Annotated in this window: 50 protein-coding genes and 1 tRNA gene (2 of these 51 running past the window's edge); 21 read left to right on the top strand and 30 right to left on the bottom strand. The window is 66.7% G+C overall.

The window, feature by feature from the left end:
- Positions 1-474, bottom strand: the 5' portion of a protein-coding gene (locus AC5P78_RS13585) for a DUF3014 domain-containing protein (RefSeq protein ID WP_100443391.1). The gene continues 348 nt to the left of window position 1, outside the view; 474 of the gene's 822 nt are visible here — the first part of the coding sequence; it begins with the start codon at positions 472-474; the stop codon falls past the left edge of the window.
- A 170-nt stretch (positions 475-644) separates the two neighbouring features.
- Between AC5P78_RS13585 and AC5P78_RS13580 the strand changes: the two genes are divergently transcribed.
- A complete protein-coding gene (locus tag AC5P78_RS13580; protein WP_033833006.1) occupies positions 645-1,355 on the top strand; it encodes a glutathione S-transferase in 711 nt (236 codons plus the stop codon).
- A gap of 79 nt (positions 1,356-1,434) precedes the next feature.
- Here the strand turns inward: AC5P78_RS13580 and AC5P78_RS13575 are convergent, their stop codons facing one another.
- From AC5P78_RS13575 to AC5P78_RS13560, 4 genes are all read right to left on the bottom strand, one after another.
- On the bottom strand, positions 1,435-3,039 hold the full coding sequence (locus tag AC5P78_RS13575) for a SulP family inorganic anion transporter (RefSeq protein ID WP_414498634.1): 1,605 nt from the start codon (positions 3,037-3,039) through the stop codon (positions 1,435-1,437).
- A gap of 744 nt (positions 3,040-3,783) precedes the next feature.
- Positions 3,784-5,502, bottom strand: a complete 1,719-nt coding sequence (locus AC5P78_RS13570) for a thiamine pyrophosphate-dependent enzyme (RefSeq protein ID WP_111188915.1) — start codon at positions 5,500-5,502, stop codon at positions 3,784-3,786.
- 129 nt (positions 5,503-5,631) lie between these two features.
- The gene (locus tag AC5P78_RS13565; protein WP_049395386.1) at positions 5,632-6,489 is read right to left on the bottom strand and encodes an SH3 domain-containing protein; all 858 of its coding nucleotides are present in this window, start codon (positions 6,487-6,489) and stop codon (positions 5,632-5,634) included.
- A gap of 36 nt (positions 6,490-6,525) precedes the next feature.
- Positions 6,526-7,008, bottom strand: a complete 483-nt coding sequence (locus tag AC5P78_RS13560) for a DUF3574 domain-containing protein (protein ID WP_010481551.1) — start codon at positions 7,006-7,008, stop codon at positions 6,526-6,528.
- A gap of 215 nt (positions 7,009-7,223) precedes the next feature.
- On the opposite strand from AC5P78_RS13560, the gene AC5P78_RS13555 reads away from it, so the two are divergent.
- The 4 genes from AC5P78_RS13555 (at position 7,224) to otsA (ending at position 13,863) form a co-directional block, all read left to right on the top strand.
- On the top strand, positions 7,224-9,659 hold the full coding sequence (locus AC5P78_RS13555) for a TonB-dependent receptor plug domain-containing protein (protein WP_414489936.1): 2,436 nt from the start codon (positions 7,224-7,226) through the stop codon (positions 9,657-9,659).
- A 263-nt stretch (positions 9,660-9,922) separates the two neighbouring features.
- Positions 9,923-10,681, top strand: a complete 759-nt coding sequence (otsB, locus tag AC5P78_RS13550) for a trehalose-phosphatase (RefSeq protein WP_010481547.1) — start codon at positions 9,923-9,925, stop codon at positions 10,679-10,681.
- A 39-nt stretch (positions 10,682-10,720) separates the two neighbouring features.
- Complete coding sequence (locus tag AC5P78_RS13545) at positions 10,721-12,502, top strand: glycoside hydrolase family 15 protein (protein WP_029550881.1); 1,782 nt, start codon at positions 10,721-10,723, stop codon at positions 12,500-12,502.
- Positions 12,499-13,863, top strand: a complete 1,365-nt coding sequence (gene otsA / locus AC5P78_RS13540) for an alpha,alpha-trehalose-phosphate synthase (UDP-forming) (protein WP_049413347.1) — start codon at positions 12,499-12,501, stop codon at positions 13,861-13,863. The genes AC5P78_RS13545 and otsA overlap by 4 nt, the downstream gene beginning before the upstream one ends.
- Positions 13,864-13,935: 72 nt before the next feature.
- Here otsA and AC5P78_RS13535 read toward each other — a convergent pair whose 3' ends face one another.
- The 4 genes from AC5P78_RS13535 to rluD are packed head-to-tail and all read right to left on the bottom strand — an operon-like array spanning position 13,936 to position 16,634.
- Positions 13,936-14,373 (bottom strand): thiol-disulfide oxidoreductase DCC family protein, encoded by a 438-nt coding sequence (locus AC5P78_RS13535; RefSeq protein WP_005410786.1) that lies wholly within the window; start codon positions 14,371-14,373, stop codon positions 13,936-13,938.
- Entirely contained in the window at positions 14,348-14,872 is a 525-nt protein-coding gene (locus tag AC5P78_RS13530) for a DUF4166 domain-containing protein (protein WP_181501397.1), read from the bottom strand. Before AC5P78_RS13530 ends, AC5P78_RS13535 begins: the two co-directional genes overlap by 26 nt.
- Before the next feature lie 2 nt (positions 14,873-14,874).
- Entirely contained in the window at positions 14,875-15,645 is a 771-nt protein-coding gene (gene pgeF, locus AC5P78_RS13525; protein ID WP_111198059.1) for a peptidoglycan editing factor PgeF, read from the bottom strand.
- Positions 15,645-16,634, bottom strand: coding sequence for a 23S rRNA pseudouridine(1911/1915/1917) synthase RluD (gene rluD / locus AC5P78_RS13520; protein WP_005410789.1), 990 nt, complete (start codon positions 16,632-16,634; stop codon positions 15,645-15,647). Before rluD ends, pgeF begins: the two co-directional genes overlap by 1 nt.
- Positions 16,635-16,747: 113 nt before the next feature.
- Here rluD and AC5P78_RS13515 point away from each other — a divergent pair, with 113 nt between their 5' ends.
- A complete protein-coding gene (locus AC5P78_RS13515) occupies positions 16,748-17,635 on the top strand; it encodes an outer membrane protein assembly factor BamD (RefSeq protein ID WP_024956778.1) in 888 nt (295 codons plus the stop codon).
- A gap of 190 nt (positions 17,636-17,825) precedes the next feature.
- The gene (locus tag AC5P78_RS13510) at positions 17,826-19,028 is read left to right on the top strand and encodes a lipase family protein (RefSeq protein ID WP_060380470.1); all 1,203 of its coding nucleotides are present in this window, start codon (positions 17,826-17,828) and stop codon (positions 19,026-19,028) included.
- 280 nt (positions 19,029-19,308) lie between these two features.
- Here the strand turns inward: AC5P78_RS13510 and AC5P78_RS13505 are convergent, their stop codons facing one another.
- The 3 genes from AC5P78_RS13505 to sucC all read right to left on the bottom strand — a co-directional run bounded on the left by AC5P78_RS13505 (position 19,309) and on the right by sucC (position 23,251).
- Positions 19,309-20,943 carry an NAD+ synthase gene (locus AC5P78_RS13505; protein ID WP_414489890.1) on the bottom strand — a complete coding sequence of 545 codons (1,635 nt, stop codon included), beginning with the start codon at positions 20,941-20,943 and terminating at the stop codon, positions 19,309-19,311.
- 241 nt (positions 20,944-21,184) lie between these two features.
- Positions 21,185-22,060: a succinate--CoA ligase subunit alpha gene (sucD, locus tag AC5P78_RS13500; protein WP_005410793.1), complete on the bottom strand. Its 876-nt coding sequence runs from the start codon at positions 22,058-22,060 to the stop codon at positions 21,185-21,187.
- 21 nt (positions 22,061-22,081) lie between these two features.
- Positions 22,082-23,251, bottom strand: coding sequence for an ADP-forming succinate--CoA ligase subunit beta (sucC, locus tag AC5P78_RS13495; protein ID WP_004154430.1), 1,170 nt, complete (start codon positions 23,249-23,251; stop codon positions 22,082-22,084).
- A 357-nt stretch (positions 23,252-23,608) separates the two neighbouring features.
- Between sucC and AC5P78_RS13490 the strand changes: the two genes are divergently transcribed.
- Positions 23,609-25,222 (top strand): sensor histidine kinase, encoded by a 1,614-nt coding sequence (locus AC5P78_RS13490; RefSeq protein WP_065183900.1) that lies wholly within the window; start codon positions 23,609-23,611, stop codon positions 25,220-25,222.
- 60 nt (positions 25,223-25,282) lie between these two features.
- Positions 25,283-26,656 carry a sigma-54-dependent transcriptional regulator gene (locus AC5P78_RS13485; RefSeq protein ID WP_049452342.1) on the top strand — a complete coding sequence of 458 codons (1,374 nt, stop codon included), beginning with the start codon at positions 25,283-25,285 and terminating at the stop codon, positions 26,654-26,656.
- Between the two features lie 126 nt (positions 26,657-26,782).
- On the opposite strand, the gene pilB is transcribed toward AC5P78_RS13485, so the two are convergent.
- The 3 genes from pilB to AC5P78_RS13470 all read right to left on the bottom strand — a co-directional run bounded on the left by pilB (position 26,783) and on the right by AC5P78_RS13470 (position 29,736).
- The gene (gene pilB / locus AC5P78_RS13480) at positions 26,783-28,516 is read right to left on the bottom strand and encodes a type IV-A pilus assembly ATPase PilB (RefSeq protein ID WP_005414305.1); all 1,734 of its coding nucleotides are present in this window, start codon (positions 28,514-28,516) and stop codon (positions 26,783-26,785) included.
- 222 nt (positions 28,517-28,738) lie between these two features.
- Entirely contained in the window at positions 28,739-29,146 is a 408-nt protein-coding gene (locus tag AC5P78_RS13475) for a pilin (protein ID WP_043035128.1), read from the bottom strand.
- A gap of 152 nt (positions 29,147-29,298) precedes the next feature.
- Positions 29,299-29,736 (bottom strand): pilin, encoded by a 438-nt coding sequence (locus AC5P78_RS13470; RefSeq protein ID WP_043035129.1) that lies wholly within the window; start codon positions 29,734-29,736, stop codon positions 29,299-29,301.
- A 352-nt stretch (positions 29,737-30,088) separates the two neighbouring features.
- Between AC5P78_RS13470 and AC5P78_RS13465 the strand changes: the two genes are divergently transcribed.
- Genes AC5P78_RS13465 through coaE form a run of 3 tightly spaced genes read left to right on the top strand, consistent with a single transcriptional unit; the run spans position 30,089 to position 32,842 of the window.
- Positions 30,089-31,348, top strand: coding sequence for a type II secretion system F family protein (locus tag AC5P78_RS13465; RefSeq protein WP_099474767.1), 1,260 nt, complete (start codon positions 30,089-30,091; stop codon positions 31,346-31,348).
- 7 nt (positions 31,349-31,355) lie between these two features.
- Positions 31,356-32,219: a prepilin peptidase gene (locus AC5P78_RS13460; RefSeq protein WP_005410800.1), complete on the top strand. Its 864-nt coding sequence runs from the start codon at positions 31,356-31,358 to the stop codon at positions 32,217-32,219.
- 11 nt (positions 32,220-32,230) lie between these two features.
- On the top strand, positions 32,231-32,842 hold the full coding sequence (coaE, locus tag AC5P78_RS13455; RefSeq protein WP_049452340.1) for a dephospho-CoA kinase: 612 nt from the start codon (positions 32,231-32,233) through the stop codon (positions 32,840-32,842).
- Between the two features lie 259 nt (positions 32,843-33,101).
- Here the strand turns inward: coaE and AC5P78_RS13450 are convergent, their stop codons facing one another.
- The 6 genes from AC5P78_RS13450 to rimK all read right to left on the bottom strand — a co-directional run bounded on the left by AC5P78_RS13450 (position 33,102) and on the right by rimK (position 38,148).
- Positions 33,102-33,488 carry a hypothetical protein gene (locus AC5P78_RS13450; RefSeq protein ID WP_043034308.1) on the bottom strand — a complete coding sequence of 129 codons (387 nt, stop codon included), beginning with the start codon at positions 33,486-33,488 and terminating at the stop codon, positions 33,102-33,104.
- Between the two features lie 482 nt (positions 33,489-33,970).
- The gene (locus AC5P78_RS13445; RefSeq protein WP_043034309.1) at positions 33,971-35,338 is read right to left on the bottom strand and encodes a sensor histidine kinase; all 1,368 of its coding nucleotides are present in this window, start codon (positions 35,336-35,338) and stop codon (positions 33,971-33,973) included.
- On the bottom strand, positions 35,301-35,978 hold the full coding sequence (locus AC5P78_RS13440; protein WP_005410804.1) for a response regulator transcription factor: 678 nt from the start codon (positions 35,976-35,978) through the stop codon (positions 35,301-35,303). Before AC5P78_RS13440 ends, AC5P78_RS13445 begins: the two co-directional genes overlap by 38 nt.
- Before the next feature lie 8 nt (positions 35,979-35,986).
- Positions 35,987-36,457: a hypothetical protein gene (locus AC5P78_RS13435; protein WP_005410805.1), complete on the bottom strand. Its 471-nt coding sequence runs from the start codon at positions 36,455-36,457 to the stop codon at positions 35,987-35,989.
- Positions 36,458-36,546: 89 nt separating this feature from the next.
- A complete protein-coding gene (locus AC5P78_RS13430; protein ID WP_005410806.1) occupies positions 36,547-37,023 on the bottom strand; it encodes a hypothetical protein in 477 nt (158 codons plus the stop codon).
- Between the two features lie 246 nt (positions 37,024-37,269).
- Positions 37,270-38,148 carry a 30S ribosomal protein S6--L-glutamate ligase gene (gene rimK / locus AC5P78_RS13425; RefSeq protein ID WP_005410807.1) on the bottom strand — a complete coding sequence of 293 codons (879 nt, stop codon included), beginning with the start codon at positions 38,146-38,148 and terminating at the stop codon, positions 37,270-37,272.
- A 129-nt stretch (positions 38,149-38,277) separates the two neighbouring features.
- Here rimK and AC5P78_RS13420 point away from each other — a divergent pair, with 129 nt between their 5' ends.
- Positions 38,278-38,715 (top strand): acyl-CoA thioesterase, encoded by a 438-nt coding sequence (locus AC5P78_RS13420; RefSeq protein ID WP_005414313.1) that lies wholly within the window; start codon positions 38,278-38,280, stop codon positions 38,713-38,715.
- Here AC5P78_RS13420 and AC5P78_RS13415 read toward each other — a convergent pair whose 3' ends face one another.
- The 4 genes from AC5P78_RS13415 to AC5P78_RS13400 form a co-directional block, all read right to left on the bottom strand.
- Positions 38,716-39,870 carry a hypothetical protein gene (locus tag AC5P78_RS13415; protein ID WP_414489895.1) on the bottom strand — a complete coding sequence of 385 codons (1,155 nt, stop codon included), beginning with the start codon at positions 39,868-39,870 and terminating at the stop codon, positions 38,716-38,718. It abuts the gene before it with no gap.
- Positions 39,871-39,944: 74 nt separating this feature from the next.
- Positions 39,945-40,349: a DUF805 domain-containing protein gene (locus AC5P78_RS13410; RefSeq protein ID WP_005410810.1), complete on the bottom strand. Its 405-nt coding sequence runs from the start codon at positions 40,347-40,349 to the stop codon at positions 39,945-39,947.
- A gap of 310 nt (positions 40,350-40,659) precedes the next feature.
- A tRNA-Gly gene (locus tag AC5P78_RS13405) sits at positions 40,660-40,733 on the bottom strand.
- A 115-nt stretch (positions 40,734-40,848) separates the two neighbouring features.
- Complete coding sequence (locus AC5P78_RS13400; protein ID WP_049460991.1) at positions 40,849-42,684, bottom strand: autotransporter domain-containing esterase; 1,836 nt, start codon at positions 42,682-42,684, stop codon at positions 40,849-40,851.
- 206 nt (positions 42,685-42,890) lie between these two features.
- Here AC5P78_RS13400 and thiS point away from each other — a divergent pair, with 206 nt between their 5' ends.
- The 4 genes from thiS to AC5P78_RS13380 all read left to right on the top strand — a co-directional run bounded on the left by thiS (position 42,891) and on the right by AC5P78_RS13380 (position 46,646).
- Positions 42,891-43,091: a sulfur carrier protein ThiS gene (gene thiS / locus AC5P78_RS13395; protein ID WP_005410812.1), complete on the top strand. Its 201-nt coding sequence runs from the start codon at positions 42,891-42,893 to the stop codon at positions 43,089-43,091.
- A gap of 151 nt (positions 43,092-43,242) precedes the next feature.
- The gene (locus AC5P78_RS13390; protein WP_005410813.1) at positions 43,243-44,037 is read left to right on the top strand and encodes a thiazole synthase; all 795 of its coding nucleotides are present in this window, start codon (positions 43,243-43,245) and stop codon (positions 44,035-44,037) included.
- On the top strand, positions 44,037-44,771 hold the full coding sequence (trmB, locus tag AC5P78_RS13385; protein ID WP_005410814.1) for a tRNA (guanosine(46)-N7)-methyltransferase TrmB: 735 nt from the start codon (positions 44,037-44,039) through the stop codon (positions 44,769-44,771). The genes AC5P78_RS13390 and trmB overlap by 1 nt, the downstream gene beginning before the upstream one ends.
- A gap of 27 nt (positions 44,772-44,798) precedes the next feature.
- The gene (locus AC5P78_RS13380) at positions 44,799-46,646 is read left to right on the top strand and encodes an SLC13 family permease (protein WP_414489894.1); all 1,848 of its coding nucleotides are present in this window, start codon (positions 44,799-44,801) and stop codon (positions 46,644-46,646) included.
- Between the two features lie 362 nt (positions 46,647-47,008).
- On the opposite strand, the gene AC5P78_RS13375 is transcribed toward AC5P78_RS13380, so the two are convergent.
- Positions 47,009-47,344, bottom strand: coding sequence for a Rieske (2Fe-2S) protein (locus tag AC5P78_RS13375; RefSeq protein WP_024957685.1), 336 nt, complete (start codon positions 47,342-47,344; stop codon positions 47,009-47,011).
- A 178-nt stretch (positions 47,345-47,522) separates the two neighbouring features.
- Between AC5P78_RS13375 and AC5P78_RS13370 the strand changes: the two genes are divergently transcribed.
- From AC5P78_RS13370 to AC5P78_RS13355, 4 genes are all read left to right on the top strand, one after another.
- On the top strand, positions 47,523-47,804 hold the full coding sequence (locus tag AC5P78_RS13370) for a hypothetical protein (protein WP_005410817.1): 282 nt from the start codon (positions 47,523-47,525) through the stop codon (positions 47,802-47,804).
- Between the two features lie 75 nt (positions 47,805-47,879).
- On the top strand, positions 47,880-48,596 hold the full coding sequence (locus AC5P78_RS13365) for a fumarylacetoacetate hydrolase family protein (protein ID WP_087802752.1): 717 nt from the start codon (positions 47,880-47,882) through the stop codon (positions 48,594-48,596).
- A 54-nt stretch (positions 48,597-48,650) separates the two neighbouring features.
- Positions 48,651-49,055, top strand: coding sequence for a large-conductance mechanosensitive channel protein MscL (gene mscL, locus AC5P78_RS13360; RefSeq protein WP_014038282.1), 405 nt, complete (start codon positions 48,651-48,653; stop codon positions 49,053-49,055).
- Between the two features lie 225 nt (positions 49,056-49,280).
- The gene (locus tag AC5P78_RS13355; protein ID WP_005410820.1) at positions 49,281-50,702 is read left to right on the top strand and encodes a M28 family peptidase; all 1,422 of its coding nucleotides are present in this window, start codon (positions 49,281-49,283) and stop codon (positions 50,700-50,702) included.
- Between the two features lie 161 nt (positions 50,703-50,863).
- Here the strand turns inward: AC5P78_RS13355 and AC5P78_RS13350 are convergent, their stop codons facing one another.
- From AC5P78_RS13350 to AC5P78_RS13335, 4 genes are all read right to left on the bottom strand, one after another.
- Positions 50,864-51,697 carry a TrmH family RNA methyltransferase gene (locus tag AC5P78_RS13350; RefSeq protein WP_100443397.1) on the bottom strand — a complete coding sequence of 278 codons (834 nt, stop codon included), beginning with the start codon at positions 51,695-51,697 and terminating at the stop codon, positions 50,864-50,866.
- Entirely contained in the window at positions 51,690-53,207 is a 1,518-nt protein-coding gene (locus AC5P78_RS13345; RefSeq protein WP_414498527.1) for an alanine/glycine:cation symporter family protein, read from the bottom strand. The genes AC5P78_RS13350 and AC5P78_RS13345 overlap by 8 nt, the downstream gene beginning before the upstream one ends.
- Positions 53,208-53,418: 211 nt before the next feature.
- On the bottom strand, positions 53,419-54,003 hold the full coding sequence (locus tag AC5P78_RS13340) for a GNAT family N-acetyltransferase (protein ID WP_012481118.1): 585 nt from the start codon (positions 54,001-54,003) through the stop codon (positions 53,419-53,421).
- A protein-coding gene (locus AC5P78_RS13335) for an efflux RND transporter permease subunit (protein ID WP_049448776.1) crosses the window boundary here: on the bottom strand, positions 53,996-57,089 show its 3' portion. It continues 32 nt past the right edge of the window; only the last 3,094 of its 3,126 coding nucleotides appear in the window; its start codon lies off the right edge, out of view; its stop codon occupies positions 53,996-53,998. Before AC5P78_RS13335 ends, AC5P78_RS13340 begins: the two co-directional genes overlap by 8 nt.

Genomic DNA, 57,089 nt, shown 5'->3' with positions numbered 1-57,089 from the left:
CGCGTTGCTGGCGGCGATGCGTTCGCCACCCTCGCCCGGCTCGACCTGCAGGTTGCCCGGCAGCGGCCGCGCGGCCAGCGCAGTCGGCGGCACGCTGGGCTTGTCCAGGTTGTCGACCTGGGTGACCAGGCGCTGGATCAGATGATCGCGCAGCAGCAGGGTCAGTGGCCCCTCGCCCTGGAACAACTGGGTCAATGCACCCCAGGCGGCCGTATCGCTGTCAGCCAGCTTCGGCAGCGCCGGATCGGCCGCGGCCTCGGTATCCAGCGGATGCCTGATCGGCGGCGGTGCTGGCGCGGGTTCTGCGGCCGACTGCGGTTGTGGCGGCGCGCTGGTACTGGCGGGGGTTGATTGCACCGGCACCGAAACACCGTCTGCCAGGCGCTTCAGCTGATCGCGGAACAGCCAACCTCCCGCGCCACCGATTACCACCACGCCCAACACCCAGGGCCATACCGCCTTTCCACTCTGCATGATGCAGCACCTCGTTTCACACGCATGGTGAAGGTGTGACCCCACCGATTGCAGCCGGTTCCCCGCCTGTTCCGCTGCCGTTCGGGTTGAGGCCTGCAGCAAGGCCGTGCTCACACTTGCTTTGCATGCAGCGCGCGAGGCTGTGAGCCTTGTTCTGTGGAGGCACTGCCATGCAGTACGCGCTGTATTACTGGACCGGCATCCAGGGCCGTGGCGAGTTCGTGCGGCTTGCGCTGGAGGATGCCGGTGTCGATTACATCGACATGGCGCGGGTGCACGGCGATACGGTGATGCAGCCGTTTCTCGATGGCAGCAGTGAAGGTGCGCAGCCCTTCGCGCCGCCGTTCCTGAAGGCGGGCCGCCAGGTCATTGCACAGGTCGCCGCGATCCTGGATTTTCTCGGCCCGCCGCTGGACCTGGTGCCGCAGGCGGCCTCGCGGCGGGTGCAGGCGCTGCACTTGCAGCTGACCATCGCTGATCTGGTAGCCGAGGTGCACGACACCCACCATCCGATCGCCGCATCGAAGTACTACGAAGAGCAGAAGACCGAAGCCAAGGCACGGGCCGCCTCCCTGCGTGGCGAACGGCTGCCGAAGTTCCTCGGCTACTTCGAGCAGGTGCTGGCCGCCAATGGTGGCCGCCACGCACTGCGTGAGCATTCCTATGTTGATCTGTCGCTGTTCCAGCTGCTGAGCGGACTGGACTACATGTTCCCGCGCCGGATGCAGGCACTGGCGCCGACCCTGCCCCTGCTGCGCGCGCTGCAGGAGCGGGTGGCAAAGCGGCCGAACATCGCCGCCTATCTGGCCTCGGAGCGGCGGTTGCCGTTCAACACCAACGGTATCTTCCGCCACTACCCGGAACTGGACGCCGAACGGTAGTGCCGGCCGCTGGCCGGCAGCTGCACGATCCGACCGAAGCCCATGAGGATGCCGGCCAGCGGCCGGCACTACCGTTGGGTCAGTTGTTTTCACCCAGCGGCTGCACCGGCTGCTTCTGCAGCGAAAGCAACCCCAGCAGCAACGCCAGTGCCACGTAGGCACCAGCGAACTGCCAGCTGATGATGCGCGCCAGGCCGTCCAGCTCCCACGGGAGATAGATGCCACCACGCGGATCCACCGAGTGGATCAGGCCGAACAGGGTCAGCACCGCAGCCACCAGCAGGAAGCCGCAGGCACGGCGCAGGCGGCCATCGACCATCGCCGCCACCGCCGAAATCCACAGCATCGAGGTGATGATGAAGCCGTTGCCGAGGGTGAAGATCACCGCCAGCTCGGGCAGGCCATGGCCGTCGAGCTTGGTCAGCAGCTGCGGCAGCTGGTCCGGCGCGATCCAGCCGGGTGCCTTGATCGCCAGCAGGTAGGCCACCGACGGCAGGAAGCCGAACACCATCGCACCGGTGTGGTGACGCGGCGTGGCCTGGAAGGCCTGGGTGGTGATATCGATGGCCACGTACACGATGATCGGTGCCAGCACCGCCAGCGGCAGCCACTGCACCAGCCCGGAGATGATGCCGAGCATGCCGCCGATGCCGACGAACAGGCCGGTCAGCAGCGTGTAGCCGCTGCGCGCACCCATGTGCTTGTACGCCGGCTGGCCGATGTACGGCGTGGTCTGCGCCACGCCACCGCAGACGCCGGCCACCAGCGTGGCCACCGCTTCCACCAGCAGGATGTCGCGGGTGCGGTAGTCGTCGCCGGCTGCGCGCGCGCTTTCAGACACGTTGATGCCGCCGACCACCATCAGCAGGCCGAACGGCAGCAGCAGCGGCAGGTAGGTCATCGCGGTGGGCAGGCCGTCGAGGAAGCCCAGTGTCGGCAGCGGCAGCACCACCTGCGGCGGCACCCACTCCGGTACATGGAAGCCGGGTGCGCCCAGCCCGGCCAGGCCGAGGCCGTAATACAGCACGGTGCCGAACACGAAGGCCAGCAGCACGCCCGGGCCACGCACCGGCAGCTTGCCCTTGGCGATCAGCACGTACAGCAGCAAACCGAGCGTGGTGAAGCCGACCAGCGGCGAGCGCAGCGTTTCCAGCAGCGGCAGCAGGCCCATCAGCACCAGCGCGATGCCGGCGATGGAACCCAGCAGCGCGGCTCGCGGCAGCGCGCGGGTGACCGCTTCGCCGAAGAACGACAGCACGAACTTGAGCACGCCCATGATGACCAGCGCGGCCATGCCCAGCTGCCAAGTGGCGATGCCCGCAGCGTGCGGGTCCATGCCCTGCTGCTTGAACGCGATGAAGGCCGGGCCGAGCACCAGCAGCGCCATGCCGATGCTGGTCGGTGCATCCAGACCGAGCGGCATGGCCGTGACACCGTCGCGGCCGGTACGCGCGGCCAGCCGGCGCGCCATCAGGGTGTACAGCAGGTTGCCGACCAGCACGCCGAAGGCGGTGCCGGGGAACATGCGGCCGAACACCACGTCGGCAGGGAACTGGAAGATCCCGACCAGGGCCATGGCGATGAAGCCGAGGATGGAGAGGTTGTCGACGACCAGGCCGAAGAAGCCGTTGAAGTCGCCGGCGACGAGCCAGCGACGCGGTGCGGCGGAAGCGGGAGCGGACATGGAAGGGGCGGTGGGGGTGGGGACCGCCGATGGTAGGCCCAGCGGGGCCAGCGCGCCAATTCCGTCGTGGAATGATGGGTTCCAGCCAACGGCGGAGCCCCTCGTGGCTGGGCGCAGATCGCAGATTCCTGGGCTGGCCCGTGCGGGTGGGCGTCGCGGGGGACGCCGTGAACCCATCCCTGGGGGCTTGGCCGCGGCATCCATGCCGCGGACACCCCCGCGACGCCCACCCGCCCGGCCCCTGACAGTTTCCTGCGCGTGCCAGCCACGGAAGAGAATCAAAAGATCAAAAGCAAAGGCAGGCGCTCGTTGTAGCGCCGAGCCCCTGCTCGGCCGCTGTACGCGAAGCCTCTGAGCCGAGCATGGCCAGGCTCTACAGAAGATCATTCCGATCATTCATTCGTTCATCCACGCATGGCGTGGATCTACCGTGTCGACCAAGGTCGACACCCATCAGGCACCGGCCATGCCATTCCGACAGATCGCAGAAATCTGTCGAAGGCGGGGTGGGTCCGGTTGCGGGGGTGTCCGCGGCACGGATGCCGCGGCCAAGCCCCCAGGGACGGGTTTACGGCGTCCCCCGCAACCGGACCCGCCCTGCCATCCCACGGAATGCCCGCTGTTGCTGTTGCTTCGGTTGTTGCTGTTGCTTCGGTTGTTGCTGTTGCTTCGGTTGTTGCTGTTGCTTCGGCTGTTGCATTGGCCTCTGCGGGTGCAGGGCGCAGCCCTGCATCGACCAACTCCCTACTTCTTCAGGAAGTTGTCCACCAGCAGATGCTTCACGTCGTCGAAGCGGCCGTTCAATACCGCCTTGGCTGCATACAGCGCGGTACCGGCCACCTGCTTGGCCTCGATCTGCGGCGGCATCACCAGCTCGGCGCGGCTGGTATGCACATCCAGCAGCGCCGGGCCACGCTGCGACAGGAAATCCTGCACCGCTTCTTCCAGATCCTCGCTGCGCGTCACCGTGCGGCCGTGGAAGCCGATCACTTCGGCAAGGCGGCCAAAATCCGGGTTCTTCAGGTCGGTGTAGTTGTCCAGCAGGCCTTCCACCTTCTGCTCCAGCTCGACGAAGTTCAGCGAGCCGTTGTTGAACACCACCACCTTGATCGGCAGGTTCTCCTGCACCGCGGTCAGCAGGTCGCCCAGCAACATTGCCAGGCCGCCATCGCCGGACAGCGAGATCACCTGCCGGCCAGGGAACGCCTTCTGCAGGCCCAGCGCCTGTGGCATCGCGTTGGCCATCGTGCCGTGCAACAGGCTGGTCAGCGTGCGGCGGCGGCCGTTGACGCGGATATGCCGCAGCACCCACACCATCGGCGAGCCACCGTCTGCAGTGAACAGCGCATCGTCGCTGGCATGCTTCGACAGCAATGCCGTCAGATGCTGCGGGTGGATCAGTTCACCCTCGCCCGGCTGTTCTTCCTGCTCGCGCTTCTTCAGTGCCTTGTCGCGACGCCCGATGCACTCGTCCAGGAAACTGCTGTCCTCGCGCGGCGGCAACATCGGCAGCAAGGCATCCAGCGTCGGTGCGATATCACCGACCACGCCAAGGTTCACCGGGTGGCGGCGGCCGAGATGGCTGCCATCGCGGTCGACCTGGATGATCGTGGCCTTGTCCGGGTAGAACTGGCCCCAGGCGAAGTCGGCGCCGAGCAGCAGCAGCGTGTCGCACTCCATCAGCGTGTGGAAGCCGGATTCGATGCCGAAGATGCCGGTCATGCCCATGTTGTACGGGTTGTCCGGCTCGACGAAGTCCTTGGCGCGCGAGGTGTGCGCGATCGGTGCCTGCAGGCGCCGCGCCAGTTCCAGCAGCTGTGCGTGCGCACCCTGGCAACCGGCGCCGGCGTAGATGCCGATGCGCTTGCCCTGCCCCAGCAGCTCGGCGATGCGCTGCAGCTCAGCATCCGACGGGCGCAGTACCGGCTGGGTGTAATGCACCGAGAACGGCACATCGTGCTTCACTTCTGCCTGGCTGATATCGGCGGGCAGGATCACCACCGCCACGCCACGGCGGCTGATCGCGGCCTGGCAGGCCAGGGTGACCACGCGACGCGCCTGCTCGGCGCTGTGCACCTGCTCGCAGAACACCGAACAACTGGCGTACACCGCCTTGAAGTCCACTTCCTGCGGAAATTCCATGCCCAGCTCGCTGGTCACCACCTGGCTGGCGATCAGCACCATCGGCGCGCGGTTGCGGTTGCTCTCGAACACGCCATTGATGAAATGCAGGCTGCCGGGGCCGCAGGAGCCGGCGCAGGCGGTCAGTTCGCCGCTCACCAGCGAATCGGCGCCTGCGGCAAAGGCTGCTACTTCCTCATGCCGCACATGCACCCATGCGATCTCGCTGCCATGCATCGCATCGGTCACATGGTTGAGCGTATCGCCCACGATGCCGTAGCAACGGCGGACACCGGCCTGCTGCAGGGCGTCCACCACGATTTCGGCCACGCGCTTGCTCATCGGATACATCCTCGAACGGGGGAACATCCGAGGCTAGACCCGATGAAGTGATGCCTCTGCAAAAAAGGGACGGAGGGAATTAAGTCGTATGTGCCGCAAACGACTTGATTCCCTCCGTCCCCTTTTTCTTCAATCGTTGACGTTGATCCAGCCTTCCACCGCGCCCTGCTTCGGGTTGCGGTAGCGCAGCTTCACCCAGCCGTCCTGTTCATCCAGCAGTTCCACGCGATCACCCTGCACCAGGTAGCGTTTGGTGCTGGAGGCGCCGGGTCGGTCGAACAGGAACAGGCGCGCGGGTACCACGGTCGCCTGCTGCCCCTGCAACGGCCCGTCCGGCGGTGCGCCCAGGCCATCGGCAATCGCGCTTTCCAGCACACGGCCGGCCGGATCATACGTGCGCCAGACCGCCAACGGGCCCTGCTCGTCGGTCTGTTCCCACTGCAGCGCGGCGTTCAAGGTATCGCCCAGCATCAGCACGCTCTCAGAGCGGTACAGATGGAGCGTCGCGCCTGCAAACCGGTACTGGTCGGTGTACCACATCGGGCCACTGCGGCAGCTGCTGGTCAGGGTTCGAGTGGCAGCATCCACGCTCAACCCCATCAGGTCACCGCAACTGTCCTTGCCGTGGGTGTCGGCCTGCAGCGCGCGGAACCCCGCACTGGCCGGATCGAACCGGTACACCGTCACCGCTTCGTTGACCATGCCCACCGAGGCGCGTGCGACCAGTTCCGGGTAGCCGTCGAAATCGACATCTTCGAGCGACCATCGCGAACTGCCATCGGCATCCGCCGCGCCCTCAAGCGTCTGGCGCTTGCCCGACGGTGACAGCTGCACGGCGATGCTGCCGTCCTGCTGCGGATCGGCATGCGCCTGCACATGCGCGGCCACCTGGAAACGCAGCGTTTCGCCGTCGTCGCCACTTGCCTGCGCCGACGGTGCCAGCACGCCCGCCAGCACCAGGCCCAGCACGCATTCCCTGTAATTCATCATTGCTCCCTGCGACACCGCGGCGGCACCTTCAACTCAGAACGATACCTCGACCGGCTGCCGCGACCACAGCACCGATTGATGCTTGGTCTGCTGCTTCCACGCCAGGCGGATCGCTTCGATGTCGGCGCGGCGCTGCGGGGTGTCCTCGTGCAGCACCACCAGCACCTTGGTGCGCAGGCGGTTGGGCGCGGCATCACCGCGGAACAGCCATTGGCCATAGGCATCGAACACGGTCAGGCCATCCGGGAAGCGCGGAGTGACTTCCTTGTCCAGGAAGGTGCGCCACTGCGCCTCGCTGATGGTATCGGCCTGCGGGCGGTTGCCGGCGCCCTGCTCCTCGCCCACGCCGAAATACAGCTCGCTGCGCACCCAGCCGTGGCCGGCGGACGGGCGTGCAGCATCGCCCTTCAGTTCGGCGGTGGTGGCCGTGGCATAGGCGCTGGGCGCCTGCGAGGACAGGCTGGCGCAGCCACTGGTGGCCAGCAGCACGGCGAAGACGAGGCCAAGGTGTTTCATCGGTACAGCTCCGGGGAAGGGGGACAAGGCGAGCCGGCAGCGTACAGCGCCACCGGCCCGGCGTGCTGATGCCAGCAGGGCATCAACTCATGCCGGACCGGCAGGGGCTTGCATCGGCACCGGTCATCACGCGAAGATAATATATCGCTTCATCCGGATGGATGTAAGTGAAACCATCTCCCCCCTTCCCCGTCGTCGTTGTTGCTGGAGCCCCCATGTCCGTCCGCCTGCCCGCGTCGCCGCTCGGCCTCGCTATCGCCCTCGCGCTTTCCTCCGCCGCCGTCCCGGCCCTGGCCCAGGACGCCACCAACCTGGACACGGTGATCGTCACCGGCACCCGTGCCGCCGACCGCACCGTGCTCGAATCCACCTCGCCGGTGGATGTGCTCACCGCCGAGGACATCCGCAAGGCCGGCGTGGTCAACGGCGAGCTGGGCAGCGCGCTGCAGGCGCTGTTGCCGTCGTTCAACTTCCCGCGCCAGTCCAACTCCGGTGGCGCCGACCATGTGCGCGCCGCACAGTTGCGCGGCCTGTCGCCGGACCAGGTGCTGGTGCTGGTCAATGGCAAGCGCCGCCACCACACCGCGCTGGTCAACACCGACAGCAAGATCGGCAAGGGCACCACCCCGGTTGATTTCAATTCGATCCCGGTCAGCGCGATCAAGCGCATCGAAGTACTGCGTGATGGCGCTGGTGCGCTGTATGGCTCGGATGCGGTGGCCGGTGTGATCAACGTGATACTCGACAACGGCGGCGACGGTGGCGAGATCGAGGCCAGCTACGGTGCCAACCACACCGACCTCAAGCCGATCGGGCGTACCCTCACCGACGGCCAGACCGGCAACATCAGCGCCAAGGTCGGCACCTCGCTGGGCGAGGACGGCGGCTTCCTGCGCGTCGGCCTGGAATACAAGCATCGCAACGGCACCAACCGTGCCGGCTTCGACCAGATTCCGCCGTGGGACCAGACCCCGGGCAACCTGGCGCTGCAGGGCAAGCGCAACTATGTGCTGGGCGATGGCAAGAGCAAGGACATCAACCTGTGGCTGAACACCGAGATCCCGGTGGGCCAGACCTCGACATTCTATGCATTCGGCACCTTCAACCAGCGCGATACCGAAGGCGCAAACTACTTCCGCTACCCCGATGGCGATGCCAACTGGAAGCAGGTCTATCCGAATGGATACCGGCCGATCTCCGAGGGCGAGAACCGCGACGTGCAGGCCGTGGCCGGCGTGCGCGGGCAGTGGGGCGAATGGAGCTACGACGGCAGCCTGGACTACGGCCAGAACGACTTCACCTACCGCCTGCGTGATTCGCTCAACGCCTCGCTGGGCCCGACCAGCCCGACCCGCTTCAAGACCGCCGATTACGAATACGCGCAGACCGTGGGCAACCTCGATCTGAGCCGCGTGTTCACCCAGAGCGACAGCATCAGCCACACGCTCGGCCTGGGCGTGGAAGCACGCCACGAGCGCTACCAGACCCGCCCCGGTGACCCGGCCAGCTATGCGGCCGGCCCGTTCACCGACCGCCCGACCGGTTCGCAGGCCGGTGGCGGCCTGACCCCGCAGGATGCGGCGCGCCTGTCGCGCGATGTGGCCAGTGCCTATGCCAGCCTGTCCAGCCAGTTCGGCGAGAAGTTCTCCACCGATCTGGCCGCGCGCTACGAGCACAACGATGATTTCGGCGGTGAACTGACCGGCAAGCTCGGCCTGCGCTACGAATTCACCCCGGCGTTCGCGTTGCGTGGCGCCATTTCCAACAACTTCCGTGCGCCGTCGCTGGCACAGATCGGCTACGAGTCCACCTCCACCGGCTACAACGCTGGCGGTCAGCTGGTGCAGGGCCGCTTGTTGTCGGTCAACAATCCGATCGCGCGCGGCCTGGGTGCGCAGAACCTGAAGCCGGAAAAATCGATCAACACCTCGCTGGGCTTCACCAGCCGCATCGGTGAGCACTTCGACCTGTCGCTGGACTTCTTCCAGATCGACATCGACGACCGCATCGCGCTGTCGGAGAGCATCACTGGCGACGCACTGACCGACTATGTGGCCGCCAACTACGGCGTCAGTGGCCTGCAGAGCGCCAGCTTCTTCGTCAACGCCGCCGACACCCGCACCCGCGGCGCCGAACTGGTGAGCAACTGGCGCCAGTCGCTGGGCGATGGCCAGCTGCTGCTGACCGGCACCTACGCCTACACCAAGACCACGCTGAAGAACGTGCTGGCTACGCCGGCACAGCTGCGTGCACTGAATCCGGACTACGTGCTGTTTGGCATCGAAGAAACCAACACGCTTACCGATGCCACGCCGCGTACCCGCGGCAGCTTCTCGGCCGCATGGAGCAACGACCACTGGTCGCTGAGCACCCGTGTGAACCGCTACGGCAGCGCCACCCGCGTGTTCAACTTCGGTGACGGCTACATCCCGCGCCAGACCTACCAGGCCGAGTGGCAGCTGGATGCGGAGGTCGAATACCGCATCACTCCGCGCTGGAGCGTGGCCATCGGCGGCCAGAACCTGACCGACAACTACCCGGATCGATCCAACAGCGATATCCACTACTTCGGCAACCTGCCGTATGACGTGCTGTCGCCGATCGGCAGCAACGGCGCCTACTACTACGGCCGCGTTCGCTATACCTTCTGATTGCTCTGGGTGTAATTGCCTTGGGTGGGTGCGGACCGTTGGTCCGCACTGTCTGGGTTCAATGCAGGCTGACCCTTTGTGCCAACCAACGGTTGGCACCCACCGGAAGTGATCGCTCTCGGTGGGTGCGGACCGTTGGTCCGCACTGCCTGGGTTGAATGCAGGCTGACCCTTTGTGCCGACCAACGGTCGGCACCCACCGAAGCAAGGCCGTAGCCTGCCCTCGACCCCGCGTACACGCCCACGCTGGCAAGCTGGGCGTCATGGCTGAACCGCTCCCCCTGCGTCCGCCACCGCCATTGCTGGACGACGCCTGTGCGTTGTTCCTCGATGTCGACGGCACCCTGATCGAATTCGCTGCGCGCCCGGATGCCGTGCAGCTGCTGCCGGATGTGCGTGAAGCCATCGGCCGCATCAGCGACCGCCTGGAAGGTGCCGTGGCACTGGTCAGTGGTCGCCCGCTTGAACAGCTGGATCAACTGTTCGCTCCCCTGCAACTGCCTGCCGCTGGCCTGCACGGCCATGAACTGCGTGGCCAGGATGGTCGTGTGCTGCGTGACGAACACGATGACGACACCGCCGAGTGGCTGCACGCACTGCACCAGCAGGCGATGCGCTTCGCCCACGGCCATCCCGGCGTGCTGGTGGAAGACAAGGGCGTCGGCCTGGCCCTGCACTGGCGCGGCGCGCCGCATGCCGCCAGCGATGTCCGCGCCTTCGCCGACCGCCACGTGCGTGGCCGTGCCAGCTACCGCCTGCAACCTGGCGACCATGTGGTCGAGTTCGTGCCTGTCGGCACCGACAAGGGCCGTGCCGTGCGCCGGATGATGCAGTACCTGCCCTTCCGCGGCCGCCTGCCGGTGTTCCTCGGTGACGACCTCACCGATGAATTCGGCTTCGACGCCGCCAACGTCCAGCATGGCTGGAGCGTGCTGGTGGGCGAGCGGGAACCGAGCAAGGCGGTGTTCGCGCTGCCCGACATACGCAGCGTGCACGCCTGGCTGCGTGAGAATGCCTATTGACCCGGCCACCCCACGGCCGCAACCGAGATGTACCGCGTGATGACCCAACCCGATCTTGATCTGGGCGTGGTCGGCAACGGCAGCTTCGGCGCCCTGGTCGACAAACGTGCCCGCGTTGTCTGGAGCTGCCTGCCCACCTTCGACGGCGACCCCACCTTCTGTGCCCTGCTCGGTCCCAACCAGCAGACCGGTGGCGACTTCGCCATCGAGCTGGAGGACTTCGCGAGCAGCGAGCAGGAATACCTGACCAACACCGCGATCCTGCGCACCGTCCTGCGCGACGCGCACGGTGGCGAACTGGAAATCCTCGATTTCGCCCCGCGCTGGCGCCAGAACGACCGTTTCTACCGGCCGGTCAGCCTGATCCGCCAGGTGCGTCCGCTGGCCGGCAGCCCGCGCATCACCGTGCGTGCGCGACCGCTGGCGGACTGGGGCGCACGCGTGCCGGAGTCCACCTGGGGCAGCAACCACGTGCGCTGGATCCTGCCCGAGCATGTGCTGCGGTTGACCACCGATGTACCGGTGCGCTTCGTGCGCGACGGTCTGCCGTTCGTACTCAACCATCCCATCCACCTGATCCTGGGCGTGGATGAATCGCTCAACCGCTCGATCAGTGGCTATGTGCAGGAAGCCTTCCAACGCACCCGCGACTACTGGCGCGAATGGGTGCGTTACCTGTCCATTCCGCTGGAATGGCAGGACGCGGTGATCCGCAGTGCGATCACCCTGAAGCTGTGCCAGTACGAGGACAGCGGCGCGATCATCGCGGCAATGACCACCTCCATTCCGGAAGCCCCGGGCAGCGTGCGCAACTGGGACTACCGTTACTGCTGGCTGCGTGATGCCGCTTTCGTGGTGCGGGCGCTGAACCGCCTCGGCGCAACACGCACGATGGAGCAGTTCCTCGGCTACATCTTCAACCTGGCCACCACCGACGGCACGCTGCAGCCGCTGTATGGCATCGGCTTCGAAGCCAAGCTGGACGAGGACGAAGTACCCAGCCTGTCCGGCTACCGTGGCATGGGCCCGGTGCGACGCGGCAACCTGGCCTGGGTGCAGCGCCAGCACGATGTCTACGGCAGCGTGGTGCTGGCGTCCACGCAGCTGTTCTTCGACCGGCGCCTGCAGGACCCGGGTGATGCGCACACCTTCGCCCGCCTGGAGCCCCTGGGCGAACAGGCGTTCGCCCTGCATGACGTACCCGATGCCGGCCTGTGGGAATTCCGCGGCCGCACCGAAGTGCATACCTATACCAGCGCGATGTGCTGGGCCGCGTGCGACCGCCTGTGCAAGATCGCCGTGCGCCTGAAGCGTGATGACCGCGCCCGCTACTGGCGCGAGCGCGCCGACACCATCCACGCGCGCATCATGGCCGAATCCTGGAGCGAGGAGCTGGGCCACTTCACCGATACCTTCGGTGGCCATCGGCTGGATGCCTCGCTGCTGCTGCTGGCCGATATCGGCTTCATCGACGCGCTGGATGCGCGCTTCATTGCCACCGTCGATGCCATCGGCCGCGACCTCAAGCATGGCAATTCGCTGTACCGCTATGTCGCGCCGGATGACTTCGGCGAGCCGGAAACCAGCTTCACCATCTGCACCTTCTGGTACATCGATGCGCTGGCGGCAATCGGGCGCATGGACGAAGCACGCGAGATGTTCGAGCTGCTGCTGAAGCAGCGAAACCATCTGGGCCTGCTGTCGGAGGATCTGGCCTTCGACAGTGGCGAGGCCTGGGGCAATTTCCCGCAGACCTATTCGCACGTCGGCCTGATCACCGCCGCGATGCGCCTGTCGCGGTCCTGGCAGGAGGCATCGTGAGTCGTCTGGTCGTGGTATCAAACCGTGTGGCCGTGCCCGGCGAGAACCGCGCAGGCGGCTTGGCGGTCGGCCTGCTGGCCGCCCTGAAGGAGCGCGGCGGCCTGTGGTTCGGCTGGAGCGGCAAGACCGTAAAGGAAGGCAGCGGCACGCTGCACCGGCAGAAGGACGGTGACATCGACTACGTCACCATGGACCTGAGCAAGCGCGAAGTCGATGGCTACTACAATGGTTTCGCCAACCGCACGCTGTGGCCACTGCTGCACTTCCGGCTGGACCTGGTCGACTACGACCGCGGCACCCGCGAGACCTACCACAAGGTCAATGCGCTGTTCGCCGACAAGCTCGCGCCATTGCTGCGAGAGGATGACATCGTCTGGATCCACGACTACCACCTGATCCCGCTCGGCGCACTGCTGCGCGAGCGCGGCATCGGCTGCCGCATCGGCTTCTTCCTGCACATCCCGATGCCGTCGGCCGACCTGCTGCAGGCGATGCCCGACCACCTGCGGCTGTTCTCTGCGCTGTATGCCTACGATCTGGTCGGCTTCCAGACCCAGCGCGACGCTGATCGCTTCCAGACCTACCTGCGCCTGTTCGGCGGCGGCCGCGTACTCGACAACGGCGAGCTGGAAGCACCGGGCGGGCGCCGCTTCCGTGCCGCTGCCTTCCCGATCGGCATCGACACCGAGCTGATCGCACGGCAGGCCGGCACCGCCGCCACCAAGGCCGCGGTAAAGAACCTGCGCAACAGCCTGCGTGATCGCCAGCTGGCGATCGGCGTGGATCGCCTGGATTACTCCAAGGGCCTGCCCGAGCGCTTCCTCGGCTTCGAGCGCTATCTTGAGCGCCACCCGGACCAGCGCGGCTCGCTGACCTACCTGCAGATCGCGCCGGTCTCGCGCGGCGATGTCACCGAGTACCGGCAGCTGCGCAGCCAGCTGGAACAGATCGCCGGCCACATCAACGGTGGCCACGCCGAGCCGGACTGGACGCCGCTGCGCTACGTCAACCAGAACTTCACCCATGCCACCCTCACCGGCTTCTACCGGGCGGCGGCGGTCGGCCTGGTCACGCCGCTGCGCGACGGCATGAACCTGGTGGCCAAGGAGTACGTGGCCTCGCAGGACCCGGAGGATCCCGGCGTGCTGGTGCTGTCACTGCTGGCCGGCGCTGCCGACGAACTGAAGCAGGCGCTGCTGGTGAACCCACATGATCTGGACGGCGTGGCCGACGCCATCGCCACGGCAGCGACGATGTCGCTGAGCAGGCGCAAGGAGCGCTGGCACGCGATGATGGAACATCTGCGTACCTACGACATCAACCACTGGCGCCGCAGCTATCTGGACGCGCTGGAAGGTTGAGGAAAAAAGGGGACGGAGGGGATCAAGGCAGTTGTGCACAGACGCCTTGATCCCCTCCGTCCCCTTTTTCCTTCAATCCAGGAATCGCGCTGCCTGCTCCGGTGCGGGCAGATGACAGGCGTCGTGCCGTCCGAACCAGCGGTAGCGGTTGCGCGCCAGCACGCGGTACGCGGCATCACGCCAGCCGCGCGGCACTGCCCGTAGTACGCCGGTCAGGCGCCAGGCGCCGCCCAGCCCCGCCAGCACGCGGAGGATCGCATCGGTATCGGTCCAGGCACCCTGCGCGTCCAGCAGCAGGAACGACATCGGGTCCTGCGGGTCCAGCCCGTGCGCGCGCAACATCGCGCTGCCCTGCTGCCCCTGCATCGCCGCAAAGCGGTAGCGCCCGGCGCGGTCGAAACGCAGCAGGAAGCGCACCCAGCGGTTGCACAGCGCGCATACGCCATCGAATACGATCACCGCGCTGCCCGCCTCGGCGGCGGCCTCACTGCGGTTCGAGCCAACCTTCATAGCGGATCAGGGCTCCCGCCCAGGGCAGCGTCACATCGACCAGGAAAGTGTACCGCTCACCCTGCCAGGCTTCGCGGCAACGCACGCCACCAAACCAGCGCCTCGGCAACGGCAGCAGCCCGAACGCCCAGACCCGGCGCACCGACCAGTCGATGCCACCCTCGCGGGCCTGCAGATCAAACTCGAAGCGCACCGCGCCCAACTGCTCGCGCAGGCATCCCTCGTGCGCCCACAGCCGCGACACCATCGGCCAGCGGCCAAAACGCCGCGCCCACTGCTCGCCCTGCCCGTGTGCACTGAACGCCACTTCGGTCGGCAACGCTCCACCGTCCTTCGGCAGCCGCGCCAACGCGGCCAGCAGCGGCACCAGCCAGTGCCGCCCCCTCACGATATGCGCCTGCCCCACGTAGCGGCAGGGCAACGGCGCGGCATGCAACGCCTGCACCGGCGCGGCCAGGGTGACGAAGGCCGGCCCCAGCACGCGCGCGAACAGCGGCAAGGTCAGGGCGCGATCCAGGCCAGCGTCGCCATGCGCCCGGTGCGACGGTCGCGCCGGTGCGAATACAGGTCCGGATCGGCCATGGTCGACACCGTGCCGCCATGGACCTGCGCCGGGTCCATGCCCGCCGCCTGCAACCGCTGCCGCGCCAGCGCGAACAGGTCCACCTTCCAGTGGCCCGCGCGGGTGGCCACGAACGCCGCCTCGGCGGCCGGATCATGGCCGACGAAGGCGTGGTAGACCTCCTCGCCGATCTCGTAGTCGGCCGGTCCGGCGGCCGGGCCCAGCCAGGCCCGCAGCTGCGCCGGCGGCGTCTGCATGGCGGCCACGGTGGCCTCCAGCATGCCGTCGGCCAGGCCACGCCAGCCTGCGTGGGCCGCGCCCACCTCACTGCCATCGGCGGCGGCAAACACCACGGGCAGGCAGTCGGCAGTCAGGATCGCCAGCACCACGCCCGGCACCGAGGTCACTGCGGCATCGGCCACCGGCTCGCTTGCGCCGCGCACCGGCGGCGCGGTGAAGCGCAGCACGGTGCTGCTGTGCACCTGGCGCAGCCAGTGCGGTGTCGAGGGCAGCCCCAGCCCCTGCTGCAGCAGCTGGCGGTTGTGCTCGACGTTGGCCGGGGTATCACCGTCGGCCGCGTGCCGGTTGCCCAGGTTGAACTGCGCGAACGGCGCCGGCGAAATGCCCGCACCGTGCCGACGCGTGGTCAGCGCATGGACGCCCGGCGGCGCCGGCCAGTCCGCCTGCAGCACCGGCAGCGCGGCGGCCATCACCAACGGTCCCGCTCGCGCGCGGCGAAGGCCTCGCTGTCTTCGCGCAGCACCTTCATCAGGTGCAGCATGTCCTCCGGCACCGGCGCGGTGTTGCGCACCAACTCACCAGTGATCGGGTGCGTGAACTCCAGGGTTTCGGCGTGCAGGGCCTGGCGCTTGAAGCCACGCAGCGCGGCCACCAGCTCATCGCTGGCCCCCTTGGGCAGCTTCAGCGCACCGCCGTACAGCGGGTCACCGATGATCGGATGGCGCACATGCGCCATGTGCACGCGGATCTGGTGGGTACGGCCGGTTTCCAGGCGGCACTCCAGCGCGGTGTGCGCACGGAAGCGCTCGCGCAGGCGGTAGTGGGTGATCGCTTCCTTGCCGTCCTCGCGCACCGCCATCTTCAGGCGGTCGCGCGGGTGGCGGTCGATCGGGGCATCGGCGGTACCGCCGGCCACCAGCGCACCCATCACGATGGCCAGGTACTGGCGGTGCACGTCGCGTGCGGCCAGCTGCTCGACCAGCGCGGTCTGCGCTTCCAGGGTCTTGGCCACCACCATCACGCCACTGGTGTCCTTGTCCAGGCGGTGCACGATGCCCGCGCGCGGCAGCACCGCCACCGACGGGTCGCGGAACAGCAGGGCGTTGACCAGGGTGCCGCTGTGGTTGCCCGCGCCCGGGTGCACCACCAGGCCGACCGGCTTGTTGATCACCAGCAGGTGCTCGTCCTCGAACAGCACGTCCAGCGGGATGTCCTCCGGCTGGGCGTCGGTCTGGGTTTCCAGCACCACGTTGAGGGTCACCACCTCGCCACCGCGCAGCGGATCGCGCGGGCGCACCTGGGCGCCGTCCAGCAGGACCTCCCCGGCCTTGATCCACTCGGTCAGGCGCGAACGCGAGTATTCGGGGAACAGTTCGGCCACCACGGCGTCGAAACGGCGGCCGGCAGCGGTGTCGGGGACGATGGCCTGGCGGGCCGATTCAGAGGGTTGTTCAGACATGGCAGGGGGCATTCTTTGAAATTTTGGGGTCCCGGCGGCCGGTTTCAGTCGCTGGACAGGACACTAGGCTATCATCGACCCTTCGTATTCCAGCCGCGTCCCGCCTTGACCTCATGATCCGACGCTCCTCCATGCTCTCCGCGCCCGTCCGCCTCACCGCCCTGCTGCTGGTGCTGGTCATCGCCGCCACCGGCTGCCACCGTGGCGCCAAGAAGGGCGATCGCCCCGATGAAGGGACGCCGGTCGAACAGTTGTACGAGAAGAGCCACAAGCTGATGCAGGGTGGCAACTGGAGCGGGGCTGAAACCAGCTTCCGCCGCCTCGTGGCCCAGTATCCGTACGGCCCGTATACCGAACAGGCGATGATCGAAACCGCCTACGCGCAGTACAAGGCCGGCAAGCACGACGATGCGGTGTCCAGCATCGACCGCTTCATCCGTACCTACCCGACCCATCGCAACATCGCGTACCTGTACTACCTGCGCGGCCTGGCCAACTCCAACCGCAGTACGGTTTTCCTGCGCCGCGTATGGTCGCTGGATGCCAGCCGCCGCGATCTGTCCACGCCGCACCAGGCGTATTCGGACTTCAACATCGTGGTGGACCGTTACCCGAACAGCCGCTACGCCGCCGATGCGCGCCAGCGCATGCTGGAGCTGCGTGACGTGTTCGCCCAGCATGAGCTCGACAACGCCCTGTACTACATGCGCCGCGGCGCCTGGGTCTCGGCCGCCGGCCGCGCCAACTACCTGCTGGAAACCTATCCGCAGAGCGCGTTCCAGTACGATGCCGTCGCCGTCCTGGCCGATTCCTACACCCACCTGGGCAACAAGACCCTGGCCGACGACGCCCGCCGCGTCCTGCAGCTGAACCAGCCGGACCACCCGTGGCTGGAAGGCAAGTGGCCGAAGTACCCGTGGATGATCCGCAAGCTGAACCCGTTCGCTGGCGAAAAGTCCGCCAGCACCGGCCAGCGCAACGCGCGACTGGAAAAGAAGTAAAAGAAGGCCCCGAAAGGGGCCTTTTCTTTGTCGGCAGATCCACACCATGCGTGGAGGGTTCGTGCGCCCATGGACCACGACACTAGGAATTCTACGAATCCCCGGCGGATGCGACGCCGGTCCCAATCGGCGTAGGCGAGGCCCTCCACACTACGGCGCAACGGCCATCCCGGCCGTGAAGGAGCGCCCCATGACCCCACCGCCCCGCCGTTTCCACCCGCTCGCCTGCCTCCTCGCCACTGCCCTGCTGGCGCTGTCCTCGGGCCCCGTGGCGGCTGCCTCACCCGCACCGGGCGATCTGCTGTCTGCTGCCCCCTATCGCGCGCCATGGGTGCCGTCCAAGGCCGCGCAGGCCTACAAGCTGCACTACCGCACCCCGGATCATCGCGGCCAGCTGGCCGAAGGCACCGGCCTGCTGTACCTGCCCGCCGGCGCGGCGCCTGCAGGCGGCTGGCCGGTGGTGTCCTGGGCACATGGCACCCAGGGCATCGCGGATCGCTGTGCGCCCTCGGTGTCCGGCCCCTACCAACCCGAACGCGACGGCCGCTTCCTCGATCAGTTCCTGGCACAGGGCTATGCGGTGGTTGCTGCGGACTACCAGGGCCTCGGCAGTCCAGGTGACCATGCCTATCTGCATGTGCGCACTGCCGCGCGCAATGCCATCGACCTCGTCAAAGCCAGCCGCCAGTATCTGGGCACCGCAACGCTGTCGCCGCGCTGGGTCTCGGTCGGCCATTCGCAGGGTGGTGCCGCCGCGCTCACTGCCGGGCATCTGGCGCCCACCTATGCTGGCCCGTCGCTGCACTACCGCGGCAGCTTCACCACCGGCACGCCCACCGCCGTCGAGCTGACCGCACTGGTGATGAAGCCGGACAACCGCACCGCCAATCCTGGCGCGCTCAACGCGTATCACGCGTATCTGCTCGACGGTCTGCTGCAGGTTGCGCCGCAGATCGACCGCGTCCTCAGCGACACCGGCCGCACCCGCGTGGCAGTGGCACGCGAGCAGTGCCTGGGCGAACTGGCCACCACGCTGGACGGCGCGGATACCGGCAGCATGTTCACCGCACCGCTGACCAGCGTGCCGGGCATCTGGGCCGTGCTGTACGACTATCTCGGCGTACCGCGCCGCGGTTTCAGCCAACCGCTGATGCTGGGCCACGGCAGCGAGGACCGCGACGTCCCCTATCTGACCACCCTGCTGTATGCCGCAGGCCTGGCGCTGCGCGGCGAGCCGGTAGCGTTCCGGCGCTACCCGGTCGACCATCGCGGCACGCTGGACGCTGCGGCGGCGGATGGCCTGGCATTCGTACGAGCCCGGCTGGGGGACGGCCACTTCAACGACGCTGCGGAAACCGCCGGCCTCGAACAGCTGCTCGACGACGCCCGGTAGATCCACGCCATGCGTGGATGCGCGGGATACGGGTTGCCGGCCAGCGGCCGGCACTACCGGAGGCAGTAGATCCGCGCCATGCGTGGATGCGCGGGATACGGGTTGCCGGCCAGCGGCCGGCACTACCGGAGGCAGTAGATCCACGCCATGCGTGGATGCGCGGGATACGGGTTGCCGGCCAGCGGCCGGCACTACCAAAGGCAGTAGATCCGCGCCATGCGTGGATGCGCGGCATACGGCGTTGCCGGCCAGCGGCCGGCACTACCTGCCAACGGCTACCTCAACCCTTGTAGCCGTTGCTGATCGGGTAGCGACGCTCGCGACCGAAAGCACGGCGCGACACCTTCGGGCCTGGCGCGGCCTGGTGCCGCTTCCACTCGCTGATGCGCACCAGGCGCAGCACGCGGTCGACCACGGTCGCGTCATAACCGGCGGCAACGATCTCCGTGCGCGACTGCTCCTGGTCGATGTAGCGGTACAGGATGCCGTCCAGCACGTCATAGGCCGGCAGCGAGTCCTGGTCCAGCTGGTTCTCGCGCAGTTCGGCCGACGGCGGGCGGCTGATCACCGCCGGCGGGATCACCGGCGCGCCGCCCACGGTATTGCGCCACTTGGACAGGCCGAACACCTCGGTCTTGTACAGGTCCTTCAACGGCGCATAGCCACCGCACATGTCGCCATAGATGGTGGCGTAACCGACGGCGTACTCGCTCTTGTTGCCGGTGGTCAGCAGCAGGCCACCGAACTTGTTGGCCAGCGCCATCAGGATCACGCCACGGCTGCGCGACTGCAGGTTCTCTTCGGTCACGTCCGGCGCAGTACCTTCGAACATGGGCGCCAGCGATTCCATCAGGCCCTTGAACGCCGGCTCGATCGAGACCGCTTCCAGCTTCACGCCCAGTGCCTGGCACTGCTCGGCGGCCAGGTCGTTGGACATGCCGGCGGTGTAGCGCGACGGCAGGCGCACAGCGGTGACGTTCTCGGCGCCGAGCGCGTCGACCGCCAGCGCCAGTACCAGCGCCGAATCGATGCCACCGGACAGGCCCAGCCAGACCTTCTTGAAACCGTTCTTGCGGCAGTAGTCCTGGATGCCACGGGTCACCGCGCGCCAGGCCAGCGCGTCCATGCTCTCGTCGCCGTCGTCCATCCACACGTGCGGCATGAAGCGACGCGTTTGGCCGTCGTACTCCACCACCAGCCACTGGTCGACGAAGGCGGCGGCGGCGGGGTGCACCGTGCCATCACCATCGGCCACCACCGAGGCGCCATCAAACACCAGCGCATCCTGGCCACCAACCACATTGAGATAGGCAATCGCTGCCCCGCTCTCGCGGGTGCGTGCGGCCAGCACCGCATCGCGCTGGGCGTGCTTGCCGCGCTCGTACGGCGAGGCATTGGGTACCACCACCAGCTGCGCGCCGGCGCGCACGGTGTCGGCCAGCGGCTCGGCGAACCACAGGTCCTCGCAGATCAGCAAACCCACCGGAATGCCGTTGACCTCGAAGACGCAGCTGCCACCGTCCGGATCAACATCGAAGTAGCGGCGTTCGTCGAACACGGCGTAATTGGGCAGCTCACGCTTGCGGTAGGTCTGCTCGACCAGGCCATCGCGCAGCACGCTGGCGGCGTTGTAGACCACCGCGCCAGCCGCCTGCGGCCAGCCGACCACCGCCGTGATGCCGCGGCAGGCACCGGCGATGCGCATCATTGCCTGCTCGCACTCGTACAGGAAGCCCGGGCGCAGCAGCAGGTCTTCCGGCGGATAACCGCTCACCGCCAGCTCGGGGAACATCACCAGCTCGGCGCCGTACTCGTCGCGCGCCTGGCCGATCATCTCGATGATGCGCTCGGTGTTGCCGGCGACGTCGCCGACCGGGAAGTCGAACTGCGCCATCGCGATGCGGATCGAAGCCATGGGAATCCAGCCTGTGGTTGCAATGCCGCCATTGTAGCGCTGCGCCATGCGCGCGCCGGGCGCGCTCGCTGCGTGGACAGCCCCGGCTCAGTAGATCCACGCCATGCGTGGATGAGCTTGCCGGGATGGCCAGGGCGCCAGACGCAGAAAGGCCGCCCGGAGGCGGCCTTTCTGTTTTGCAGCAGCCGGTGGGAAGAGCAGTCGACTAACAGTCGACTCTACAATCCCCCGCCCAGCGGTCTTACTTGACCAGCTTGGCGATGGCAGCGCCCAGGTCGCCCGGCGAGCGGACGGTGACAACACCGGCAGCTTCCATGGCGGCGAACTTGCCTTCGGCAGTGCCCTTGCCGCCCGAGGCGATCGCACCGGCGTGGCCCATGCGCTTGCCGGCCGGAGCCGACGCACCGGCGATGAAACCGACGACCGGCTTCTTCACGTGGTTCTTGATGTACTCGGCGCCGGCTTCCTCGGCGTCGCCGCCGATTTCGCCAACCATGATGATGCCTTCGGTCTGCGGGTCTTCGTTGAACAGCTTCAGGCAGTCGACGAAGTTCAGGCCGTTGATCGGGTCACCGCCGATGCCGATGCAGGTTGACTGGCCCAGGCCGACTTCGGTGGTCTGCTTGACCGCTTCATAGGTCAGGGTGCCCGAACGCGACACGATGCCGATCTTGCCCGGCTGGTGGATGTGGCCCGGCATGATGCCGATCTTGCACTCACCCGGGGTGATGACGCCCGGGCAGTTCGGCCCGATCAGCACGGTGTCCGGATGCGAACGGGTCAGCACGTTCTTGACGCGCAGCATGTCCAGCACCGGGATGCCTTCGGTGATGCAGACGATGACCTTGATGCCGGCAGCAGCGGCTTCCAGGATCGCGTCAGCCGCGTACGGCGGCGGCACGTAGATGACCGAGGCGTTGGCGCCGGTGCTCTGCACGGCGTCGGCAACGGTGTTGAAGACCGGCAGGTCGATATGGGTGGTGCCACCCTTGCCCGGGGTCACGCCGCCGACAACCTGGGTGCCGTACTCGATCATCTGAGTGGCGTGGAAGGTGCCCTGCTGGCCGGTGAAGCCCTGCACGATCACCTTGGTGTTCTTGTTGATCAAAACAGACATTGGAATTCCTTGGTGTCGGTATCAGGCGGCGTTCTTGACAGCTTCAACGATCTTCTTGGCGCCATCGTTGATGTTGTCAGCCGGAATGATGGCCATGCCGCTGTCACGCAGGAGCTGCTTGCCTTCTTCCACGTTGGTGCCTTCCAGGCGCACCACGACCGGAACCTTGACGCCCACTTCCTTCACGGCGGCGATGATGCCTTCGGCAATCATGTCGCAGCGGACGATGCCGCCGAAGATGTTGACGAAGATGCCTTCGACCTTGTCCGAGGACAGGATCAGCTTGAAGGCTTCGATGACGCGCTGCTTGTTGGCACCGCCGCCCACGTCCAGGAAGTTCGCCGGCTCGCCGCCGTTGAGCTTGATGACGTCCATGGTGGCCATGGCCAGGCCGGCGCCGTTGACCATGCAGCCGATGTTGCCGTCCATGGTGACGTAGTTGATGTCCAGTTCCGAAGCGATCACTTCGGTCGGATCTTCCTGGGTCTTGTCGCGCATGGCGACCAGGGCCTTCTGGCGGAACGCGGCGTTGTCGTCGCTGTCGAACTTGCCGTCCAGCGCGTACAGGTTGCCGTCGTCCAGGATGGCCAGCGGGTTGATTTCAACCAGGGCCAGGTCCTTTTCGTTGAACAGGCGGTACAGGTTCACCATGATGCTGGCGAACTGGCCGGCCTGCTTGGCGGTCAGGCCCAGCTTGAAGCCGAAATCGCGGCCGTGGTAACCCTGCACGCCTTCGACGAAGTCGACGTTCAGCGAGTGGATCAGCTCCGGGGTTTCAGCGGCGACCTGCTCGATCTCCACGCCGCCTTCCGAAGAGGCGATGTAGGTGATGGTCTTGGTGCCACGGTCGACCAGCACCGACAGGTACAGTTCCTTGACGATCTCGCCGGCGGTGGTCACCAGCACCAGGTTGACCGGCAGTTCAACGCCAGCGGTCTGGTAGGTGGCCATCTTGGTGCCGAGCATCTTGGCCGCAGCGGCCTTCACGTCGTCGGTGGTCTTGCAGAACTTGACGCCGCCAGCCTTGCCGCGGCCGCCAGCGTGGATCTGCGCCTTGACCATCCAGGGGCCCTGGCCCAGGGAGTTGGCAGCGGCAACCGCTTCGTCCGGGGTCGCAGCGACCTTGCCGGCCGGGACCGGGATGCCGTACTCGGCAAGCAGTTGTTTTGACTGGTATTCGTGGAAATTCATGCGTCACCGTGGGAATAGGAACGACCGCACGCAATTCCTCAGGGCCCCGGCGGGGCGCCGGCATGGACCGCGGCGGGCCCACTATTGTGGCCGAGCCGGCGCCGGGGCGCAAAGAAGTCTGTACAAAACGCCAGACGCGGGCAGATTTCCACCGTCATTCAGGCAGTTGCACCCGGGCCGGGGCTGGCCACCGGTGTCCGCAACGGGCCAAATGCGCGATCCGGACCACTTCGGCGGCGCCCGGCCGGGGGCCCTATACTGCCCTTCGCAAACGCGACGTGCCGGCCCGGCTTCAGGGGACGCCGGACAGGCCCGCCGCAGAATCCAGACCCAGGCAGCCAGAAGGGGAGTTCCGGCGTGTCACCCAGTGCTTCATTGATTGACCGCATCGAATCGATTCCGCGGCGTGAACTGTATTTCTTCGCGCTGTACCGGGTGCTGATCGCTACGGTCATTGCCGCCCTGCTCTACAGCCCGTTGTCGGCCATGGTCGGCGAAGCCCACCACCCGCGGCTGGCCGATGTCGTTGCGGTCATCTACCTGGCCCTGGCGCTGCTGGCCCTGGTGGTCGGCCGCAACGAACGCTGGCTGCGCCCGATCGTGGTCAGTGGCGTGCTGGTGGATATCGTGGCTGCCACCCTGCTGTCGCACGCCCTGCCCGGCGCCAGCGCCGGTATCTCGATGTCGCTGCTGTTCAACATCGCCGCCGCCGCCACTCTGCTGCCGCTCAGCCTGGGGCTGGGCCTGGCGCTGGCCGCCAGCCTGGCCACCGGCGTCGAGTACACCTGGAAGCTGCTGGAAGGCGGCGACCCCACCCGCACCCTCGCCGAACTGGCGATGTTCGCTACCAGCTACCTGGCGCTGGCCTTCATCAGCTTCCAGGTGGGCAACCGCGCCCGCCGCAACCAGCAGCTGGCCAACCAGCGCGGCGATGAAGTCGCCAACCTGTTCCAGATCAACGAACTGATCATCCGCCGCATGCGCACCGGCGTGCTGGTGGTGGACGCCGACAACCGCATCACCCTGGCCAACGAAGCCGCCTCGATGCTGCTGGGCGACAACGACGGCAACGGCGAAAGCGGACGCCTGGACCTGGCCAGTGCCGCACCGGAACTGGCGCGCCGGCTGCAGCGCTGGCGCAATGGCTGGGCACAGGACGAACTGCCGCTGCAGCTCAACCCCGACCAGCCGGAAGTGCAGCCACGCTTTGCCCGCCTGCTGGCCGGCAGCGACCTTGCGCTGGTGTTCCTGGACGATTCCAGCGTGGTCTCGCGCCGCGCCGAATCGCTCACCCTTTCCGCCATGGGCCGCTTCTCGGCCAGCCTGGCCCACGAGATCCGCAATCCGCTGGCGGCGATCAACTATGCCGTGCAGCTGCTCGAGGAAGGCACCGGCTTCAACGAAAGCGACCGCCGCCTGCTGCAGATCATCCGCCAGCAGTGCCAGCGCACCAACGGCATCGTCGAGAGCGTGCTGGGCCTGGCACGGCGCGAACGCGCCACGCCGGAGAACGTGGACCTGGTCGCCTTCGTGCGCCGCTTCGTGCTGGAGTACAAGCAGGGCCAGACCCTGGAGACCGACAGCATCGAACCGATCATCAGCGACACATCGGTGATGGCCCAGGTCGACGCCAAGCATCTCTACCAGGTGCTGACCGTGCTGGTGCACAACGCACTGAAGTACGGCCGCATCGGCCAGCAGCCTGCACGGGTGCGGTTGCGCGTGGCCCAGCACGAACGCAGCGCGGTGATCGACGTGATGGACCGTGGCCCGGGTATCCCGGAGAGCGTGGCCGCGCAGCTGTTCCGGCCCTTCTTCACCACGTCCGAGCATGGCACGGGACTGGGCCTGTACATCGCGCGCGAGCTGTGCAGGGCCAACCAGGCCCGCCTGGACTACATCGCGGTGCCGGCCGGTGGCTCCTGCTTCCGCCTGGTGCTGCCCGGTCCACATACGCTGCTGCCGAGCTGATCCCCATTCTGTGCGTCAAACATTTGTCGCTTCCAGCCCCCTCGTTTATCTTTCACGCCCATGAATGAAACCCGCAGCGCCCTCGTCGTCGACGACGAACGCGACATCCGCGAACTGCTGGTGCTGACCCTCGGCCGCATGGGGCTGCGCATCAGTACCGCCGCCAACCTGGCCGAGGCACGTGAGCTGCTGGCCAGCAATCCGTACGACCTGTGCATCACCGACATGCGCCTGCCCGATGGCAACGGCATCGAGCTGGTCAGCGAGATTGCCCAGCACTACCCGCGCACGCCGGTGGCGATGATCACCGCATTCGGCAGCATGGATCTCGCCGTGGAGGCGCTGAAGGCCGGTGCGTTCGATTTCGTCAGCAAGCCGGTGGACATCTCGGTGCTGCGCGGACTGGTCAAGCACGCGCTGGAACTCAACAACGCCGAGCGCCCCGCACCGGGCCCCAACGCCGAACAGGGCGGACGCCTGCTGGGCCACTCGCAGGCCATGGATGTGCTGCGCACCACCATCGGCAAGGTCGCGCGCAGCCAGGCGCCGGTCTACATCCTCGGCGAGTCGGGCGTCGGCAAGGAGCTGGTTGCACGCACCATCCATGCCCAGGGCGCGCGCGCGGCCGGCCCGTTCGTGCCGGTCAACTGCGGCGCCATTCCCGGCGAGCTGATGGAGAGCGAATTCTTCGGCCACCGCAAGGGCAGTTTCAGCGGCGCACACGCTGACAAGCCTGGCCTGTTCCAGGCTGCGCACGGCGGCACCCTGTTCCTGGACGAAGTGGCTGAACTGCCGCTGCAGATGCAGGTGAAGCTGCTGCGCGCGATCCAGGAAAAGTCGGTGCGCGCGGTGGGCGCGGCCACCGAGGAGCCGGTGGATGTCCGCATCCTCTCGGCCACCCATAAGGACCTGGCCGAGCTGGTCGAGGACGGGCGCTTCCGCCACGACCTGTACTACCGCATCAACGTGATCGAACTGAAGGTGCCGCCACTGCGCGAACGCCGCCAGGACCTGCCCGAACTGGCCGCCGCCGTGCTGGCCCGCCTGGCCCGCAGCCACGGCCGCGCCACCCCGCTGCTGGCGCCCTCGGCGCTGGAAGCCCTGGCGCAGTACGCGTTCCCGGGCAATGTGCGCGAGCTGGAGAACATCCTGGAACGTGCGCTGGCCCTGGCCGAGGAAGACTGCATCGGCGCCGATGACCTGCGCCTGCCACAGCACGCGCCGCGTGCTCCCGGCAGTGCGGCGCCCGCCGAAGCGGTGGCCGACCTGCAGCCGGGCAGCGCTGCCCTGCCCTCCTACATCGAGCAGCTCGAGCGCAGCGCCATCCAGCGTGCGCTGGAAGAGAACCGCTGGAACAAGACCCGTACCGCCGCGCAGCTGGGCATTACCTTCCGTGCGCTGCGCTACAAGCTGAAGAAGCTGGGGATGGAGTAAACCCGGGGGCCGGATCCCTTTCCAAAGGAAAGGGCTCTGACCCGGCGCGTACGACCGAACTGGTAGTGCCGGCCGCTGGCCGGCAACCCCATGCATCGCGTCATCCACGCATGGCGTGGATCTACCTCAATCCTTGGTGACGCGGTTGATCTCGGCCAAGCTGGTAATGCCCGCCGCCGCCTTCTTCAATGCCGACTGGCGCAGGTCATTCACCCCGATCTGCTGCGCCGCCTCGGCAATCTGCAGCGCATTGCCACCGGCCAGCACGATGGTGGCGATCTCATCGGTCATCGGCATGACCTGGTAGACGCCGGTCCGGCCCTTGTAGCCCTCGGTGCATTCGTCGCAGCCCACGGCCTCGTACAGCTCGATGCCCGCATCCAGCTGCGCCTGGGTGAAGCCTTCGGCCAGCAGCGCATGTTCGGGCAGGCTGGACGGTCGCTTGCAGTTGCCGCACAGGCGACGCGCCAGGCGCTGGGCGATCACCAGCGTCACCGAGCTGGTGATGTTGTAGGGCGCGATACCCATGTTCATCAGGCGCGCGATGGTCTGCGGCGCATCGTTGGTATGCAGCGTGGACAGCACCATGTGGCCGGTCTGCGCGGCCTTGATCGCGATCTCCGCTGTTTCCAGGTCGCGGATTTCGCCGACCATGATGATGTCCGGGTCCTGTCGCAGGAACGAGCGCAGCGCCGCGGCGAAGGTCATGCCGCGCTTGTTGTTCTGTTGTACCTGGTTGACGCCGGGCAGGCGGATTTCCACCGGGTCTTCGGCAGTGGAGATGTTGCGCGTCTCGTCGTTGAGGATGCCCAGCGCGGTATACAGCGACACGGTCTTGCCCGAACCGGTCGGGCCGGTCACCAGCACCATGCCGTACGGCTTGTGGATGGCATCCAGGAACAGCTTCTGCTGGTCCGGCTCGTAACCCAGCTTGTCGATGCCCAGCTTGGCCGCGCTGCCATCGAGGATACGCAGCACCACCTTCTCGCCGAACAGGGTCGGCAGCGTGCTGACGCGGAAGTCGATCTGCTTGGTCTTGGACAGGTTGAGCTTGATGCGGCCGTCCTGCGGGACGCGCTTCTCGGCGATGTCCAGCTGTGCCATCACCTTCAGGCGCGCGGCGATGCGCTGGTTCAGCTTCACCGGTGCGCGCGCCACCATCTTCAGCAGGCCGTCGATGCGCAGGCGCACGCGGTAATCGTCTTCGTAGGGCTCGAAGTGGATGTCCGAGGCGCCCTTGCGGATCGCATCGACCAGCACCTTGTTGACGAACTTCACCACCGGGGTGTCGTCACCCTTGGCGTCGATGCCGGAATCGCCGCCGGTGGCGCCGAGATCCTCGTCGCCGGCCGCCACGTCCAGGTTGCCCATGCCATCGTCATCGCCACCCAGGGCATCGCCGAGGGTGTCATGGCTGGCGTGCCACTGTTCCAGCGTGCGCCGGATCTGGTCCTCGTCGACCAGGATCGGCTCGACCACCAGGTTGGTATGGAACTTGATCTCGTCCAGCGAGTGGGTCGGGTTGCTGGTGCCGACGAACAGCTTGCCACCGCGCTTGAACAGCGGCAGCACGTTGTGCTTGCGCAGCAGCTCCTCGCTGACCAGGCTCATCGCGTTCTGGCTGGCGTCGAAAGTGGACACGTCGAACAGCGGCATGCCGAACTCGACCGCGTTGGCGGCGGCCAGCTGCGAGGCATTGACCAGCTTGTTCTGCGCGAACCACGTCGGCAGCGGCTGGCGCGCGGCGGCGGCCTTGGCCATGGCGTCGCGGGCGGTGGCCTCGTCCAGGGCCCCGTCCTGCACCAGGCGACGGGCCAGGCCGGTGATGCCGACAAGATTGGCGGTGGTGACAGCGTTCATATGAATCCTTGGCTCATGGGGTCATGCCATGCCGTGCTTCTTGCACGGACACCGCACGGGGCAGCAGAACCCGCCGCGACCCAATGGCCACCGGCATCGCCAATCCATGAGCAACACTGCCTTGCCCGGCACTCCCGGCCCGGCAGGCACGATCCTGACTCCCCCGGGGATGATAGCCCCGTCAAGGGGCAGCCAGCATCCCACCGGAGCGCTGAAGTGTGATCAGCAGCCGGTCGGGCGATAGCGCGCTTCGAACGCGCTGCCATCGCAGCTCCAGATGCCCTCGGCCGAGCGGCGCAGGATCAGGTCCTTGCCGTCCAGCGCGCTGTGTCCCTTGAGGGTGCAGCTGATGTGGCCGACACCGGAATCGCTGAGTTCGGCTTCAACGTTCGAGCAGTGGGCGTTCTGGGCACCGCCGATGAACTCGGGGGTGACCAGGCTGGCCGAGCGGTTTTCATAGACGACCGTTTCAACCAGCATCTTGCCCGGGCTGATGTCGGCCAGCGCGGCCGTCAGCTGGGTACGGATGATGTATGGCTGGAACGCCACCGTCGCGATGGCCGCCAGAATGCCGATGATGGCCACCACGATCATCAGCTCGATGAGCGTAAAGCCCTTCTGCGTGTTCATGATTCCCCCTGTGTTGTCCAGCAATCCCCATTGCTGCATGCCGACCGGGATTCGTACTCCAGTTAGCACAAGGCCCGCCGAAGCGGGCCTTGTGTCAACTCTGATGACAGCTACAGGAGCAGCAAACTCCCATGCCTGTCAGGTCAAGAGTATTAGGTACCAGTGCAGCCAGCCGGACGGAACTTCTTATCGACCGACACCGTGGTGCAGCTGAAACCGCCAGCCTTGGTGATCGCGCCCGAGGTAGCGTCGACGGTTGCTTCGGCATAGTCCAGCGAGATGCTGGAGCTGGTGCCAATACGACCCGGATCACGGATGGTGCACTTCATGCCGGTCTTAGCCACGGTGATTTCCGAGCAGCTACCGGTTTCCTTGCTCTGGAAGCCGGCAGATTCCAGCGTCGGAGTCTTACCGTTGCTGACTTCCATTTCGAACTGGGTCTTGTGCGAGGCCAGGTCGGCCAGCGCAGCGGTGACCTTCGACTTCGAGGTGTAGTCCTGGTAGGCGGGCAGTGCGATGGCGGCCAGGATGGCGATGATCGCGACGACGATCATCAGTTCGATAAGGGTGAAGCCCTTCTGGTTCTTCATTGGTACATCCCCAAGATAGTGGTGGTTGAGTTCAGTGCACGGGATCGGACCGGACAACGCCGGTTGAGCGGGCCCCGCGCCCTGCGGGTGGATCAACGCAGGTTGCGTGCCAACCCCGGCACGCCTCCCCCTGGATTTCCCCGCGCCCATGATGGCAGCAATTTCGCGGATGGGAACCCCCCGCTTCCGAATCTGCGATGGACGCGGCAATGTGACGCAGTACGTCACCTTTGGTCGGCACCCGGCACGAAATCGCACGCTGGGCCGCCTGCCAACTGCCCATCCGCCCTTGAACCCGCTACCATCGATGGCTAGTTACCCGCCTGGGGATGGCGGGTCTTGGGGAGCCAAAATGTCTGTCAGTCGCAGTGCGATCAAGAAAGAGCCGGTGGCGCGCGCCACCATGGAGCTGCAGCCGTTTGTCTGGGAGGGGACCGACAAGCGGGGCGTGAAGATGAAGGGCGAGCAGCTGGCCAAGAACGCCAACCTGCTGCGCGCCGAGCTGCGCCGCCAGGGCATCAACCCGGGCCAGGTCAAGCCCAAGCCGAAGCCGCTGTTCGGCGCCGCCGGCAGCCCGGTCAAGCCCAAGGACATCGCCTTCTTCAGCCGGCAGATGGCCACGATGATGAAATCCGGCGTGCCGATCGTGTCGGCGCTGGACATCATCGCCAGCGGGCACAAGAACCCGCGGATGAAGAAGCTGGTCGACACCATCCGCACCGACATCGAGGGCGGCTCCTCGATGTACGAGGCGATCAGCAAGCACCCGGTGCAGTTCGACGAGCTGTACCGCAACCTGGTGCGGGCCGGCGAAGGTGCCGGCGTTCTGGAAACCGTGCTGGACACGGTGGCCACCTACAAGGAGAACATCGAAGCGCTGAAGGGCAAGATCAAGAAAGCGCTGTTCTACCCGATCATGGTGGTGGTGGTGGCCATGCTGGTCAGCGGCATCATGCTGGTGTTCGTGGTGCCGCAGTTCGAGGACGTGTTCAAGAGCTTTGGTGCCGAGCTGCCCGCCTTCACCCAGATGGTGGTGAACCTTTCGAGATTCATGGTGTCGTGGTGGTGGCTGATGCTGCTGGTCGCGATCGGTACGGCGGTCGCCCTGGTCATGTCCTACAAGCGCTCGCCGAAGATGCAGCATGCGATGGACCGGCTCGTGCTGAAGGTGCCGGTGATCGGGCAGATCATGCACAACAGCGCCATCGCCCGCTTCTCGCGCACCACCGCGGTGACCTTCAAGGCCGGCGTACCGCTGGTGGAGGCGCTGGGCATCGTGGCCGGTGCTACCGGCAACACCGTGTACGAAGAGGCGGTGCTGCGCATGCGCGACGACGTCTCGGTGGGTTACCCGGTGAACATGTCGATGAAACAGACCAACCTGTTCCCGCACATGGTCATCCAGATGACCGGCATCGGCGAAGAGGCTGGTGCGCTGGACGCCATGCTGTTCAAGGTGGCCGAGTACTATGAGCAGGAGGTCAACAATTCGGTGGATGCCCTGAGCAGCCTGCTGGAACCGATGATCATGGTGTTCATTGGTACCATTGTGGGCGGCATGGTGATTGCCATGTACCTTCCCATCTTCAAACTCGGCGCCGTCGTCGGATAACACATACATGGCTTTTCTCGACCAGCATCCTGGCCTCGGCTACCCCGCCGCGGCCGCCTTCGGACTGCTGCTGGGCAGTTTCCTGAACGTCGTCATCCTGCGCCTGCCCAAGCGGCTGGAATGGCAGTGGAAGCGCGATGCGCGCGAAGTCCTGGAGGAACCGGACTTCTATGAACCGCCCCCACCGGGGATCGTGGTCGAGCCGTCGCACTGCCCGCACTGCAAGCACAAGCTGAGCTGGTACGAGAACATCCCGCTGTTCAGCTGGATCATCCAGGGCGGCAAGTGCCGCCACTGCAAGGCACCGATCTCGCTGCAGTACCCGCTGGTGGAGGCGCTGACCTCACTGCTGGTGGTGGCCTGCGTCTGGCAGTTCGGCTTCGGCTGGCAGGGTTTCGGCGCCATCGTGCTGACCTGCTTCCTGATCGCGCTGTCCGGCATCGATCTGCGCACCCAGCTGCTGCCCGACCAGCTCACCCTGCCGCTGATGTGGCTGGGGCTGATAGGCAGCATCGACAACCTGTACATGCCGGCCAAGCCCGCCCTGGTGGGCGCGGCGGTGGGCTATCTGTCGCTGTGGACGGTCTGGTGGCTGTTCAAGCAGCTGACCGGCAAGGAGGGCATGGGCCACGGCGATTTCAAGCTGCTGGCAGCGCTGGGCGCCTGGTGCGGGCTGAAGGGCATTCTGCCGATCATCCTGCTGTCGTCGGTGCTGGGCGCCATCATCGGCTCGATCTGGCTGTACAGCCGGGGCCGTGACCGCGCCACGCCGATTCCGTTCGGCCCTTACCTGGCCATTGCCGGCTGGTTGTACTTCATGTGGGGCGCGCCGCTGGTGGAGCAGTACATGGTGATGAGCGGGCTGCGCTGAGGGGAGTCCCCATGAGCCGCTATGTGGTTGGCCTGACCGGTGGCATCGCCTCGGGCAAGAGTGAAGTGACCCGGCGCTTCGAAGCGCTGGGCATCGTGGTGGCCGACGCCGACCTGGCCGCCCGGGCCGTGGTGGCTGCCGACAGCCCGGCGCTGGCCCGCATTGCCGAGCGTTTCGGCGCCGACATGCTGCTGGCCGACGGCAACCTGGACCGGGCCCGCCTGCGCGCCCACGTCTTTGCCGATCCGGCCGAGCGGACGGCGCTGGAAGCCATCACCCACCCGGCCATCCGCCTGCTGATGCAACAGCAGTGCGAGCAGGCTGAGAGCCCCTATGCGATTGCCGCCATTCCGCTGCTGACCGAGGTGGGCGGGCGGAAGGCTTACCCTTGGTTGGACCGGGTATTGCTGGTGGATGCACCGGAAGCCGTGCAGCATGCCCGGCTGATGCAGCGCGATGGCATTGATGCTGCGCTGGCCGACCGGATGATTGCTGCGCAGGCCAGCCGTGCGCAGCGCTTGGCACTGGCCGATGACGTAGTGGTCAATGATGGGCAGCCGGAGGACCTGCAGGTGCAGGTGGAACAGCTGCATGCGCGGTATCTGGGCTTGGCCGGGGCTTGAGGCCTGGTTGCCGGCCAGCGGCCGGCACTACCAAAGCGCATCCACGCGTGGCGTGGATCTACTGGCCGATTCGATTGCCGGCCAGCGGCCGGCACTACCGAAGCGCATCCATGCGTGACGTGGATCTACTGGCCGATTCGGTTGCCGGCCAGCGGCCGGCACTACCAAAGCGCGTCCATGCGTGGCGTGGATCTACTGGCCGATTCGATTGCCGGCCAGCGGCCGGCACTACCAAAGCGCATCCATGTGTGGCGTGGATCTACTCCAGCTGCTGGCGGGCGTAGCGGGCCAGTTCGCGGGCGCCCAACAGCAGGCCGTCGACCACATCGGGATTGAGCTGCTGGCGGGCGCCACCCTGCTCCCGCGCGATTTCGGCAGCGTGCAGCAGCTGGATCAGGGTATTCAGGCCGGCAAGCGTGCGGCTGAGACCAGCCATCGTGGCGGCCTGCGCCGGGCTGGCCTCCTGCACATCCAGCCGTTGGCCGTCGGCGGCGTCGCGGCCATCCATGCGCGCCAGCAGGGCGGGCAGCAGGTCCCTGGGGTCATCCAGCAGAACTTCGACCCGCTCGGCGACGTCGGCAGGCAGCAGGTGGGCGGCATCGCCGATCAGGGCGTGCAACTGGGGGAACAGCGGGCGGGTGGACATGGTGAAGCTCCTCGCAGACGGCAGGCCACCTGCAGATGCAAGGTGGCGGACGGTGCGGGTTGGCGTACCGGACAACTCCCAGATGGATGGAAACTCCGGCGGATTCCCGGGAATCCCCACGCACCGCCCGCCATGAAGCGAGCACAGTGCATTGTCCGCGATGCCGCGCGAGGCATCGGGAGTTTTCCATCTGACAGTTGATTTCAGGACGCCAATCCCGGCCAAGGCACCTGCCCCAGCCAGGTCATCAGGCCATCGCCGCGCACGGCGATCTGTAAGGAAATTCCCAAGTGCGGCGCGGGCTTGCCAATGCGTGCGTTGGAACACGCGCGGGGCGCGGCAGCGATCACGGTGGTGTCGTGTCGGGCCTGTGATGCGATGTTCGCGTGCGGGGGATTCAGTGGCACAAGCGACACAGGGCGTGATGCAAGGTCGGCAGGGTCCGTGCCGACCAAGGTCGGCACCCACCAAAGCAGGGCCGCTTACAACGGCTTCGGCGAGAACGTCAGGGTGGCGATCACGCCACGCTCGCCACCGGGGCGCACGCTCACCTGCCAGCCGTACAGGTCGCACAGACGGCTGACGATCGACAGGCCGATGCCGCCGCCCTGCGAATGACCAGCGTGCGTGCCGCGGTAGCCACGCTGGAACAGCTTGGCCGCGTCTTCCTCGCTCAGGCCCGGGCCGCTGTCGGTCACCGACACCGAATTGGCGCCCACGAAGACGCGTACTTCGCCATCCTGCGAGTACTTCACCGCGTTGCCGATCAGGTTGCCCAGCGCCACCGACAGCGCCGCCTCGGGTGCATCGATCACCAGGTTGCGCTCGCCTTCCAGCAGCAGCTCCAGCGGCTTGCCACCCAGCTGCGCGCGGTGCGCATCCAGCAGCTGCTCGGCCACGCGGGCCACGTTGCTGGTGCCCTGCCCGCGCTCGTTGCGCGACAGCAGCAGCAGTGCGCCGATCAGGTCGCTGCACTGCTGCTCGGCACGCTGGATACGCTGCAGGCGCTGCAGCACCTTCTCGTCCAGGCCGGGCCGGGTCAGCAGCAGCTCGGTGGCACCGCGGATCACTGCCAGCGGCGTGCGCAGTTCATGGCTGACGTCTGCATTGAACTCGCGATCGCGCTGCACCACTTCGGTCAGCCGCGAGGAATAGTCGTCCAGCGCCTGTGCCAGCTGCCCCACCTCGTCATCGGGAAAGCGCGGCGCCAAGGGCTCGGGCTCACTGGTACCGCCACGGTACGCACGCAGCCGCGCGGCCAGGTCCGACACCGGCTTCATCACCTTCGACGCCGACCACCAGCCCAGCACCAGCGACAGCACGCTGAACACCAGCACCGACAACACCAGCGCGCGGTTGAGCTGCTTGCCGCCGCGCACGCTGTCGGTCATGTCATAGGCGAGGAAGAACCAGGCGTCGGGCGTCTTCCGCACGGCCAGCTTGTAGGAATAGGGTTCGCCGTGTTCGTCGCCGCTGACGCTGTGGATGCCATCGGAGAAGCCCGCCCACTGCGCGCGTTCTTCGCGCACCCGGTCGAACTTGTCCTTGGAATAGGCATACGCACGGATCTGCAGCACCGGCGCGTCCGGGTTGTGGCCCGGGTGTTCGTAGTAGCGCCGCGCGTACTCGTCGATGTTGCGGTTCATCAGCTCTTCCACCAGCTGGTTTTCCACGCGCAGGCGGGCCCAGTTGGTGGCAAACGCGAACAGTGTCGTCAGGCAGAAGCCCAACAACACGAACGAGACGATGATGCGGCTGCGCAGGCGCCGCCGGTATGGCGTGCGCCGGCGCTCCCCCTTGGCTGCCACGGAATCAGGCTTCCGGGGTGGCGATGCGGTATCCGATGCCATGGCGGGTCTGGATCAGCGGCACTTCAAACGGCTTGTCGACCACCGCACGCAGGCCATGGATATGCACGCGCAGCGAATCCGAATCGGGCAGTTCCTCGCCCCACACGCGGGTTTCCAGCTCCTGGCGGGTCACCACCGCCGGTGCCGCTTCCATCAGCGCCTGCAGGATCTTCAGCGCGGTCGGGTTGAGCTGCAGCAGCTTGCCCTGGCGGCGCACTTCCAGCGTATCCAGGTTGTATTCCAGGTCGCCGGTTTCCAGCACGCGGGTCTGCACGCCCTTGCCGCGGCGCGACAGGGCGTTCAGACGCACTTCCACTTCCTGCAGCGCGAACGGCTTGATCAGGTAGTCATCGGCACCGGAGTCGAAGCCGGCCAGCTTGTTGTCCAGCGAATCGCGGGCCGTCAGCATCAGCACCGGGGTCTGCTTGCGCGCTTCATTGCGCAGCTTGCGGCAGACTTCGATGCCGTCCATGCCTGGCAGGTTGAGATCCAGCACGATCGCGTCGAACTCGTGCACCACGGCCAGATGCAGGCCGGTGACCCCGTCAGCCGCGAAGTCCACCGTGTGCCCCCGGTCCTCCAGATAGTCGCCCAGGTTGGCCGCAATGTCGCTGTTGTCTTCGATTACCAGGATTCTCACTGTCACCTCTAATTGACTGTACTGCCGGCGCGCATGACCTGCCTCATGTCTTGCTGTGCCCGTTCCTTCTGCCGAGCGCGCTCGGCAACGGTCATGCACTGCGTCGTGGTCCGGTTGGAACCGATGGGCTTTTCACGTTGGCATATTAGACGACTATCTTCACGCGCCTGTGTCAAAACCGTGTTCACGACCTGCTGATCGTTGAAGACCTGGGTTTGCACCGGTTCAGGCATGGAATCGCGTGCGGGGTACTGCTCCACCGCTGCGCGCATGCGTGCAAGGGCGTCGTTGACGCGGGTGCGCTCGTCCTGCTTGAGTTCCGAATAGGTTTCGCCGTCCTTGAGCTCCACCTCGATACGCGCGATCTGCTGCTGCAGCGGCTGGCCGGGCACGAACACGTCCTTGCCCCTGGATGCCGATGCGGTACTGACCAGGGCGAGTCCTGACAACAGGACGGCCGACATCAAAGCCTGTTTCATGGCAAACAAATCCTTGTCCGTGGCGAATCCCGACTGTATTCGCACCCCCTTCACGCCAGCAAGTGCCAATGGTCGGGGCAGCGGAAGCCCTACCGCGAGCTGGCAGGGTTGAAGTTGTTGAAGGTGCGCTGGTCGTTCAACAGCGCCTTGCCCTTTTCCTCGATCCGGCGGCGCTCGGCCACCGTCAGGCAGCGGCTTTTGGGCATGTTGCTGCCGGTGCTGCGCGTGTGCTGGCAGATCTGCCGGCTGTCCTCGTGGGCACGGGTGAGCAGGGTGTTGATCCGCTCCTGGTCGTTGAAGACCTCCCCCTGCACCTGCGGCGGCAGTTCCTGCACGCTCTGGTGGCCGCCCATCCGCGCGGTGATCCGGGCCAGCGCTTCGCGCACGGTGCTGCGGTCATCAGCGGAAATCTCGCTGTAATCGCCATCATCCAGGGCCTTTTCGACCTGGCGCACCTGCTCGGCCACCGGCGACTGCCGGTCCATCTGCACAACGGATTTCTCCGGCTTGGCCGCAGCAGATCCGGCCAGGCCCAGCAACAACGCGATCATCGTGATGCGGTACATCGCCAGCCTCCGATCCATCCAGGAACGATGGGGGCCACTCTACGGCCGTCACGCCACCTCCACAAGGGACAGCGGGCAGGCATAAAAAAGACCCAGGCGGTGCCCCCGCCTGGGTCTGAAGTTGTATCCCGATACCGATCCTGCTGAGAGGCAGAGCTGCGGTTCGCTGAAGCCTACGCGTGGGCCGATTAAAGGCTTGTTAAAGCCGGCCTCATCCGCCCGTGAGAATCTCAAGCCGCTGAATACTCAGGGTTTTTTAAGCTTCTCGACGTGCTCGATGATGCGCGTGGCCACGTCCACCCCGCACGCAGCCTCGATCCCTTCCAGCCCCGGCGTTGAATTGACCTCCAGCACCAGCGGGCCGCGCGCGGAGCGGATCAGGTCCACCCCGCACACCGACAGTCCCAGCGCCTTGGCCGACCGCACCGCCACCTGCTGCTCGGCACGGCTGGCCTTGGCCGCTACCGCCGTACCCCCGGCATGCAGGTTGGAGCGGAAGTCACCTTCCGGCGCCTGCCGCTGCATCGAGGCAACCACCTGGTCACCGACCACGAAGCAGCGCAGATCGGCGCCCTTGGCCTCGCCGATGAATTCCTGCATCAGGAAATTGGCGTACAACCCGCGCAGGGCCTCGACAATGCCGCGCGAGGCGCTGGCCTTCTCGGTAAGGATCACGCCGCGCCCCTGGGTACCCTCATTGAGCTTCACCACATGCGGCGGTGGGCCCAGCATGGACAACAGGTCGACGGTGTCGTCGGGGTTGTCGCCGAACACAGTAACCGGCATGTCGATGCCCTTGGCCGCCAGCAGCTGGTGTGCGCGCAGCTTGTCGCGCGAACGCAGGATCGCGTCGGACGGATTCGGGGTGCGTGCACCCATCAGTTCGAACTGGCGCAGCACGGCCGTGCCATAGCGGGTGATCGAGGCACCGATGCGCGGGATGACCATGTCCACGCCGGTCATCGGCCGGCCCTTGTAATGCATCGAAAAGCCATCGGCGGCAATGCGCATGTAGCAGCGCAGCGGATCGAGGATGCGCACGGTGTGGCCGCGCGCGCGCGCCGCCTCGACCAGCCGGCGGGTGGAATACAGGGAACTGTTGCGGGACAGGATGGCGAGCTTCATCGCGGCAGGATCGGGCGGCAGGCGCGCAGCATAGCGCGGGCGTGTGGCGGGTGGATGATGCCCTGCGGCGTGGCTTGCTCCGGCGCAGGCGGCACACTGCGGGGGCAGGCCAGACCGCAAGGAAACCCGATGTCGATCACCGTATTCCCGCGCTTCTCCGAAGTGGATGTACTCGGCCACGTCACCAACACCGCCCTGCCCGTCTGGTTCGAGGAAGGCCGCCAGGAGATCTTCCGGCATTTCAGCCGCGAGGCCAGCATGCGCGACCTGGCACTGATCCTGCGCCGCTACGAGATCGACTTCCTGCAGCAGATACAGGCGGGACACGAAGTGCGCATCGAGACCCGGATCGAGAGCATTGGCCGCTCCTCGCTGTCGATCGTGCAGCAGGCGTTCCAGTTCGAGGCCCTGGTAGCCAGCGGCCGCTGCGTGATGGTTCATTTCGACTACACGGCCAACGCCTCGCGCGAGATCGATGCGGAGCAGCGCCAGGCGTTGTCGGGGCTGTTCACCGAGGAATATGCACAGTCGCTGCGGGAAACGAGCGCGCGCGCCGCCGAGGCCTGATCAGCGCGAGGGAAGGCGCAGCCTGAAGCGCCCATCCCGGGCGCGCAGCGCCAACCCGGTTTCCCGCCATTCCACAGGCAGCTCCAAGGCTGTGTGGCGCGTGGGGTATCGATGGACGGCATCGAACTCCCAGCGTTCCTCATAGGCTTCGCACTGCAGTGTGCCGTCATCGTCAGCATCGATCACATTGATCCAGGCCATGCTCCGGGCCTTGCCGAAGCCCCCCATCGCATGACGGGCAAAGGCTTGCCAACGACCCTGCCAGCAGACAAGCCACACGCCCTCGATGGGTCGCAGGTTCTCATCAAGCACACTGCCGGCCACCACCAGGCAGCGTCCCGACGGGCTCGCGATCACGGTCTCCAGATCACAGGCATGGCGACCACTGGAGGTCTCGTCAAGGTAAAGGGCATACGGGCAGATGCACGCGAACAGGGCCGGATGCGCAGTCACGCGCAGATCATCGGGAAGCAGCGGGACCGCGCGCAGCACCCGGGCATCAGGCAGGACGTGCCTCAGCGCCCGCGGCAATCCGGCGGCCAGCGCCGGATGTCCGTGCTCCAACCATAGGCCTCGGCAGGAATGCAGCTGGGTCACGCCGCCGGACTGGCTGCGCAGCCACGACGCCGCCCCCGCCTCCCCATCGGTCTGCAGGCGCTCGCCCAGCTGCTGCCGGAACTGGCCGGGATCAGCCGCAAGCACCTGCACCGTCTTTTGGCGCTCGTCGTAGACGATCACTGCTTCGCATCGATCAACATACCCGCTGGCCAGGCGCAGCGCGCCTCCCGGCAGGTCCTGCCATTCACCACTGGCATCACGACTGCCTCCAGTGGATACGCCTTCGACGATGGCGCCATCGCGCAGCATCTGCGTGCTGTACGCCGGTCCGCCCATGCCCAGCTCGGCCCAATCCAACAGCACATCATGTGCGGGCGGCCGTTCGGCAAAGGGCTTCATCGATCGCGAGCGCAGTCGTGAGCCGCCCACGGCATTGCCGACCAGATCGATTCGCTGCAGCGCGCCCCCCAACGCAAGGCACACGGCAAGGCCGACAATCACTCCCAGAGGCGACCACCAGGCCACACAGACGGCGACCAGGGCCAGGAACGGCAACCACTGGGTGTAGCGCCGCAGGGCGGTTCGATCAAGGGACATGCGGATGAGAGAGGCGCCCCAGCGAACCGTCGACGTCTTCAATGCCGATCCGATCGATTGCGGCCGATGCCGGTTCAAGCATCCTGCGCTCCTGGAACTGCGCCAAATCGATTCTCTTCCTCGCTCCCGGGAAGCAGCATGACCGGAAAGAGGACGAACACCCCCAAGGGAATGAACGCGATCACCGTGTACCAGCCTGACTCGTCGATGTCGTGCAATCTCCTCACGGTCAGGGCCAGCATCGGAGGCAGGAAGACGAAGACAGCGCAGACGGTCATGACCCATCCCACCTTCCACAGGATCTCGGACGTTTCCCAATCCAATGACAGGTACCCGACCAGCCAGTAACCGCGATCCATCACGCTGTAGCTCACCGCCATCACGAACCCGGCCAGCAGCGAATACGACCAGAACTCCCGCCGGTCGGATCGTCCGGAAAAATCAAAGCATCGCCTGATGGGCACAAGTGCAGCGATCATTCACGCTCCGGGCAACGGATGTTGGGCGTCAACAGCTGACGATCTTCTAGCATTGCGAAGCCAAGCATCAACTGAACCCCGCAGCTCGACCGGGCCCGGGAGGCCACAGCAGCCGCAGCTGCAGCGGGGCAGTTCCTGTCCTGCAGGCTCAGCGCAAGGATGCATTCGGACTCGACCGATCCGGCCAAGGGATGTTTGCGAAGCCACGTCCAGCCCTGGCATTCACCGGGCATCTCGACCGGGATCCATGCGCGGAAAAGCGGGGTGCGGATATCGCGGAGCGTCTGCCTGATGCAGACCGCTGGAGACATGGAGCGGGCGATGGGAATCGAACCCACGTCAGTAGCTTGGGAAGCTACAGCTCTACCATTGAGCTACGCCCGCGTTGCGGTGGGAAGTCTATGCGCTGGGCCCCGTGTTGCGCAATGGTGCCCATCGCATCAGGCCGGGGGTCAAAGCCCTCTCGTTGCCGAGAGGGCCGACCCCGCCTGGTTTCTGCTTAGAAGGTGCCGCTGAAGTTGGCGAACAGCGTTGCGTCCTGGGCACGCTTCTGCCCGGCCGAAGCGCTCAGGCCGAAGTTGCTCTGCAGCCCGAACAGTTCGGTGCGGGCGCCCAGCACGACGGTCGCGTAGTCCTTGTCGAACTTCAGGCCCGGCACACGGTAGCTGCCCAGTTCCGGCAGGGTCTGCAGCCACGCGCTGCCCTGCTTGGTGTCTTCGAACTCATGGTCGTAGGTCAGCTGCGCGTACGGCTTGAGGGTGCCGCCATCGAAGCGGGCCTGCCAACCGATGCGACCAACGGTCGAATCAACGTTCTGGCGGTCGTAACCCAGCGCGGTAGCCAGGGTGCCGGCCGCAGCGCTTTCGGTGTAACCATCGATCTTCACCTTCTGCCAGATCACCGAAGCGATCGGGCCGTGGCGGAAGCCGCCTTCGGTGCCGAACTCGTAACCGGCGTTCAGGGCGGCGGTCAGGTTGCTGCCGTCCGGCGAACCACCGTGTTCGCGGGTGGCCGGGCCGAGCTGGACCTTGCGGTTCACGTCATACGACAGCCAGGTGTAGCTGACCTGGCCGTTCACCCAGATGCGATCGCCGTACCAGCCGGCGAACAGACCGGCGGTGGTGTCCTTCTGGGTGAAATCGCCACGGCTGTTGCCGAAGTCGGCGTTGAGGCGGCCGAAGCCGGCGAAGCCGCCGACCACCATGCCGTCGCGCGCCCAGTCGATGCCGAACAGGCCGGCCGGCGCCAGGCCATCGTACAGATCCGCGTGGTCGTAGCGCTGCAGGTCACCGCGGACGCCGCCCCACCAGGACAGGCCGTCGGCCGGACGACCGCCCAGGTGCATGCTGACCTGATCGGCACGCGAACGACCGATGGTCTGTGCCGAGTGGCTCAGCACCTGCTGCAGGCGCGGGGCTTCCAGCACAGAGACCGCGTACTGGCCCAGCAGCTGGTGGCCCGCCGTGGTCGGATGCACGCCATCGGCGAACAGATAGGTGTTGGCCGCATCCGGGCTGACGTAGCTGGTCGGATTGCAGGTCAGGATGCTCTGGGTCGAATTGGCCGGATCGATCTTGCAGGCGGTGCTGGTGACGTTGGTGAAGCCGTACATGGCCGGATTGGCGGCGACTTCGCCCAGCACGGTGAAGGTATCGAGCGGGATGAACTCGATGCCGGCCTGCTTCAGGCCACCATAAAGAGCCTTGTTGTAGCCGGCTGACAGCGCGGTGGCGGTGGCCGCGTTCGGGCCGCGGAAGGCCGGGGTCAGGCCGACGTTCGGCAGGTTCGGCACCAGCACGTACTGCGCACCGGCCTGCTTCAGCGCACCCACCAGAGCGATCTGGTCGGTGACGGCGGCGCCGATGATGGCCTGTGCCTGCGTCGGCGCAGCTGCGGCGGCGAACAGGTCATTGGCGCCGCCCCACACCGTGTACAGGACATTGCCGTCAGCCTTGCCGCCGTTGGCGGCCAGATAACGGGCCGCCTGCGACTTCAGCGAGGGGATAGTCCCCATTGCGCTCGGCACGTCCACGCCAACGCGGGCACCACCGACCGCGTAATTGTCACCGTTCTGGCCGTTGCCATTGGCGGCGCCATTGAGGCCATAGTAGTTGGCGACCTGCTGCGACCACACCCAGCCCGGGTTGGTGGTGAACTGGCCGGTCACCGGACGCACATCGGCCGGCAGCAGCGGGCGGAAATAGCCGGCATCGGTCAGGCTGTCGCCGAAGAACACGGCCTTGGAATACGGGGATTCGCCTGCCATGGCCGGAAGCGCGGCCAGCGCGATCGCGGCCGCCATCAGGGTGCGGATCGGGCGTTTGCTGAGCAGCATGAAAAAACTCCTGTGGGGATATCGTTGAGGACCCGGCGGACGTACGCCGGCGCACGGTGAATGGTTTCACTGCGCCGCGTTTTGCTCACGCTGCGCCGCCGCATGGATTGTCGCCCGATCGCCGGGAAACCTGCTGTGCCGGAGCTGGCGCCCCGTTCAATTTGCAAGTGTTCCGATCCCGGCGGGCTATCGGCGACAATGCACGGATGAACATCCAGCTCAATGGCGAACCCCGCGCCCTGCCCGCTTCGGCAACCCTCCACGACCTGCTCGAGGCCGAACAGTTGCTGCAGCGCCGGGTGGCGGTCGAGGTCAACGGCGAGATCGTCAGCCGCAGCCGCCACGGCGAGCACGTCCTGGCCGAAGGCGACGTGGTGGAGATCGTGCACGCGTTGGGCGGGGGCTGAGACCTCCGGGTGGTGCTGGCCGCTGGCCGGCAATCCGACGCTGTCAGGCACCCTGCATGTGCCGGCCAGCGGCCGGCTCTACCCTCGCTCTCCTGCGGACAGCACCGCCTTGCGTGATCCCATCTTCAGGCGGATAGGCGATAATCGCGCCATGAACGTTCATGTCTCCCCCGATTCGCTGGTGATCGCCGGCAAGACCTATGGCTCGCGGCTGCTGACCGGCACCGGCAAGTTCAAGGATCTGGAAGAAACCCGCCTGGCCACCGAGGCCGCGGGCGCCCAGATCGTCACCGTGGCGATCCGCCGCACCAACATCGGGCAGAACCCGGGCGAGCCGAACCTGCTCGACGTGCTGCCGCCGGAGCGCTACACCATCCTGCCCAACACCGCCGGCTGCTACACCGCCGAAGACGCCGTGCGCACCTGCCGCCTGGCCCGTGAGCTGCTGGACGGCCATAACCTGACCAAGCTGGAAGTGCTGGGCGATCAGAAGTCGCTGTACCCGGACGTGGTGCAGACCCTCAAGGCTGCCGAGCAGCTGGTCAAGGACGGCTTCGAGGTGATGGTCTACACCTCTGACGATCCGATCCTGGCCAAGCGCCTGGAAGAGATCGGCTGCGCTGCGGTGATGCCGCTGGCCGCGCCGATCGGTTCGGGCCTGGGCATCCAGAACAAGTACAACCTGCTGCAGATCATCGAAGACGCCAAGGTGCCGATCATCGTCGACGCCGGCGTCGGTACCGCGTCGGATGCCGCGATTGCGATGGAACTGGGCTGCGACGGCGTGCTGATGAACACGGCCATTGCCGGTGCGCGCCACCCGGTGCTGATGGCCAGTGCCATGCGCAAGGCGGTCGAGGCCGGCCGCGAGGCCTTCCTGGCCGGGCGCATCCCGCGCAAGCGCTACGCCAGCGCCTCCTCCCCGGTGGATGGGCTGATCGGCTGATGACCAATCCTTTCGACAGCGCCGGTTCCAAGGCTCCGCCCAAGCCCTTCACCGTAAGCGAAGGCCGCCGCGAGGTGCGCAGCTTCGTGTTGCGCCAAGGCCGCTTCACCCCCGCCCAGCAGCGCGCGTTCGATGAACGCTGGCCGCGCTTCGGCCTCGACTACACCGGCCAACCGCGTGACCTGGACGCCACCTTCGGCCGCCCGGCACACAAGGTGCTGGAAATCGGCTTCGGCAACGGTGCCGCGCTGCGCTTCGCCGCCCAGCACGACCCGTCGCGCGATTACATCGGCATCGAAGTGCACGCCCCGGGTGTGGGCAGGTTGCTGAACGCGCTGGCCGACGACAACGCCGACCACGTGCGCCTGTACCACCACGACGCGGTTGAAGTGCTGCAGAACGAGATCGCCGATGGCGCGCTCGATGAAGTGCGCATCTACTTCCCGGACCCGTGGCACAAGAAGCGCCACAACAAGCGCCGCCTGCTGCAGCCGGCGTTCGCCGAACTGCTGGTGCGCAAGCTGCGCCCGGGCGGCCGCCTGCACTGTGCCACCGACTGGGAGGACTACGCCGAGCAGATGTGGGACGTGCTCGATGCCACCGCCGGCCTGGTCAACCGTGCCGGCCCGCGTGGCAGCGTGCCGCGCCCGGACTGGCGCCCGCAGACCCACTTCGAGACCCGCGGCCAGAAGCTCGGCCATGGCGTCTGGGACCTGCTGTACGACCGCACCTGACGATCGCCTGAGGACGCCGCGCCCCACATGGATACCGCGCTGACGCTGACCAACGACATGAAGCTCGTGCTCGGGCTGGTCGGCTTCACGATGGCGATGTTCCTGTTCGAGCGCATCCGCGCCGACGTGGTCGCGCTGGTGGTGCTGGTGGTGCTCGGTGTCACCGGGCTGATCGCGCCGGAGGAAATCTTCGGCGGCTTCTCCGGTAACGCGGTGATGAGCATCATCGCCACCACCATCCTCGGTGCCGGCCTGGACCGCACCGGGGCGCTGAACCGGCTGGCCGCGTGGCTGCTGCGACGCGGTCATGGCGTCGAGCAGAGGCTGCTGATGATGACCACGGCCATTGCCGGCCTGAACTCGTCCTTCATGCAGAACCCGTCGGTGATGGCGCTGTACCTGCCGGTGGCTTCGCGACTGGCAGCGCGCACCGGCCTGACCCTGCAGCGCCTGCTGCTGCCGATTTCGGCGGCGATCGTGATGGGCGGTGCGCTGACCATGGTCGGCAATTCGCCGCTGATCCTACTGAACGATCTGCTGGCCTCGGCCAACAACAACCTGCCCTCGGGCCTGGCTACCATCGAGCCGCTGCGCATGTTCGCGCCGCTGCCGATCGGCGTGGCGCTGCTGATCGCCTCGCTGCTGTACTTCCGCTACTACGGCGACCGCAAGCTGATCGAGGAAGAGAACCTGGCCAACGACGGGGTCACCCCGGCGCGCACCGAAAGCTACTTCGCCAAGACCTATGGCATCGAAGGCGATGTGTTCGAGCTGGTGGTCAGTGCCGAAAGCCCGCTGGTCGGCATGACCCTGGGCGAGGCCGAGAACCTGCACGATGCCCCGCTGCTGCTGGCCCTGAAGACCGGCAATGACACCCGCCTGGCGCCGCCGGCGGAGATGCGCATCTGGGTGGGCAGCGTGCTCGGCGCAATGGGTCCGCGCGAGCAGATCAACGACTTCGCGCAGAACCAGTTCCTGCGCATGTCTTCGCGCCTGAAGCACCTGGGTGACCTGTTCAACCCAAGCCGCGCCGGTATTTCCGAGGCGGTGGTACCGCCGACCTCGAACGTGATCGGCAAGAGCGCGGCCGACCTGCGCCTGCGCAAGGAGCGCGGCATCAGCCTGCTGGCGATCAACCGCGACAAGCAGGTGATCCGCGAGGACGCGCGCGACGTGCAGTTGCGTGCCGGCGACATGCTGGTCTTCCACAGCATCTGGACCGACCTGGCGCAGGCCGCACGCAGCCGCGACTTCGTGGTGGTGACCGACTATCCGACCGGCGAGCAGCGCCCGCACAAGTTCAAGATTGCGATGGCGATCTTCGCGCTGACCATCCTGATCGCGCTGACCAGCAAGCTGCCGGTGGCGCTGACGCTGATGACCGGCGTGGCCGGCATGCTGCTGACCGGCGTGCTGCGTATGGACGAGGCGTATGCCTCGATCAACTGGAAGACGGTGTTCATGATGGCCGGGCTGATTCCGCTCGGCTGGGCGATGGACTCCAGCGGTGCGGCCGCGTGGGTGGCCGGCCATACCATCGACAAGCTGCCGACCGGCATTCCGGTGTGGGTGCTGGAGGTGGCGCTGGCGCTGCTGACCACGGCGTTCTCGCTGGTGATCAGCCATGTGGGTGCGACCATCGTGATGGTGCCGATCGCGGTGAACCTGGCACTGGCGGCGGGGGGCAACCCGACGGCGTTCGCGCTGATCGTGGCGCTGTCGGCGTCCAACAACCTGATGACGGCCTCCAACCCGGTGATCTCGATGATCACTGGCCCGGCCAACTACACCCCGCGCGAGATGTGGCGGGTCGGCGGACCGCTGTCGCTGATCTACACCTGCGTGGTGGTGTTGATGATCAACCTGATGTTCTGAGGGTTGGGGTTTGTTGGCAGGGCTGCGCCCTGCACCCGAATCAACGTCAACGTCAAAGGCTGGCATTCCGTGGGATGGCGGGGTGGGTCCGGTTGCGGGGGACGCTGCAAGTACGTCCATGTAAGCTCGATCGCCGCATCCATGCGGCTCACGCCCCCGCAACCGGACCCACCCCGCCTTCGACAGTTTCACGAGGCTGGTGGTGGGTGCCGACCGTTGGTCGGCACCGATCTCGCTCTGGTAGCTGTCGACTTGGTCGACACCGTAGATCCACGCCATGCGTGGCTGAATCTCTGGATACCCATTGATGTGGATACCCATTGATCCTGTGGGTGCGAACCTTGGTTCGCACACCGGTTGCCTCAAGCCAGGTAAACCTGCCCGTCGCGCACGTCCACCGGCACCGCGCGCAGGCGGTCGCCCTTGCACGGGCCGGCGATGCAGTCGCCGCTGTCCAGCGCGAACGAGGCGCCATGCGCGGCGCAGACCAGGTGGCCTTCACGGCTCTTCAGGAACTGGCCCGGGGCCCAGTCCAGGCGGCGGCCGGCGTGCGGGCAGATGTTCAGGAACGCGCGCACCTGCGCGCCGTCGCGGTACAGCACCAGCGATTCGGCATCGCCATCAACCACCGCTTCGACCTCGGCAAACGCGCCATCGGCAATGGCATCAAGGGCGATCAGGGCGGCAGGGGCAGTCATGGCGAAGGCTCGGACAGTAAACCCGCATTGTCGCACGCCCACTCAGGTGACTGGCTGCGACATGAACACAAGTCATTGATCCGTAATAAGCACAGGCTATATTTAACGAGTTTTTCACTCAATGACAGTGGCGCGTCCCGATACTCTGGTTTCGCTGATCCCAGCCTATCGAGCCGCCATGTTCAATCGCGCATCCGCCTTCAACCAGTTCCGCACCCTGTTCGCGCCGCGCAAGCCGCGCCATCCGCTGGTGCGCGTTGCCGTGGGCCTGCTTGGCCTGGCGATCCTGGCCGCGATGGTGTTCATCGGCGTGTTCGTCGGTGCGGCGATGATCCTGGTGGGCCTGGCGTGGAAGCTGCTGGCCTCGCGCAAGCCGGGTGTTGCCCGTCCGGTCGACCCGACCGTGGTCGAAGGCGAGTACCGCGTGGTACGCAAGCCGGTGTTGCCGGCCTCGCGCTGATCCACCTCCTGCGCGCCCGCTGACGGCGGGCGCCATGCGTTCTAGACTGCGGGCATGCCCTTCCTGGATGCCCGCATGTCCGATGTCTCCGATGTGATCCCTGCCATAGCCCTGCCGCGTGTACCGGTGGTGGGCGGTGGCAGTTTCCCCGTGCACCGCATCTACTGCGTCGGCCGCAACTTCGCCGACCACGCCCGCGAGATGGGCGCGGCGGTGCCGGCAGCCGATGACCGCGGCCGCCCGATGTTCTTCAGCAAGCCGGCCGATGCGATCGTGGTCGGCCATGACGATGCCATCCCCTACCCGCCGGCGACCGCCAACCTGCACCACGAAGTGGAGCTGGTGGTGGCGATCGGCCGTGATGCGCCCGCTGGCGAACTGGCCGTGGCCGATGCCGAAGCACTGGTCTACGGCTACGCCGTCGGCCTGGACCTGACCCGCCGCGACCTGCAGGCTGCGGCCAAGGACAAGGGCCACCCGTGGGATGCCGCAAAGGGCTTCGACGCCTCCGCGCCGATCAGCGAAATCGTCCACGCCGAAGAGGTCGGCGACCTGGCCGCGCTCAACCTGTCGCTGGAGGTCAACGGCGAGGTGCGCCAGCAGGCGCTGCTGGACCAGATGATCTGGAACGTGCCGGAGATCCTGCACGAGCTGTCCAAGCTGTGGCAGCTGCGTGCCGGCGACCTGGTGTTCATGGGCACCCCGTCCGGCGTGGCTGCACTGAAGCCCGGCGACCGCTTCAGCGCGCGCCTGGAAAATGTGGCCGAGCGCCACGGCGTGATCGCCGGCTGACATTACCTGCGCTACCCTGCGCGCTGTCCACTTCCCCACCGGAGAAAAACAACAATGGGAATGCTCACCGAGTTCAAGGAATTCGCGATGCGCGGCAACGTCATCGACCTCGCCGTCGGCGTGGTGATCGGCGCGGCCTTCGGCAAGATCGTGACGGCGCTGGTCGAGAAGATCATCATGCCGCCGCTGGGCTACCTGATCGGCCGCGTGGACTTCTCCAGCCTGGCCTGGACCCTGTCGCCGGCCCACCTGGGTCCGGATGGCAAGGAGATTCCGGCCGTGGTGGTTGGCTACGGCGACTTCATCAATACCATCATCCAGTTCGTGATCGTGGCCTTCGCCATCTTCATCGTGGTCAAGGCGATCAACCGCCTCTCGCGCAAGCAGGAGGCTGCACCGGCCGCACCGGCCGAGGAAGTGGTGCTGCTGCGCGAGATCCGCGACAGCCTGAAGAAATAAGGCGGCAGAACGGTAGTGCCGGCCGCTGGCCGGCAATGTCGGAACATGCGGAAGCCGGCCAGCGGCCGGCACTGCCGCGACTGCGCGAAAGCCCCGCTCCGGCGGGGCTTTCGCTTTGCCGGACATGGCGGAAAACAGCGTTCGCGCCAGCCATGACCTCCCGCCCATGCGCCGGGCTGAACGACTGTTAAGCTCCAAGGCTTAGGTCCCTTCCCGGAGTTGTCCATGCGTCGCCGCGTCCTTGCCATCGCATCCTCCCTCGCCCTGCTGGCCGCCCCGGCCTTCGCGGCGCCGCATACCACCACCCTGCCCCCGGCGTCGCTGGCCACCGCCGCGCAGCTGCGCGACCAGGCGCTGGCCGATGACACCGGCTGGAAGGTGGTCGAATCGCTCACCACCGAAATCGGCCCGCGCATCGCCGGCAGCGAGGCCGACGCCCGCGCCGTGGCCTGGGCCGAAGCCAAGTTCAAGGCACTGGGCTTCGACAAGGTGTGGAAGGAACCGGTGACCTTCCCGAAATGGGAGCGGCGCAGTGAACACGCTGCCGTGACCGGCAGGAACCCGCAGCCGCTGCAGATCACTGCGCTGGGCGGCAGCCCGGGCGGCACGGTGGAAGCGGAGGTGGTGCGCTTCGCCGATCTGGCCGCCCTGCAGGCGGCACCGGCCGGTTCGCTGAAGGGCAAGATCGCCTTCGTCGATTACCAGATGCTGCCGTTCCGCGATGGCCGCGACTACGGCCGCGGCGGTGCAATCCGCAGCAAGGGACCGTCAGAAGCGATCCGCAAGGGCGCGGTGGGCTTCCTGATGCGCTCGGCCGGTACCGACTCCCACCGCGTGCCGCACACCGGCATCACCCGTTTCGATGATGGCCTGACCCCGGTGCCGTCGGCGGCACTGTCGGTGCCCGATGCCGACCAGCTGGCGCGCCTGCTGGCCCGTGGCAGCACCACGGTGAAGGTGGCACTGGACTGTGGCTGGGATGGTACGGCGACCTCGTACAACGTGATCGGCGAGATCACCGGCCGCAGCCTGCCGAAGGAAGTGGTGGTGATCGGTGGTCACCTGGATTCGTGGGACCTGGGCACCGGCGCCGTGGATGACGGCGCGGGCGTGGGCATCACGATGGCCGCCGGCCACCTGATCGGCCTGCTGAAGCAGGCACCGAAGCGCACCATCCGCGTGATCGCCTTCGCCAACGAGGAACAGGGCCTCTACGGCGGCAAGGCCTATGCCGAGGCACACGCCAAGGACGTGGCCCTGCACCAGCTGGCCGCCGAGAGCGACTTCGGCGCAGGCCGCATCTACGCCTTCAATACCGGTTCACCGAATCCGGAAGGCTCACGTGAAGCGACGAAGCAGATTGCCGAAGTGATGAAGCCGCTGGGCATCGAGTACCAGGCCGACAAGGGTGGCCCGGGCCCGGACGTCGGCCCGCTGGCCGCCAAGGGCGGTGCGTGGGCGTGGCTGGCGCAGGACGGCTCGGACTACTTCCACCTGCACCACACCGCCGACGACACGCTGGACAAGATCGACCCGAAGGCGCTGGCGCAGAACGTGGCCGCGTATACGGTGTTCGCGTACCTGGCGGCGGAAGCCGATGGCAGTTTCGGCAGCGAAGCCAAGGCGACCACGCCTCCGAACGAGTGATGCGGTAGTGCCGGGCCATGCCCGGCGAGCGCAACTGGAAGCGCGGTGCGAACCAAGGTTCGCACCCACCAAGGCGGGTCCTGAATCAGGAACCCGGCAGGGTCAGAGCCCTCGCCTTCGGCGAGGGATCCGACCCCGATCATGCGACCCCGGATACGGGATCACCCGCGGCGACTTGCCCACTGCGCCAGCAGCACGGCCGTGGCCGAGGCCACGTTCAGGCTCTCCACCGCGCCACTGCCGGGAATCGAGACCCGCATGTCGCATTCGCTGGCCAGGCCGCGGTCCATGCCCTCGCCTTCGGCGCCCATCACGTACACCAGCCGCTCCGGCAGCGACGCACGGAACACGTCGTCGCCACCCTCAACGAGGGTCGCCGCCAGCCCGAAGCCGGCACTGCGCAGCTGCGCCATCGCCTCTGCAGTCTCCGGCAACTGCACCAGCGGCACCGACTCCGCCCCGCCTTCGGCCACGCGTGCGGCAGCACCGGACAGCGCCAGCGTGCTGCCGGCCGGCAGCAGCAGCGCCTTGACGCCGAAATGCGCGGCCGAGCGCAGGATCGCGCCGAAGTTGTGCGGGTTGCCAACACCATCCAGCCACAACGCCAGCACCGGGCCCTGCTCCAGATCGGCCAGCCACTGCGCCAGCGGCACGACCGGCGCACGCAGCACGTCGGCTACCAGGCCTTCGTGATGGGTCGTGGCAGCCAGCTTGTTGAGGTCGCCTTCCTCGACGACGCGATAGCCCACGCGGTTGGCCACGCACCACTTCAGCACCGGCTGCATGCGCGGAATCAGCGCGTCCACCAGGTACAGCTTGCGCAGCGCCTGCGGGCGATTGGCGAACAGCGCCTGCACGGCGTTCCAGCCATACAGGCGCAGTTCGTCGTTGCCGCGCCCCGGCGGCGGCGGGGTGCCGCCCTCACGCGGTGGCAGCGGAGTGGCCCGCGGCGGTCGCGACGACGGGCGGCGGGCATTCTTCCAGGGATCATTCACTACGGGACAACTCCAGCTTGCGTTGACGCCAGAAATCGGCGTTCTTGATGCCCAGGGCATCGGGGTCGAAGATTGGATCGAGGCCGAGCTTCTTCTGTCGTTCGTAATCACGCAGGGCGAGCATGGCCGGCTTCTGGATGATGAGGATGGCAATGATGTTCAGCCAGGCCATCAGGCCGACGCCGATGTCACCCAGCGCCCAGGCCAGGGTCGCATTATGGAACGCGCCGAACACCACCATGCCGATGATGCCCAGGCGCAGCACCAGCACGGTCAGCGGGCGCTTCCTGTTGTGGTTCACATAGCTGAGGTTGGTCTCGGCCATGTAGTAGTACGCCATGATGGTGGTGAAGGCGAAGAAGAAGATGGCGATGGACACGAACGCCGAACCCCAGCCCGGCAGCACCGCTTCCACGCCCGCCTGGGCGTAACCGGCGCCTTCCGGAATGCCGGCCAGGCCCTGGAAGATCGGCGCGGCGCCCTCCACCGGCGAGTACACGTTGTAGGTACCGCTGGCCAGGATCAGGAACGCGGTGGCGGTGCACACCATCATGGTGTCGAAGTAGATCGCGAAGGCCTGCACATAGCCCTGCTTGGCCGGATGCGAGACTTCCGAGGCGGCCGCCGCGTGCGGGCCCGAGCCCTGGCCGGCTTCGTTGGCGTAGATGCCGCGCTTGATGCCCCACTCCACGGCCAGGCCCATCATCGCGCCGAACGCGGCATGCGTGCCGAAGGCGCTCTTGAAGATGATGCCGAACATTTCCGGCACGCGGTCGTAGTTGATGATCATGATGATGATGGCCATCAGGATGAAACCGGCGGCCATGAACGGCACCACCACCTCGGCGAAGTTGGCGATGCGCTTGACGCCACCGAAGATCACCACGCCCAGCAGCAGCGCCACCACGATGCCGATCCCCAGCTTCAGCGCCTGCACCGATTCCATGCCGAAGGCCTGGCCATCGAGCGGACCGCACAGCGCGGTGCCACGGCAGGCGTTGATGATGCTGTCGGCGATGGCGTTGGCCTGCACGCCCGGCATCAGGAAGCCTGCGGCGATGATCGTGGCGATGGCGAAGGCCAGCGCATACCACTTCAGGCCCATGGCCTTTTCGATGTAGTACGCCGGGCCACCGCGGTAGCGGCCTTCGGCATCCTTGGTCTTGTAGATCTGCGCCAGGGTGCATTCGACGTACGACGTGGATGCGCCAAGGAAGCCCATCACCCACATCCAGAAGATCGCACCGGGACCGCCGAAGGCGATGGCGGTGGCCACGCCGGCGATGTTGCCGATGCCCATGCGGCCGGCCATCGACATGGCCAGCGCCTGGAACGAGGACACACCGGCGTCGGATTTCTCCCCCCTGACGGTGAGGCGGCACATCTCGAAGAAGCCACGGATCTGCATGAAGCGGGTGCGCAGGCTGAAGAACAGGCCGGCGCCCAGGCACACGAAGATCAGTGCCTTGCTCCAGATGATGCTGTTGATGAAGTGTACGGTTGCTTCCACGCGCGCTCTCTCCAGTCGGCGGGTTGTAAGGACGTCCCGTCGGCTGGAGGGGACCGGTCGATTCTCCCTGATCGCAGGCCGCTGCGGTAGCGCCAGAAGACAAGGGGTCGGATCCCTTGCGCGCCGCGCGAGGGCTCCGACCCCGGTTCGCCCTTATGGCGGGTTGGGGTCAGAGCCCTTTTCTGGCGAAAAGGGATCTGACCCCGAGGGCTCACGGCAGTTGCGTGCGCACCCGGGCGAAACGGCGCAGGTCGTGCAGCACGCCGCGCTTGTAGACCGCGCAACGCTCCACGCCCTCTTCCTGGAAGCCGTTCTTCTCCAGCACCCGGGCCGAGCCGAGGTTGAAGTCGACCACGGTGGCCTGGAGCCTGAACAGGCGCAGCTCATCCATCACCCACGGGGCGAACAGGCCGACCACGCGGGTCATCACGCCTTGGCCCCAGTAGGCCTGGCCGAGCCAGTAACCCAGTTCGGCGGTATGCCCACGCTCGGCCACGCCCTGCTGGGCACCGACGCTGCCGCAGGCCTGGCCGTCGATCTCGATGGCCAGGTTCAGCGTGCCAGGGGCCAGCACGCGGCCCGCCAGGAAGGCCTCGCCATCCTCGCGCGTGTACGGGTACGGAAAGCGATCACGCAGGCCCCGCGATACCTCGGCGTCGTTGGCATGGCGCAGCAGGGATTCCAGGTCTTCCGGGCGCCAGGGGCGCAGTCGGAAACCTTCTCCCTGTAGTGGCGGGGTCAGAGCCCTTTCCCTTTGGGAAAGGGATCCGACCCCGTCGGCGTGCCGGTCAGGCATGCCCGCCCACCGAGGGCGATTCGGCTTCCTGCTTCTCCAGTTCGCGCTTCACCGCTTCCGGCGAGCGGGTGTACGGGGCCAGCCGCGCGTAGAACGCCGGCACCACGAACAGCGACAGGAACGTCGAAAGAGTCACGCCGAAGATGATCACGATGCCGATCGTGCCACGGCTGGCCGAGCCGGGGCCACCGGCCACCACCAGCGGAATCGCGCCGACCACGGTGGCGATCGAGGTCATCAGGATCGGGCGCAGGCGCACCATCGCCGATTCGATGATCGCCTCGCGCACGGTTCTTCCGTCGTCGCGCAGCTGGTTGGCGAATTCGACGATGAGGATGCCGTTCTTCGCTGCCAGGCCGACCAGCATGACGATGCCGATCTGGCTGAACAGGTTCACTGTGCCGCCGCTCACCCACAACCCGACCAAGGCACCGAGCACGCCCAGCGGCACGGTCAGCATGATGGTGAGCGGGTGGATGAAGCTCTCGAACTGCGCGGCCAGCACCAGGTAAACCACCAGCAGGGCCATGGCGAAGGTCAGCAGCACCGCGCCACCCGCACTCTGGTACTCGCGCGATTCGCCCTTCCAGTTCACCTGCGCGTACTGCGGCAGTTCCTCGCGGGCCACGTTCTGCGCCCAGGCGATGGCCTCGCCCAGCGGATAGCCCGGTGCCAGGCCGGCGGTGATGGTGATCGAGCGCAGGCGGTTGAAGCGGTTCAGCGTGCCCGCCTCGGCCACTTCACTGAGCGTGACCAGGTTGGACAGCGGCACCAGTTCGCCGGAGGTGGCGCGCACGCGGATCGCGGCCAGGTCGGCCGGGCTGGCACGGCCATCGCGACCGGCCTGCACCAGCACGTCGTACTCCTCGCCGTTGTCGACGAAGGTGGTAACGCGACGCGAACCCATCATGGTTTCCAGCGCCGAACCGATCGCGGTGACCGGCACGCCGAGATCCGCCGCACGCTGGCGGTCGATGTTCACCCGCATCTGCGGCCGGGTTTCCTTGTAGTCCGAATCCGGGCCGACCAGGCCGGGATTGTCGGCCATGCGCAGCAGGATGCGGTCACGCCACTGCGCGATCTCGGCGTATTCCGGGCCGCCCAGCACGATCTGGAATGGCTGGCCGCCACTGCGCACCAGCCCGCCGCCCACCTGCGTACGCACGCGCACGCCGCGGATGGTGTCCAGTTCCTTCTGCAGTGCGTTGGCCACGTCCGGCGTGGCCTCGCTGCGCTGGCGCCACGGCTGCAGGAAGATGCTGACGCGGCCGGTGTGCATTTCCTCGCTGGCACCGAAGCCGCCGGGCACGCGGGGGTTGGCACGCACGATCGGCTTGTCCGGGCCGACGTGAGGGGCCAGCAGCGCTTCCACCTGCTGTACCTGCTGCACGGTGTAGTCGTAGCCGGCGCCTTCCGGGCCGTCGATCATGATCTGGAACGAACCGCGGTCTTCGGCCGGCGCCAGCTCCGACGGCAGCAGTTTCAGCAGGCCCCAGCTGGCGGCCAGCGCGGCCACCATCACCAGCAGGTAGATCCAGGTGCGGTCCACGTGATGGTCGAGCACGCGACCATAGCCGGAGGCCAGGCGCTCCAGGTTGCGGTTGACGAAGCCATGCAGGCCGCGCGGTGCCTGCCCGGTGTGCGGCTTGAGCAGCTTGGAGGCCATCATCGGCGTCAGCGTCAGCGCCACGAACGCGGACAACGCAACCGCCGCCGCCAGCGCCACCGCCAGTTCGCGGAACAGGCGGCCGGTATTGCCTTCCAGGAAACCGACCGGCAGGAACACCGCCACCAGCACCGCGGTGGTGGCGATCACCGCGAAGGCGACCTGCGTGGTGCCACGCTTGGAGGCCACCAGCGGGGGCTCGCCCAGGTCGATGCGGCGCTGCACGTTTTCCACCACCACGATCGCATCGTCCACCACCAGGCCGATGCACAGCACCAGGGCCAGCAGGGTCAGCAGGTTGATCGAGAAATCGAACGCATACAGCGCGATGAACGCCGCGACCAGGCAGACCGGCACGGTCACGGCCGGAATCAGTGCAGCGCGGAAACTGCCAAGGAACAGCCAGATCACCGCCAGCACCAGGATCATCGCTTCCACCAGCGTGGCGTAGACGCGATCCACCGCCGCTTCGATGAAGGTGGTGTTGTCGAAGGCGACGAAGATCTGCGTGCCCTTGGGCAGGGTCAGCGCCACCCGCTCGGCTTCAGCGCGCGCGGTACGCGCCACGTCCAGCGAGTTGGCAGTGGAGGTCTTGACGATGCCCAGGCCGATGCCCGGCTCGCCGTTGCTGCGGTAGTACGCGCGACGCTCGGCCGAAGCCAGTTCGATCTTCGCCACGTCGCCCATGCGCACCACGTAACCGTCGCGGCCCTTGCCCAGCGGGATGGTCGCAAAGTCTTCCGGCTTGATGTAGTTGCGCTCCACGCGCAGGGTGAAGTCACGGTCGGTCGACTCGATGCGGCCGGCCGGCAATTCCACGTTCTCGTTGCGCAGTGCGGTTTCCACATCGCCAGTGGTCAGCCCGCGCGCGGCCAGCTGGTCACGGTCCAGCCAGATGCGCATCGCATAGCGCTGGCGGCCACCGATGCGGACCTGGGCCACGCCATCGAGGCTGGAGAAACGATCGACCACGTAGCGGTCGGCGTAGTCGCTCAGCTCCAGCGTGTCCATGGTCGAGGACACCATGTTGAACCATATGATCGGGTCGGCATCGCTCTCGACCTTGGCGATTTCCGGCGGACGCGCTTCTTCGGGCATGCGGTCGGCGACGCGGCTGACCGCATCGCGCACGTCATTGGCCGCCGCTTCGATATCGCGGTTGGAGGTGAACTCGATGCTGACCTGCGAGCGGCCGTTGGTGCTGCGCGCATTGATCGTATCGATGCCTTCGATGCCGGCCAGCGCATCTTCCAGCACCTGGGTGATGCGGCTTTCGATGACCGCCGCCGAGGCGCCGGTGTAGTCCACCGACACCGACACGATCGGCGGATCGATGGCGGGCAGTTCGCGCAGGGTCAGGCGGGTGAAGGACATCACGCCCAGCACCAGCAGCAACAGGCTCATCACCACGGCGAACACC

This window comes from Stenotrophomonas sp. YJH_SMC_133 (assembly GCF_059370655.1).
Note: the sequence above shows the minus strand (reverse complement) of the source record. Positions and strands in the feature narration are given on the sequence as shown.

Excerpts from the sequence above, each read along its gene's own strand:
- AC5P78_RS13580 (WP_033833006.1), top strand. The coding sequence starts at position 645 with ATGCAGTACGCGCTGTATTACTGGACCGGCATCCAGGGCCGTGGCGAG.
- AC5P78_RS13575 (WP_414498634.1), bottom strand. The coding sequence starts at position 3,039 with ATGTCCGCTCCCGCTTCCGCCGCACCGCGTCGCTGGCTCGTCGCCGGC.
- AC5P78_RS13570 (WP_111188915.1), bottom strand. The coding sequence starts at position 5,502 with ATGAGCAAGCGCGTGGCCGAAATCGTGGTGGACGCCCTGCAGCAGGCC.
- AC5P78_RS13565 (WP_049395386.1), bottom strand. The coding sequence starts at position 6,489 with ATGAATTACAGGGAATGCGTGCTGGGCCTGGTGCTGGCGGGCGTGCTG.
- AC5P78_RS13560 (WP_010481551.1), bottom strand. The coding sequence starts at position 7,008 with ATGAAACACCTTGGCCTCGTCTTCGCCGTGCTGCTGGCCACCAGTGGC.
- AC5P78_RS13555 (WP_414489936.1), top strand. The coding sequence starts at position 7,224 with ATGTCCGTCCGCCTGCCCGCGTCGCCGCTCGGCCTCGCTATCGCCCTC.
- otsB (WP_010481547.1), top strand. The coding sequence starts at position 9,923 with ATGGCTGAACCGCTCCCCCTGCGTCCGCCACCGCCATTGCTGGACGAC.
- AC5P78_RS13545 (WP_029550881.1), top strand. The coding sequence starts at position 10,721 with ATGACCCAACCCGATCTTGATCTGGGCGTGGTCGGCAACGGCAGCTTC.
- AC5P78_RS13535 (WP_005410786.1), bottom strand. The coding sequence starts at position 14,373 with ATGAAGGTTGGCTCGAACCGCAGTGAGGCCGCCGCCGAGGCGGGCAGC.
- pgeF (WP_111198059.1), bottom strand. The coding sequence starts at position 15,645 with ATGGCCGCCGCGCTGCCGGTGCTGCAGGCGGACTGGCCGGCGCCGCCG.
- rluD (WP_005410789.1), bottom strand. The coding sequence starts at position 16,634 with ATGTCTGAACAACCCTCTGAATCGGCCCGCCAGGCCATCGTCCCCGAC.
- AC5P78_RS13515 (WP_024956778.1), top strand. The coding sequence starts at position 16,748 with ATGATCCGACGCTCCTCCATGCTCTCCGCGCCCGTCCGCCTCACCGCC.
- AC5P78_RS13510 (WP_060380470.1), top strand. The coding sequence starts at position 17,826 with ATGACCCCACCGCCCCGCCGTTTCCACCCGCTCGCCTGCCTCCTCGCC.
- AC5P78_RS13505 (WP_414489890.1), bottom strand. The coding sequence starts at position 20,943 with ATGGCTTCGATCCGCATCGCGATGGCGCAGTTCGACTTCCCGGTCGGC.
- sucD (WP_005410793.1), bottom strand. The coding sequence starts at position 22,060 with ATGTCTGTTTTGATCAACAAGAACACCAAGGTGATCGTGCAGGGCTTC.
- sucC (WP_004154430.1), bottom strand. The coding sequence starts at position 23,251 with ATGAATTTCCACGAATACCAGTCAAAACAACTGCTTGCCGAGTACGGC.
- AC5P78_RS13485 (WP_049452342.1), top strand. The coding sequence starts at position 25,283 with ATGAATGAAACCCGCAGCGCCCTCGTCGTCGACGACGAACGCGACATC.
- pilB (WP_005414305.1), bottom strand. The coding sequence starts at position 28,516 with ATGAACGCTGTCACCACCGCCAATCTTGTCGGCATCACCGGCCTGGCC.
- AC5P78_RS13475 (WP_043035128.1), bottom strand. The coding sequence starts at position 29,146 with ATGAACACGCAGAAGGGCTTTACGCTCATCGAGCTGATGATCGTGGTG.
- AC5P78_RS13470 (WP_043035129.1), bottom strand. The coding sequence starts at position 29,736 with ATGAAGAACCAGAAGGGCTTCACCCTTATCGAACTGATGATCGTCGTC.
- AC5P78_RS13465 (WP_099474767.1), top strand. The coding sequence starts at position 30,089 with ATGTCTGTCAGTCGCAGTGCGATCAAGAAAGAGCCGGTGGCGCGCGCC.
- AC5P78_RS13460 (WP_005410800.1), top strand. The coding sequence starts at position 31,356 with ATGGCTTTTCTCGACCAGCATCCTGGCCTCGGCTACCCCGCCGCGGCC.
- coaE (WP_049452340.1), top strand. The coding sequence starts at position 32,231 with ATGAGCCGCTATGTGGTTGGCCTGACCGGTGGCATCGCCTCGGGCAAG.
- AC5P78_RS13450 (WP_043034308.1), bottom strand. The coding sequence starts at position 33,488 with ATGTCCACCCGCCCGCTGTTCCCCCAGTTGCACGCCCTGATCGGCGAT.
- AC5P78_RS13445 (WP_043034309.1), bottom strand. The coding sequence starts at position 35,338 with ATGGCATCGGATACCGCATCGCCACCCCGGAAGCCTGATTCCGTGGCA.
- AC5P78_RS13435 (WP_005410805.1), bottom strand. The coding sequence starts at position 36,457 with ATGAAACAGGCTTTGATGTCGGCCGTCCTGTTGTCAGGACTCGCCCTG.
- AC5P78_RS13430 (WP_005410806.1), bottom strand. The coding sequence starts at position 37,023 with ATGTACCGCATCACGATGATCGCGTTGTTGCTGGGCCTGGCCGGATCT.
- rimK (WP_005410807.1), bottom strand. The coding sequence starts at position 38,148 with ATGAAGCTCGCCATCCTGTCCCGCAACAGTTCCCTGTATTCCACCCGC.
- AC5P78_RS13420 (WP_005414313.1), top strand. The coding sequence starts at position 38,278 with ATGTCGATCACCGTATTCCCGCGCTTCTCCGAAGTGGATGTACTCGGC.
- AC5P78_RS13415 (WP_414489895.1), bottom strand. The coding sequence starts at position 39,870 with ATGTCCCTTGATCGAACCGCCCTGCGGCGCTACACCCAGTGGTTGCCG.
- AC5P78_RS13410 (WP_005410810.1), bottom strand. The coding sequence starts at position 40,349 with ATGATCGCTGCACTTGTGCCCATCAGGCGATGCTTTGATTTTTCCGGA.
- AC5P78_RS13400 (WP_049460991.1), bottom strand. The coding sequence starts at position 42,684 with ATGCTGCTCAGCAAACGCCCGATCCGCACCCTGATGGCGGCCGCGATC.
- thiS (WP_005410812.1), top strand. The coding sequence starts at position 42,891 with ATGAACATCCAGCTCAATGGCGAACCCCGCGCCCTGCCCGCTTCGGCA.
- AC5P78_RS13390 (WP_005410813.1), top strand. The coding sequence starts at position 43,243 with ATGAACGTTCATGTCTCCCCCGATTCGCTGGTGATCGCCGGCAAGACC.
- trmB (WP_005410814.1), top strand. The coding sequence starts at position 44,037 with ATGACCAATCCTTTCGACAGCGCCGGTTCCAAGGCTCCGCCCAAGCCC.
- AC5P78_RS13380 (WP_414489894.1), top strand. The coding sequence starts at position 44,799 with ATGGATACCGCGCTGACGCTGACCAACGACATGAAGCTCGTGCTCGGG.
- AC5P78_RS13375 (WP_024957685.1), bottom strand. The coding sequence starts at position 47,344 with ATGACTGCCCCTGCCGCCCTGATCGCCCTTGATGCCATTGCCGATGGC.
- AC5P78_RS13370 (WP_005410817.1), top strand. The coding sequence starts at position 47,523 with ATGTTCAATCGCGCATCCGCCTTCAACCAGTTCCGCACCCTGTTCGCG.
- AC5P78_RS13365 (WP_087802752.1), top strand. The coding sequence starts at position 47,880 with ATGTCCGATGTCTCCGATGTGATCCCTGCCATAGCCCTGCCGCGTGTA.
- mscL (WP_014038282.1), top strand. The coding sequence starts at position 48,651 with ATGGGAATGCTCACCGAGTTCAAGGAATTCGCGATGCGCGGCAACGTC.
- AC5P78_RS13355 (WP_005410820.1), top strand. The coding sequence starts at position 49,281 with ATGCGTCGCCGCGTCCTTGCCATCGCATCCTCCCTCGCCCTGCTGGCC.
- AC5P78_RS13340 (WP_012481118.1), bottom strand. The coding sequence starts at position 54,003 with ATGCCTGACCGGCACGCCGACGGGGTCGGATCCCTTTCCCAAAGGGAA.